This window comes from Polaromonas sp. P3_B4 (assembly GCF_056402835.1).
This window is the reverse complement of sequence record NZ_JBFUGQ010000001.1, coordinates 898,630-954,212: the sequence shown is the minus strand read 5'-3', so window position 1 is coordinate 954,212 and position 55,583 is coordinate 898,630. Positions and strand designations below refer to the sequence as shown.

Genomic DNA, 55,583 nt, shown 5'->3' with positions numbered 1-55,583 from the left:
TGAATGTTTTATTAAAAGTGATATGAAAGACTGGGCTCTTGAAAAATCCAATCCTTCTCCTATGTCGTCAACGAGAACAGTCCTCGGAGTTTTGCTGAAGATGCAGTAGTTCAAATGAATAACCAAGGCCAGCGCTCTAAACATGCCTTGAGACATGTTTATTTGATTTGTCTTCGCTGTCAGCCCGCGCTCTTGGACAGTCAGCCACATTGGCGCGATGCCTTGAAATTGAATTGTGGCTGTATCCACAGGCTCTACGTCAACGGCAGTGCAGTCATAACCCAATAGTCTGAGATCACGCAGAATGGCTCGATCGAACTCCGCACCAAACTCTTCGAAAGCCGTAGCGTAAAGCTTCAATAGATCATTCGCTTCTGAATGCACCACTGTGCGCCCCTCGCTGAGTTGCAAGTCCGTTATTAAAAGTAGGCGATCTTTGCCGAGAGAGGTGCCAAACTGGTAGTGCCTAAGCAAAGAGGCCCAAGTGTGCAAATCTTCCAGGAAAGGATGCTGAATGCTGTCGCGTCGGGATCGTGCAGCTATCTGATTAGGCGGAGTTTCGAAATCAATAATCTGCTGAATTTTTTCTGCCCATATCTTTCCGATGCCGTCTTTACCGCGATCCAACAGCAGCGTATCGTTGAGCACCAGCTTTTCTTGAGTGACCTTGCCTGCTTCTGTCTCAAGAAAGTATTGATATTTTTTTGTTCCGGCTGAAAAAGTACCTACATATTTCCCACTTTGAAATACGTTCGCTAAACGGCCACTTAGCATGTTTGCTAGCCCAGCGATAACATTTAGTAGACGAGATTTTCCTGATGCGTTCTTGCCCACTATCAGATTAATCTGGTCGAATGTGATTTCCTCCAACCGCCACTCTTTCGGATCATTGAGAAACTCAGTAAAAGACAGAGACTCAAGCCGTATTGGCACCGGAAGTGCAACCGGTCGAACCTCGTCTTTCAGTTTCACTTTTTTGCTAGCCATAATTTTCTCCAAACGCTCACTCAGATTTGCATAACTCGAGAGGTTCGAATTATGGCCAATCACCTCTTTTAACACTAAAGCTCGCAATTCGGCACATCGGTCTCGGCTGGCCAGCCGGCCTCATCCGCGGAAATAAACTCGCCGGATCTTAGTAGTACCCAGTCCCCCTCGGAAGTCTCAACCCGGAGGACTAATGACATCCCGGGTACTCAACACCGAAGCAAAGCAAACCACCACCACTATCCCGCCCAACGCCACCACCGCACTGCTCCCAATGCGATCAATCAAACTGGCAGCCAGCACCACACCAATCGACTGCCCCAGAAACAGGAAAGAAGCAAACATCGAGACGGCCGTGCCGCGCGCATGGGGCGCCATCTGCGTCGCGTTGGCCTGCATGACGTTGTGGAACATAAAAAAGCCGAACCCGCCCACTAGGCTGGCGGGTATGGCCGGGGCCCAGCGCGGGGTGTAGGCCAACACCAGCGCGCTGACACCCAACAAGGCGCCGCCGATGATGACCATGCCGAAGTGGCGAACAGCGGGCGGCAATGGTCATCGCCTTCTTAGCCCGCTTGCTAAGGCTTCACCGTGCCTTTGCGCATAGTGGCAACTTGCCCCGCCATGGATTTCTCAAAGTCCCAGGTTGGAGAAGTAATGAGCGCGGGATAGGCGGCGCAACGCTCTCGGGCTCGCGCGGGGTCGCTCGAAAACACAGTGCGCCTCTGATTAGCCTTGAACTCAACAATCCTTCGATCGAGCTGCGCGCGAACCGCGTCGGCCTTCGCGCGATCACCTTTGGTCTCCCGCTCAATCATGGCCGACATATTGCTTTCCACTTCTTGCAGAAGGGGCGCCGACCTTGCCCGCCAAGCGGCGTAAGCGGCTTCATTTTTGGCCTTGTGCTCAGGAAATTCTTCAGCGCACAGGTCTTTGATGGCTCCCAACGATTGAGCTGCGCCATACAACTGGCCGAGATCGTTCTCGTAGTTTCCTGAAGCAACCGCTAGTTGAGCATGAGCCGCAGGGGTAAAACCGAGCACCATCAGCGTGATGATTCCAGCACTGAAAAACGAGTTGGTCATATTCGATACTTTCAATTGAAGTTCTCCAGAGTCTATTTGACTTGCAAAGATGACTTGCTGTCTCGCCTTCTCAACGCCCAGGCAAAGTAAACCCCCTCCGCCGCCATCACCGCCCCGCCCAGCGCCACCACTGCGCTGCTCCCAATGCGGGCGATCAAACTTGCAGCCAGCACCACGCCGATGGACTGGCCCAGGAACAGAAAAGAAGCAAACATCGAGACGGCGGTGCCGCGCGCATGCGGCGCCATCTGCGTCGCGTTGGCCTGCATGACGTTGTGGAACATGAAAAAACCAAACCCACCCACCAGGCTGGCCGGAATGGCCGGGGCCCAGTGCGGGGTGTAGGCCAGCACCAGGGCGCTGACGCCGAGCATCGCGCCGCCCAGAATCACCAGGCCGTGCTGGCCAAAGCGGCGTATCAGCGGGCGGCCTGCGGCCATGTACCCGACGCCGCCCAGACCAAACAGCGCCACGATGGCGCCGGACACCGAAAGCGACAAGCCCAAAGTATGGTGCAGGTGCGAGGCCCAGATGGCCAGCACACCAAAGCCGGCGGCGCCTTCTATCACCGCCATGATCAACACGACGCGTGACCAGCGGCCGGTAATGATTTCCAGCGCCTGCGTGACGAAGTGGGTGCGCTGCACGGGCTGGCGGGGTGCGGCGGCCGGGTCTTTGCCCTCGGCGCGTTGCGCGGCATGTTGGCGGCGCAGGTCAACGTAGAGCAGCGTGCCGACCACGGCAAACAGCACGGTCATAAAAACAAAGGACCAGCGCCAGCCCAGTGCATCGGTCAGCAGGCCGCCAATCAGCTGGCCGCACACAATGCCCAGCGTGCTGCCCAGGCCGGTACGTGTGAGCATTTCCTGCAGCTGGTCGGCGGGCACGTTGTCGCCCACCCAGGCCATGCCCAGCGGAATCAGCGCCGCGGCGCCCAGCGCCATCAGCATGCGGGCAAACAGCAGCACATCAAGGCTGTGCGCAAACACGGCCAGAAGGCTGCCGATGCTGCAGCCCAGCGTGGCAAAGGTGACGACGCGAAACTTGCCCAGCCTGTCGCCCAATGGGCCGTAAAAAAGCTGCGACGCGCCATACGTCATGGCAAATATCGACACGACCTGCGCTGCCTGGGCCAGGCTGACGGCAAACACGCGCGACAACTCAGGCAGCATGGCGTCGCAAATGCGCTGGGCCATCATGCTGGCAAAGGTGCCAAATGAAAGAAGAAGGATGGAGCGCCGGACGGCGGGGGAAATGCTGGTGTGGATAGCGCTGTGCGCGGCGGCAGGAGTCATGAAGGTAAACGGGCCCGGGAGCTGCTATATGGCCAACTTGGAAGCAGATTTCCATTGCGCAATACGGGTCATGTGGTACTGCAAATAGAAGGTGCTGAAGAGGAAAGTCATGGCCGCTGAAAGCTCAAGCTGCATGGGTTCAACGCTGTTGTAGTGATTCAGCATGGACCTTCGAATGGAATAAGCCCCGAAATAGAAGATCACATACGACACGAGCATCAAGAGAAAACCAACCCCCTTGAGATTGTCTGAGCCTTCAAACAGTATCTGGGCAAAGATGGCCAGCGGGACATAAATGACGAATTGGGTGGTCGCATTCGACGCCGGATTGATTTTTCGCACCCAGGTGGATTGGACGAACATCCAGACGATCATGAAGACCCCAAGCGTGAGGAGCGTAAACAGCAGCACCAAAGCCCAATGCAATTGGGGTGGCGCGGGGTAAGCGTCTGCGTTCATACCGCCGCCTTGTGGCCCGGGGTTGGTGAAAGAATCCGGCTGGTAGTCACTCACAAGCGCCTTTTTTAATTAGTCGATCTATCGTGCGACACCGCCCGCGGATACAGGTACTCGCAAAGGACTCGGCCAAAGTGCGAAAGCGCGTGTGTGTTACGCCTATGCGGGCGCGGCGCGCACTGGTTGTACTGCGAGCTGTACTGTGCCAGTTGTACGTCATGCACCCCTCACTGCATCGCGCAACGGCCGTTGCACCCCTGCTGAAGAATGGTGGCCTTCCACTCTTTGCGCGTGCCCAGCCATGCATAGCAAATCTCACCGACGCTTTTGCCGGAAAATTCTGCAGCCGTCGCCGCGGAGGTGAACTTCGCAGTCAGGAGGTCGGAATACAGAGAGCCAGAACACACTCGCCATGTGTTTTCTGGCTTGCCACTGCGGGCGGTTTCGAAGGCCTGCTCTTTGGCCTCTTGCTCGGAGGTTTCGGCCAGTATCTGCGTCTTTTGCTCTTCGGCCCTGGCAACCAGCTTTTGCACAGCAAGGCCGGCAGATTGCTTTGCCGCATCTCGCCTGGCGGTAACGACTTTTTCTTGTTCGGTATCAGACTCGCGGTACAGCCGCGATATCTTGAAGCGCAGTTCGGGATCGAAATCATCATCCTGGGGAATCACAGGGACACCGGGTATGTGGACGGGCCGTGGGAGCTCTTGCCGGCGAAGCTCTCCTTGCAAAAACCGGCCGTCTTCGGTGAGTGCAAGCGAGTAATGAACATCAGATTTCAAAGACACCTGCAAGACGTTGCCAGCCACCTTCCACTGGCCGGTGTCTGACGACCTGGGCATCTGGTAAATGGCAACGCCGTCCGGGTTCAGGCGGAGTATGTTTCCCGGCACCTGCAACGCCTCCGACTTCCATACGCTGCCTGCAAAGTTGGCCGCTGCGGTAGCCGCGGTTCCGACGATCGGGATGTAGCCGTCGCTGGTGAGCGGCGCACGCGCCAGCGGAGCCAGAAGCGTGGCGCCGCTTTTTGTCTTGCTTTCCCCGACGTAGCGGGTCATCACGTTGCTAATGGGCGGCTCTGAAATCACGGCCCTGTAGTCGGCCCTGTTGTAGCTGCCTGGCTTCAACAGCGAGGAGTCGTAGGACAAGGTCACCCCGCCATCGCGAGTCAGCGTATAGGACACCGCGTAGGCGTTGCCGCTGCGCAGCTCAATCAGGCCCTGGGCTTTTCCGTAAGTGGCCAGTTCCGCCAACAACTGGCGCCGCCAATTGACAAGGCCGGCGCGGGTGGCGCCGACCGTCACGACCGTGTTGCGCAAGACTTCCACCGGCAAGATGGCATGCCCGGCAGGGCTGAAGCCGATGCAGGTCCAGAACTGGTCCGCGATTCCCACCAGCTTAGAGGCGCCCGCCTGCCCCATAAAGCCGGTGACGGTTTTGCCCTTTTGGGTGTTTTCAACGAGTTCCTCATAGCGTTGCCGCGGAACACCAGCATTGCAGCGCTGCAACTGTTCCAGCGCATCTGGGGCCAAGAGCGACTGGCGCGAAAAGCGTTCTTCGATGTCGCGGGGGCTCACTGCCGCGGCGGGTGCCTGCTGGGCGAATCGGGCTTGCGCTGGCGGCGCAGGTCGCAGGGTGGCAACCACACGGTCAGCCATGGAAAGTGCACGCGCTTTGCCCGCTGGGCTATAGACGCCGCTGTTGGCCTTGTCCCTGATGCTTTGCGCAACAAGTTTCATCATGCTGTCTGAAAGACCTTGCAATGTCTCAAGAATTTTTTGCGCGGCTTCCGCATCGGGTCCGCCTGCTGCCGCGTTTTCTTTCATGTTTGTGGAGGCTGCCTTGCTGGCGCCTTCGATAGGAATGACCATCCAGTTCAAGGCATCGAGGTATTCCTCTTCATACGCGCGGGGGTCTGCATTGAAAGCTTTCTCATAGCGCTTGACGAGAGGCCCGATCAGTTTCGGAATGTCCGGCTGGCCAATACTTTTTGGAAATTCCACAAAATAGTCGTCCATGACGACTTTGGCCCTTGCCGGCGCCAGCAATGCGCGCAACGCGGCACCACCCTCCGGATCTGAATATTTCAGCGGGCGGTCTGGCTGCATCACCTGCTTGCTTTCATGAAGCATCAGTTCCGAAGCGAAAGCCCGAACCGCATCCCCCGCCCATACGAAGCCGCTTTGGCTCGCAAGCAAAAAAACCAAAGCCCATGTTTTAACGAAGCGCATTTTTTCCCCTCCACCGCTTATCTATTTTTTGCTTGTCTACCCCGCCCAACCCACCCAGCTGACCTCAGGCTATCTCATCAAAGCGCCTTGCCCAACCGCCCCACACCCTCTTCAATCTTCGCCACATCCGCGGTGGCAAAGCTCAGCCGCAGCGTGGCCAGGTCCGGGTTGCTGGCGTAGAACGGCGCGCCGGGCACAAAGGCCACGAGCTGCTCAATGGCTTTTTTGGCGAACTCGCCGGCGTCTTTGCTTTTGCCGCCCGCGCCCGTCAGGCGTGCCCAGAAGAACAAGCCGCCTTGCGGCTGGGTGAATTCAATCGCGTCGCCGAGCTCGCGCTTGAGCGCGGCGCCCATGGCGTTGGCGCGCTCGCCGTACACCTTGCGCACATGGGTCAGCGTGGCGGGCATGCGGCCGGCCTTGAGGTATTGGGCAGCGGTGGCCTGGGCGAAGGTGCTGGTGTGGGCGTCGCTGAACTGCTTGCACATGGTGGCTTTCGCCAGCAGCTCGGCGGGAGCGATCATCCAGCCCACGCGAAGGCCTGGGCTCAACACTTTGCTGAGTGAGCCGCAGTGGGCCAGCAGCTCGCGGCTGCCGGGCACGCCGGCGCTCAGGGCGAGCAGTGAGGGTGGTGGTGCCTCGCCGAAGTAAAGGTCGCCATACGGGTCGTCTTCGACGATCAGCGTCTGGTATTTAACGGCCATCTCCAGCACCTTCTTGCGGCGCTCCAGGCTGAGCAGCGCGCCGCTGGGGTTGCCGAAGGTGGGAATCAAATACACAAACTTGGGCTTGTGCTGGGCGATGAGTTGTTCGAGCTCGTCGGTTTTGACGCCATGGGCGTCAATCGGCGCGCTGATGAGTTCTGCGCCGTACAGGCGAAAACACTGGATGGTGGCCAGGAAGGTGGGGCCTTCGACGATGACCTTGTCGCCGGGGGAGATCATGGTTTTGCCGAGCAAATCAAGCGCCTGCTGGCTGCCGGTGGTAACGATGAGGTTTTCGGGGGCGACGTCTTTGGCGCCCTTGGTGGCCATGAAGGCGGCGAGCTGTTCGCGCAGCGGGCCGTAGCCTTCGGTGGCGCCGTATTGCAGCGTGCCACCGGGTTCTTCGTTCAGGGCCTTGTTGCTGGCCTCCTGGATGCCGGCCACGTCGAACATGGCGGGGTCCGGAAAGCCGCCGGCAAAGCTGACAATGCCGGGCTTGCCCAGCAATTTGAAGAGTTCGCGGATGGCGGAGGTTTCAACGTTGTTGAGGCGGTCGGCAAATTGCAGTGGCATGGGGGTCTCGCTTTCTGTTTTGTATTGTCGCCAATTTGCGCGCAGGTTTCCTGCGGCCTGGACCGCCGGTTGCCCTGCGGTCGCAGGGAAGTTGACAGAGTATCAATCTAGAGTAATACTCTAGTCATGAGTTCTGCCACACCCCCTGCCGCTGCCGCCCTCTCCACCCGGGAGCGCCTGCTGGACGCCGCCACCAAGGTGTTTCTCGAACACGGCTTCACGGCGGCCTCGATGGACATGGTTCGCCAGGAGGCGGGCGTGAGCAACGGCAGCCTGTACCACCACTTTCCCACCAAGGCACAGCTGGCCGATGCGCTGTATGCGCACACGCTGCGCGATTTCCATGGGGCGCTGATGCAGCCCATCAGCGGCAAGGCCTCTGCCCAGGCCGGCGTCAAGGGCCTGATGCGCGCGTACATCCAGTGGGTGCTGCAACACCCCGACCAGGCACGGCTGCTGCACACGCTGCGGCGCGGCGGCGACATGGCAGGCGGCGCCGAGATCGACGCGGCCAATGAGCAGGCCTTTGCCACGCTGAGGGCCTGGGTGGCGCAGCAGGTGGAGGCCGGCGAGATGCGGGCCATGCCTTTTCACCTGTGGATGGCGCTGATGTTTTCACCGGCGATGTCGCTTACGCAGGGCTGGGTCAGCCAGCCCACCCCGGCCGTCACACCCAAAGTGAGGGCCGCACTGGAACACGCGGCCTGGATGGCCATGGCCCCCTGAAACACCTTCCCGATTTCAACAAGGAGTAGCTGCATGAAAGTCGTCAATGTTCATCAACGTCTGCTGCACGCCAGCCCGGAGCAGGTGGGCGCGCTGATTGATTCGCTGGGCTCGCCGGCCGATGCCTTGTGGCCCGGCAAGGTCTGGCCGCGCCTGAAGTTCGACAGGCCGCTGGCCGTGGGAGCCATCGGTGGGCATGGGCCTATCCGCTATGTGGTGGAAGCCTACACACCGGGGCAGTCTGTGCGGTTTCGCCTGACAGCACCGGCGGGGTTTGACGGCTGGCACGGCTTTGAGGTGCTGGACGCCACGCCTGCGCATTGCGTGCTGGAGCACCGCATTGAGATGAACACACGCGGCACTGGCCTGCTCTTGTGGCCGCTGGTGATTGGCCCCCTGCACGATGTTTGCGTGGAAGACGTGCTGTCGCAGGCGCAGCTCTCGCTGGGCAACGAGCCACGGCAGGTGCCATGGCCGGCCTACGTACGCCTGCTGCGCTGGCTGGTGTCGGGCGGCAGGCGCTTGACCCCACCGTTTTCGCGCAGCCAGCATGCCCGCTGACTTGCTGGCCTGGGGCCGTCAGGTGCTGGGCCAACAGCCCTTCAGCGCGATGCTGAACGCGCAGCTGGATGCCTTTGCGCCCGGCGGCGCGGAGCTGTTGGTGCCGGGCCGAGTTAACTACTTTAAAGGAGTTATTTGCTTTAACTATTTTTCAGGAGTATTATGACTTAACTACTTTTGAGGTGTATTTTGAGCAATGTGACTTACCCGGTAGACACGCCCCAGCAACTGCGCACCATGTTGCGAACCCTGCGCCAGGCACGCAAACTAACCCAAACCCAGCTGGGTGAAATGCTGGGCGTCAGCCAGAAGCGCATCGCTCGCATAGAGGCCGCGCCTGAAGTCACGGCTTACGACCAGATTGCCCGCATGGTTTCGGCCATGGGCTGCAGCCTTGTGATTGAAGAGGCTTCCCGGCATCGCGTGGCAGAGGACGAGCCCGCCCCTTACGCGCCGAAGTGGTAGGCGGGCGAACACCATGGTGACCTTTCGCCGCCCCCGTACCAGCCCGGGTGCCAACATGCTGACAGTGTGGGCCAATGGAGAACAGATTGGCAACTGGTCCATCGTCGACAGTGAGCATCGCTTCCAGTACGACGAGAAGTGGCTGGTTTCCACCTCTTCGCGCCAGTTGTCGCTTTCACTGCCTTTCATGCCCGGAAACCTGCCGCATCGCGGTGAGGTGGTACACAACTTCTTTGACAACCTGCTGCCAGACAGCGACGCCATACGCCGGCGGCTGCGCGACAAATTTGCCACTGGCGGCACAGCCGCATTCGATTTGCTGGCTGCCGTGGGACGCGACTGTGTGGGCGCGGTGCAGCTGCTGCCCCCAGGGCTGGAGCCCAAGGGGTTTGACCGCATTGAGGCTCGGCCGCTGGACGAAGCAGGCGTGGAACAAGCCATCCATAACGCAGTCACGGCCGGACGGGTGCTGGGCCAACAGCAGGAAGACGACTTCCGCATCTCGATTGCCGGCGCGCAGGAAAAAACCGCCCTGCTCTGGCACGAGGGGCAATGGTGCCGGCCACTGGGCGCAACACCCACAACACACATCATCAAGCTGCCGCTGGGTCTGGTGGGCAACGTGCGGGCCGACATGCACACTTCCGTCGAAAACGAATGGCTGTGTGCGCAGATTCTGGGTTTGCTGGGCCTGCCGGTAGCGGCGTGCGACATCGCGACTTTCGGGCAACGCAAGGTGCTGGTGGTGGAACGGTTTGATCGCGCCCCTGAAACCCCGCCCGGCCGCCCGCCCTGGCTGGCGCGGCTGCCGCAAGAAGACTTTTGCCAGGCACTGGGCGTGGCGGGCCCCATGAAGTATGAATCGGACGGAGGACCGGGCATACGGACCATCTTGCGCCAGCTTGACAGCAGCAGCCAGGCCGCGGCTGACAAGCTGGTGTTCGTCAAGGCCCTGCTCACCTTCTGGATCATGGCCGCCACTGACGGCCATGCCAAGAATTTTTCGATCTTTCTGGAGCGCGGCGGCAGCTTTCGCATGACGCCGCTGTACGACGTGCTGTCGGCCTGGCCCATCATCGGCAACGGGCCCAACCAGATCAGCCCACGCCGCGCCAAACTGGCCATGGCCTTGCGCAGCAAAAACGCGCACTACCATTTGCACGAAATCCGCACCCGCCACTGGGAAGCGCTGGCGCGGCAAAGCGGTGTGCCGGGCGCCTTCGACCAGATGGTGGCGCTGGTGCTGCAGGTGCCGTACGCGCTGGAGCGCGTGGCCGCGCAGCTGCCGGCAGATTTCCCCAAGGCGGTGTTCACGGCCATACGCCGCGGCATGTTGGCGCAGGCTGAAAAATTCGTGGCTGAACTTCCATGACGGAGCCCGGCCTTGACCCCGCGGCCCGCCGCACTTATATCGCCCGCATCAACCGGGTGGTAGACCACGTCAGCGCCAACCTGGCCGGCACGCTGGACTTGCAAGCGCTGGCCGATGTGGCTCACTTTTCGCCCTGGCACTTTCACCGCGTGTTTCAGGCGGTCACGGGTGAAACCCTGGCTGACTGCGTGCGCCGCCTGCGGCTGGAGTCGGCAGCCCAGCAACTCATTTTTTCACCGCAGACCGCGCTACAAATCGCGCTCGACACGGGCTTTGCGTCGGCCGAGGTTTTCAGCCGGGCCTTTCGCGCCCATTTCGGCACAACGCCCACGGCCTGGCGGCGCGGCGGCTGGCGCGACTGGGCAGCGCGCCAGCAGCGTGAACTTAGCAAGATTCATCAAGGCAATCACAAGATGAATCAAGACTCCCTCATGGCATTGTTTAAAGATAGAACCCTCTGGCCCGTGGGGCCGGTTTTATCTGAAAGAGGTTTGAGCATGCACATTGAACTGAAGACCATTCCTGCCATGCGCCTGGCTTACATGCGCAACACCGGCCCTTACGGCGACGGCGTGGCGCAGCTGTGGCAACGCTTTGTCGCCTGGTGCGGCCAGCACGGCCACATGAACCCGCGCCCCAGGATGTACGGCATCAGCCAGGACAACCCCGAGATCACGCCGGCCGAAAAATGCCGCTACGACGCCTGCATTGAGGTGAACGAGGCTTTCAAACCGCAAGGCGAGACAGGCGTGCAAAACTTTGGCGGCGGGCGCTATGCCTGCGGCCGTTTTACCGGCAAGCCGGGCAACGAAGTGCACGAAGCCTGGACGCACATGTTCGCCGAGTGGCTGCCGCAAAGCGGCTACCAGCCGGAGAACAAGCCGGCCCTGGAGCTGTATGAAGAAGACTTCGTGATGGACCCGAAGACCGGCACCTTCAGTTGCTGGCTCTGCGTGCCCGTGCGGGCGCTGTAGCGCCGGCGCCTGGTTTTAAAAAAAGCCCGGCCTGGAGCGGTGGCGCCGTATTGCGACTTCACGCCGAAGACGCCGGTGCCTGCGTAGGCCACAGGCAGCCGCGCTTGCGTTTGGCCCCGTCGCTATTAAATCAGTAGCTGCTGGCGCTTAAGCAGCAAGGGCTGAAGGCCATTTTCTTGCAGTACTTTCGAGACTGCAGAGGCCGCAGCAACGGCGCGCCTCAATTGCGCAGCTTGCCGTCGCGAGTCACCATGCCCAATTCCACATACTTGCTGCCGTGGTTCTGGACTGGTGAATAAGACACGACGAAGCCGCCGGTGTCATAACTGCCCATGGCACTCATCGCGGCCAGCAGGGCTTTGGCATCGCCTGGCTTTTTGCTGCGGCGCATCGCTTCGGTCAGCACCTTTGCGCCAATGCAAGCTTCCAGATGGGCGCTGTTCATGGCCTGCTTGACGCCGGCGTCCTGCAGCGCCTTGGCGCATTCCTTGACCACCGGCAACGGGGATGCGGCATTGGGCACGACCTGAGAGATGGACACTCCGGCGCCGGCTTCGCCAGCCGCATCGATGTATTGCTGCGCGCCCACAAAAGACAGGCTGGACATCGGGATGAATTTGCCCTGTGCCACCACCTGCTTGCTGATGTCAGCCGCGGCGCCGGACAGCACGGTGTTGATGAGGACGTCGGGCTTGAGCGCGAGCAGCTGCGCGACCTGGGCCTCACTTACCTTGGCATTGCGCTGCAGGGAGAAAGCTTCGGGTTTCTTGCCCTGTTTGGCCAGGTAGGCCACCACCACGGCCAGATTCTGCTTGCCGACCTCGTCGTCGTAATGCACCACCACCACCTGCTTGAGGCCCAGGCCCGTCCAGAAGGACAACATTTTTTCAAGCTCGTCGCCGTAGGATGCGCGCAGCGTGTACACCACCGGGCTCGGCTTGCGCACCGGGTTGGCACCGGAAAACGGTGCAAAAAACAGCACACCGGCTTTTTCCGCCTGGGGCATGGCGTCCAGGCTCAGCGTGGCCGACGCATAACCAAACAGGGCCACCGCGTCATTTTCGGCCAGCAGTTTCGTGGTGTTGGCGCCGGCCAGCTTGCGGTCGTTTTTATCGTCGAGTGTCACCAGCTGGATCGGCAGGCCGGCCACTCCGCCTTTGGCGTTGACCGACTTGAAGTAGGCCTGGGCACCGTCCTGGATGTCGCGTCCGAAACTGGCGTTGCTGCCACTCAGGGGGGCGGATTGGCCGATGACCCAGGCTTTCTGCGCGTGGCTGGCACTCGCAAAAAATACGAGAGACAGACTCAGGGCGCGAAGAACGCTACGTGAAGTGGAAATGGTAAACATGACTCATCCATCAAAAAAATCTGGCTGAGCCAGCGGGATCTTTCGATGATAGGTCGCCCGAGGGGAAAAATCCCCCAAGTTCGCACGCTTCGCGAGATGGATACCCACCATGCGCGACGGGGCGGCACTGCAGCGTTGACCGTTCGCAACACAGGGTATCCACCATAAGCCGCAAGTACTCACCCCCTCTTCGGGTGGGGCTGCATGGGACTGCCGCCCTGGGTTCACGAGGCGTGGCTTGCACACCCGATCCTGCGAGCTTGACGCCCGCAAGTTTCAGGCCCATTTCACAGCCACGCACCTGATACGCCAGGGCTTGCTGGTTGCCGTGCCTTTTGCGGAGCCGCAGCTCAACCAGCGTGTGCTGCAAGTGCTGTCTCTGCAGGGGCAAACGCTGGCGCCGCTGGTGCTGGACTTCACCGGCCAGCTGATCGCCGCCATACGCCAGTCGGGCGACGGCTTGGCACCGGCCCGCAGGCGCACGGCGAAAAAGAGCCGTTGAGCCCTGCCCGCGTTTGGGCGCTTACAACCCCTGTAGCGGCAGCAACTTGCCCTCGGCCGCGGAAGGCGGCGCAATGCGCAGCAGGCGCGACAGCGTGGGCGCGATGTCCACCACTTCCACCCGCGCATCGATGCGGCCGGGCTTTATCCAGGCGGGGCCGTACATCAGGATGGGCACTTGCGTGTCATACGGATGCGGTGAGCCGTGGGTGGCGACCGTGTTGCCGAACATCCAGCCGGGCTTGAGTGAATACTGCACGTCGCCCGATACATCGGCGTGCCAGGATTTTCGGATCTGATCAAAAAATGGCGCACCGGCACGGCTTGCGCTTGCCAGTTCGCGACGGGTATAGGCCGCAGCAAAGCCGGGCTCTGCCAGCAGCAGCGTGCGGGCTTCTTCTGCCAGGGCATTCGGGTCTGCCTGCTTTTGCGCGATGAGTTTTTTGTCGAACAGCAAGCTGGAGCCGGAGAATCCCGCCGTCCATTTGCCTTCGCCAAACCGTTTTTCCAGGCCGGTGTTGACGCGCCACAGCACCTGACTGCTGTTGACGCGACCGGCCTCACGGCCCTGGCTGGCGAGGTAGTCAGGTGACGGCATGAAGCCGTGGTCGGCCGTCAGCATGACGAGGTAGTTGTCTTTGCCGACGCGGGCGTCCAGGTCCTGGAAGAAGGCCTGCAGCATGCGGTCGAGTTGCAGCAGGTGGTCGTGCGACAGCCGTGACTCGGCGCTGTAGGCGTGGTTCACGTAGTCGTGGCCCGACAGGCTGACCGACAGGATGTCGGGAATGTCGTCCTGCCCCAGCTGCTCGCCGGCAATGGCCGCGCGGGCAAACTCCAGCGACATGGCATCGACAAAAGGACCACGCAGCAGCGAGCTGTAAAACCGCGGTCCGGGCGCCGTGTCGTCGGGCGCGCCGTACATGGCTGGCAAACCGCCGCCGGCGGGGCCAAACCATTTTTGCTGGTCGGGCACAGAGCGCGCATAGGCGGCCTCGGGCAGCAGGGCTTTCCATTCGGTCTTGAAGTAACGGTCGGCCAGCTTCTGGCCGTTAAAGGCATTGACCCAGCCCGGATGCGCGGCCATGTAGTGCGTGCTGGACGCAAACTGCCCTGTGGCACCCATGTACATATAGGCCGTGCCGGTTTTGCCGGCGGGCAGGATGGCGCCGCGGTCTTTGCCGGAGATGCCGATCACTTTTGAGCGGCTGTCTACCCGCCGCAGCACGTCGCCCACCGTTTCCACCTTGAGGTTCTTCGGGCTGGTGCCGTCGAGCGCATTGGTCTGGTGGCCGATGTAAGTGGCCGTGGTGTCGCCCGTGCAATACACCGGCTCTGCGGTGATGGGGTCGCGCCAGTCGTTGCCGATGATGCCGGTGCGATGCGGGTAAGCGCCTGTGAGCATGGTGGCGTGGCCGGCCGCGGTGACGGTGAAAGCATGGCCGTAATGCGCGTTGGCGAACCAGGCGCCGCGGTCAAGGAAGCGTGCCAGGCCATCGGGCGCGAGCTGGTCGCGATAGTCCAGCACCTGGCGCTGCGGCAGCCCGTCCACCACCAGGAAGACAACGAGTTTGGGCCGCGGTGCAGCGGCTTGCGATGGCGCGGTAGCGCCGGGCGCTGCGGCACAACTGGCCAGCAATACTGCCGTGAACGCGGCAACCAGAATACGCAAAGGTGTGTGAAGTTTCATGGGGATCATGCGGGTGATGCTAGGTGAGTTCATGGTTTGCGGGCAACAGTAGTCACCCGTAGCAGGCCTGGCTGTCACGGCCTGTTGCCGGGAAGGCTTGCATGGTAACTGCGTCACCACGTACCCATTTGGGTCCCCTGTGTAGGACCATGGCTCTCCGGACTACTACTTCTGTCTCGTTCACATTTGGTTTCAATGCCAAAGGATTGACGTGCGTTTCGGTTGTAAGGCAGGATGCATTCATGACCAACAACGCAGCGCCGGACACGGCGCCCAACGTAGCGCCATATGTCGCCGCTCCAGGAGAGACGGAGGTTGAGCGCGTGGTGACGGCGAGCATGTGCAACATGCGGGAAGGCATCTTCGCGCAGATGGAAAACATCCGCACGGAGTCGCTGCGCCACAACACGCCCCTCGGTCTGCACGTAGTGCTGCATTACCAAAGCGGCTGGTTTGTGCATTGGGTCGAAGGGCCTTCGGCGGCAGTGCGGGACTTGCTGCAGCATGTTGTGCAACACGACCCGCGCCACCATTCACCCCATACATTGCACACCAGCAAAGGGCGGCGGCTTTTGCCGACACCGTGGTCCATGGCGATGTCGCAGGCCACCGAGTCGGCGGTTTATTTCGGCCGCCGGGTCATGGCCCTGCGGGAGCAACTTGAAAAGGGCAAACAGTATTCGCCCTCCTCGGTGCTTCGCCGCCTGTCGGCACCCATGCAACTTGCCCAGGCGCAGGCACTCGCAGACCCCGAAGCCTTTCACCGCATGGGCATCTGCTCGGCCAGCGGCACCGAGGCTTTCGACATGGTGGGCTGGCTGGCCCAAAAGACCGGCGGGGTGGTCGCCAAACGGCGCTTTGCCGGCGAGACAGACTTTGACGGCAGCAGCGAGTATGTCGACTTCATGGAAGGCGGTTACCCATGCCGGCTGATTGCCGTGGCGCGCAACGGCCTGACGCACGGGCTTCGCCGGGCTTTCCTTCCGGAGTGGCCGCATTTTGTGATGCTCTTTTGCGGCGCGGCCAAGTTTGACGATGCGCTGATGGACCGCATGATCGCCGCCTGCGACGGCCTGCCTGCGAAGCCGGTGCTGGTGGGGGTTGCCCGCGACACCGCGACCCACCAGCGCATGCAGGAGATGGCAAAGGCTGCGCAGCTGGAGTATGTCGTCGGGGGCGTTGCCACGCCCGACAACTGCAACGCCATATGGCAGACGATGCGCGACCAGCTGGACCGGGCCGGTGCGCCGTCCAGCTCGGTGTGGGACGTGCCGCGCATGGCGGCTTGAGCGCCCTGCCCCATTTCCCCATTTCCCCATTTCCCCGTTTTTGTTTATCGGCATCTTGCTGCACGGACAGGTGTTTGCGCGCGCCGGCCTGCGCGCGCCGATACACTGCGAGGCATGAAAAAAGAAGACATCGCCCCATTCTTTGCCACGCTGAAAGCGGCCAACCCGATGCCTGTGACCGAGCTGGAATACACCAGCGTGTTTGAGCTGCTGGCCGCCGTGCTGTTGAGCGCGCAGGCCACCGACGTGGGCGTGAACAAGGCGACGCGCAAGCTCTTTCCGGTGGCCAACACGCCGCAGGCCATCATTGACCTGGGACTGGAACGCCTGGAGTCTTACATCCGCACCATCGGGCTGTACCGGACCAAGGCCAAAAACCTGCTGGCAGCGTGCCAGATTCTGGTAGAGCAGCATGGCGGCAAAGTACCGCGCAGCCGCGAAGCACTGCAGGCCCTGCCCGGCGTAGGCCGCAAGACGGCCAACGTGGTGCTGAACTCGGCATTTGGCGAGGCAACGATGGCGGTGGACACGCACATCTTTCGCGTGAGCAACCGCACGGGCCTGGCGCCCGGCAAAAACCCGCTGGAAGTCGAGCTGGGCCTGCTCAAGCGCGTGCCTGCCGAATACATGGTGGATGCGCACCACTGGCTGATACTGCACGGACGCTATGTGTGCATTGCGCGCAAGCCCCAGTGCTGGCAATGCGCGGTGGCACCGTGGTGCGACTTTGAACCGAAGACGCCGCCGCCGGCGGCGTAAAGAAAGCGCCTAACGGGCGAAGGTGCCGTCTGCGCGAATCATCGTCAAGTTAACGAAGCGCGAACCCAGATTGCTTTGCTTGCTGTAAGTCAATGCAAAGCCGCCCAGGTCTTCATTGGTGAATGTTTCGAGCGTGCTGATGAGTTTGGCGCGCGTGACCGGCGCCGGCGTTTTTTGCAGCGCGCGCACCACCAGCTTGGCGTTCAGGAAACCTTCCATGCTGTTGTAGCTGAATTTCTTGTCGCCGTTGGACGAGATGACGGTCTGGTATTCACGCACGACGGCGTTGCCCAGCTCGGTAAACGGGTAAGGTACGACCTGCGAGGCAATCACGCCAGCTGCCGCATCCTTGAGCTCGGCATGCAGCCCGGACGACACGCTGAGCACCATGAACTGGGCGGTCACGCCCTTGGCGCGAAAAGCCTGGATGAACGCCGCATTGGGCTTGGCCTGCCCGATCAAAATCACGGCCTGCGGCTGCGCCGCGGCAATCACCTCGGCGGCTTTGGCAACGTCCACCGTGCCGCGCGGCACCGGGGCCACGGCAGCAGCCGTTGCGCCGCGCTTTTGCATGGCGGCGTTCAGGGCTTCCAGGCCTTCCTTGCCAAAAGCGTCGTCCTGGTACATCACGCCGATTTTCTTGATGCCGATGGTCCACGCGTGGTTGACCGCCGCTTCGATCTCGTCGGTGGTGCTGGCGCGCACGTGGAACAGGTTGGACACATACGGTTCACGCAGCGACTTTGCGCCGCTGGTGTTGCCGATCTCTGCAATGCCGGCCGCCTGCACCAGGGGCACGATCTTCAGCATGTTGGCCGTGCCGCGATAGCCCACCAGCGCCACGGCGTTCTGGGTTTCGATCAGGGCCTTGGTGTTCTCGGCCGTCTTGTCGGGATTAAAGCCGTCGTCCAGGCTGACGAGTTTGATCTTCTCGCCGCGAACGCCGCCTTTTTTGTTGATGTCATCAAAGTACGCGTTCATGCCGCGCACATAGTCGGTCGTCAGTGCGGCGCTATTGCCAGAGAGGTCACCCGAGTGGCCGAGCACGATGTCGGCCGAAGCGGCCGAGGCGGCCAGACCCAGAAAAAAAGCGGCCAGAAAACGGCCGCCCTTTGAAAAATTAACAACTTTCATGAAACGAATCCCTACCCTCTTGTGAAAAAATTGGTGTCAATAAAAAAGCCGGCCCAAGGCCGGCTTGTGCTTCCGGTGCGCGGTGTATGTCAGGCGTCGACCCTGACCTTGGCCTGCTGGGCCACCTGCGCCCACTTCTTTTGCTCCATCTTGATGAAGGCCGCAAATTTTTCGGTGCTGCCGCCGCCGTCTTCGGCGCCATACTGGTCCATCTTTTCCTGCACGTCAGACATGGCCAGTACCTTGTTGACGTCTTCGTTCATGCGTTGGACCATGGCCGGCGGCATCTTTGAAGGGCCCATGAGGCCGTACCACACGGTGGCTTCGAAACCGGGGAAACCGGACTCGGCCATGGTGGGCACATTGGGATGGCCTTTGGCGCGCTTGAGGCGCGTTTGCGCCAGCGCGATGGCCTTGCCGCTTTTGACATGCGGCGTGGCCGAGGTCATGGTTTCAAAGCAGTAGTTGACCTGCCCGCCGATCAGATCGACCAGCGCCGGGCCGGAGCCGCGATAAGGAATGTGCAGCGCAAAAATCTTTGCCTGAAGCTTGAACATTTCCAGTGCAAAGTGCTGGGCCGAACCACCGCCCGCAGAAGCAAAGCTGATCTGGCCGGGTTTGGCCTTGCACAAGGCCACCAGGTCCTTCACGGTTTTGGCGGGCTGGTCGGCATTGCAGATGAGCATGTTGGGCGTGACACCGACCATGCTGATGGGCACGAAGTCGCGGTCTGCGTCGTAGCCGAGCTTGATGCCCAGTGCCGGCGCCAGCGCGTGGCTGTTGATGTGGGCCATCAGCAAGGTGTTGCCGTCACCGGCCTGCTTGGCCACGTAGTCGGCGGCAATCACGCCGGCCGCGCCACTCTTGTTTTCAATGATGACCGAGGTGTTCCACATGGTGGACAGCTTCTGGCCCACCACGCGCGCCAGCGCGTCGGTGCCGCCGCCGGGCGGGAAACCCACCACAATGCGCACCGGCCCACTGGGCAGCGTTTGCGCCCTGAGCATGGGTGACGCCACCATGGCGGCTGTGGCCGCCGTCGCGCTGATAAAGGTTCTGCGTTGCATGGTTTCCCTTTTTGATTCGGTAATTTATGGAATTTTGATGACCGTTTGACGTAACACCCTGCGGTCGTGCGCAGCGAGTGATCAGGCTGCCTTGCGCTGCGGCACCACAGCCGCATGGCTGGAAAAGTGGTCCATGGCGGCTTGCACACCCGATCCCGCGAGTTTGACGCCCGCAAGTTTCAGACCCATTTCACAGCCGCTCAGCGCCGCCATCAGCGTGAGGTCGTTGCAGTCGCCCAGGTGGCCGATGCGGAACATCTTGCCTTTGACCTTGCCCAGGCCGGTGCCCAGTGAGCAGTCAAAGCGTTCGTAAATGATCTTGCGCACTGCGTCGGCGTCGATGCCTTCAGGTGTCATCACGCCGGTCAGCACCGGCGAATACACGGCCGCATCGGCGCACTGGATCTGCAGGCCCCAGGCCTTGACCGCCGCACGCACGCCGACAGCCCAGCGCTGGTGGCGCGCAAACACGGTTTCCAGGCCGTGCTCAAGCAGCATGTCGCAGGCTTCGCTGAGGGCGTACAGCAGGTTGGTGTTGGGGGTGGACGGCCAGTAGCCGGTCTTGTTCATCTCGATGATTTCATCCCAGGCCCAGAAGGCTTTGGGCAGCGTGGCCTTTTTGCTGGCTTCGATGGCCTTGGCCGACACGGCGTTGAAGCTGATGCCGGGCGGCAGCATCAGGCCTTTCTGCGAGCCGCTGATGCTGACGTCAACGCCCCACTCGTCGTGGCGGTAGTCGGCCGAAGCCAGGCCCGAAATGGTGTCAACCAGCAGCAGGGCCGGATGTCTGGCGGCGTCAATCGCCTTGCGCACGGCGGCAATGTTGCTGGTCACGCCGGTGGAAGTTTCGTTGTGCACCACGCAGACAGCCTTGATGCTGTGCTGGGTGTCGGCCTTCAGGCGCTCTTCAATCAGATGGGCCTGGACACCATGGCGCCAGACGTCGGCGCCGGGGTAGCCGATGACTTCGGTTTTGAGGCCCAGGCGCGCAGCCAGCTTTTGCCACAGCGCGGCGAAATGGCCGGTTTCGTACATCAGCACATGGTCACCCGCATTCAGCGTGTTGGAAAGCGCGGCTTCCCAGGCGCCGGTACCGGAGGCCGGGTAAATGATGACGGGTTGTTGGGTCTGGAAGATCTTCTTGATGTCGACCAGCACTTTGAGGCCCAGCGCCGCGAATTCAGGGCCGCGGTGGTCGATGGTGGGCAGGCTCATGGCCCGCAGGACGCGGTCAGGCACCGGCGAAGGGCCGGGAATTTGCAGAAAATGACGTCCGGTGGGGTGAAAGTCAAGCGTCAACATGGCGAAAAACTCCAGAAGTAGGACGCTATTTTTTGCATACAAAATTCATTTGTCAATAGAGCAAAGGGTTACAAATTGATTTGACACCCCTGTTTTTTGCATACAAAATTTGCTTATGGCCGCCGAAATCATTCCCATCCCCCGCGCTGCCCTTCACGAACAGGTGGCGCACCGCCTGCGCCAGATGCTGGTTGAAAACCGCATCCACCCGGGCGCCAAGCTCAATGAGCGCGAACTCAGCGAAGTTTTGAACGTCTCGCGCACACCGCTGCGCGAGGCCATCAAGATGCTGGCCGCAGAGGGCCTGGTCGAACTCTTGCCCAACCGCGGTGCGATAGCGGTGGAACTCACCGAAGCCGACGTGCTGAATACCTTTGAGGTCATGGCCGGGCTGGAGGCGCAATCGGGCGAACTGGCCGCCCAGCGCATCACCGACGATGAGCTGGCCGAAATCAAGGCCATGCACTTTGAAATGATGGCCGCCTACACGCGCCGCGACCTGCCCAACTACTACCGGCTCAACTCCGCCATTCACAGCGCCATCAACGCGGCCGCGAAGAACCCGGTGCTCACCACCACCTACCGGCAGGTCAACGCGCGCCTGCAGGCGCTGCGCTTTCGCTCCAACCAGGACGAAGAAAAATGGAAGTCAGCCGTGAATGAACACGAGCTGATGATTGACGCACTGGCTGCGCGCGACACCGCCGCCATGCGCAAGGTGCTGCTGGGCCACCTGGCCAGCAAGCGCGAAGTCGTGGTCCAGCAACTGCGCGCCGCGGCGGCGCCCGCCAGCACGCCTTCCAGGGCGTGACCTGCAACGTGACCTTTGCCTGGCTTCAGGGCCGGGCCTCAACACCCACACAAAACCCGGATCGCCCGCGATGAACGCCCCCCTTCCACTCAAGATATCCCGGCAGGCCGCGGCCCACGCCTACGACAACGTGGCCCGCATCAGCAATGAAGTTGCCGGCAGGCTTGCGGCACGGCTGGCCGCCGAAACACAGGGCGAAGTGCTGTTTTCGCCGGCCGACCGGGGCCGTTACGCCACCGACGCCTCCATCTACCAGGTCATGCCTGTGGGCGTGTTTGTGCCGCGCACGGCAGACGACGTGAAGGCCGCGCTGGACATCTGCCGCGACATGCAGGTGCCCATCGTGCCGCGCGGCGGCGGCACCAGCCAGTGCGGGCAAACCGTGGGCACCGGCCTTGTCATCGACTACGCCAAGCATGTGCGCAACATCCTGGCGGTGAACCCGCAAGAGCGTACCGCCGAGGTAGAGCCCGGCATTGTGCTGGACCACCTGAATGCCGCCCTGAAAAAACACGGCCTGTGGTACCCGGTGGATGTTTCGACCAGCGCCCAGGCCACGCTGGGCGGCATGGCGGGCAATAACTCCTGCGGCAGCCGCAGCATTGCCTACGGCAACATGGTGCACAACGTGCTGGGTGCCAAAGCCTGGACATCCGACGGCAGCCTGCTGCAGCTGGGCGCTTACGCCGGCAGCAGCGGCAAGGCACGCGAGCTGGGCAGCCACGTGCGTGCGCTGGCCGAGGAGCTGCACCCCCTCATCAAGCGGCGCTGGCCCAAAGTCATGCGGCGCGTGGGCGGCTACAACCTGGACATCTTCGACCCGCAGAGCGAGCGGCCCTACACCAGCGACGGCTCGGTCAACCTGGCGCATCTGCTCATAGGCAGCGAAGGCACGCTGGCGCTGACCCGGTCGCTGACGCTGCAACTGAGCGAACTGCCCCGGGCCAAGGTGCTGGGTGTGGTGAATTTCCCGACCTTTTACCGCGCCATGGATGCGGCGCAATTCATCGTCAAGATCGGCGAAGGCACGCTCACTGCGGTAGAGCTGGTCGACCGCACGATGATTGACCTGTCGCTGCAAAACCCGGCCTTTGCGCCGACGATCCGCAGCGCGCTGATCGGCGATCCGGCGGCCATTTTGCTGGTGGAGTTTTCGGGTGCCAGCAAGGCCGAGCTGTTGCCCAAGCTCAAGCGCCTGGGCGAGTTGATGGGCGACCTGCTGCTGCCCGACTCGGTGGTGGAGATGACCGAGGACGCACCGCAAAAAAACCTGTGGGAGGTGCGCAAGGCCGGCCTCAACATCATGATGAGCCTCAAGGGCGACGGCAAGCCGGTGAGTTTTATCGAAGACTGCGCCGTGCCGCTGCAGCATCTGGCCGCCTACACCGACGCCTTGACCGAGATCTTCAGGAAGTACGGCAGCAAGGGCACGTGGTATGCCCATGCCTCCGTCGGCACGCTGCACGTGCGGCCCATCCTGGACATGCGACGTGAAGGCGCGCCCAAGATGCGCGCGATTGCCGAAGAAGCCTCCGTGCTGGTGCGCAAGTTCAAGGGTGCCTACAGCGGCGAACACGGCGACGGCCTGTGCCGCGGGGAGTGGATCAAGTGGCAGTTTGGCCCGGAGATCAGCCAGGCCTTCGCCGACATCAAGCAATACATGGACCCGGCGGGCTTGCTGAGCCCCGGACGCATGATCAACCCGCCCAAGATGGACGACACGCGGCTGATGCGGTTTCCGCCGGGCTACCGTGTCATTCCCCTGAAGACCGCGCTGGACTGGCGCGCCTGGGACGTGCAGAACGACCCGGCCACCGAAAGAACCAGCGCACCCGGCAGCGGCGGCGACCCGGCCCGCGGCTTTGCCAAGGCCGTGGAGATGTGCAACAACAACGGGCACTGCCGCAAGTTTGATGCCGGCACCATGTGCCCCAGCTACCGCGTGACACGCGACGAACAGCACCTGACGCGCGGACGCGCCAACACACTGCGCCTGGCATTGAGCGGGCAGCTCGACGGGATGAAGGCCGAAGACGCCTTCACCAGCGAGGCTGTAAAGGAAGCCATGGACCTGTGCGTGGGCTGCAAGGGTTGCAAGCGCGACTGCCCCACCGGTGTGGACATGGCCAAAATGAAGGTGGAGTTTTTGCACCACTACAAGCACAAGCACGGCTACACGCTCAAAGACAAGATGGTGGCGTACCTGCCCGACTATGCCCACTGGGCCAGCCGCCTGGCGCCGCTGCTGAACCTGCGCGACAAGGTGCCGGTGCTGGCGGCCTGGAGCGAAAAACTGATGGGCCTGTCGGCCCGCCGCACACTGCCGCAATGGACGCGCCAGACCTTCTGGAAGCGCCTGAACAAACCCGGCGCGGCGTCGAAAGGAAGCATCACGACCGCCAGCCGCGAAGAGGTGCTGGCCGCCGCACGGCCGGTCGTGCTGTTTGTGGACACTTTCAACGGCTACTTTGAGTCAGAAAACGCACTGGCTGCACTGAAGGTGCTGCAGGCCGCCGGCTACACGGTACATGTGGCGGCGAAAACCGAGGCCGACGGCAAGAGCCTGTGCTGCGGCCGCACTTACCTGGCCAGCGGCATGGTAGGCAAGGCCAGAGCCAAGGCGCGCGAGGTGGTGGAAGCCCTGCTGCCCTTTGCCGAAAAGGGCATCGCCATCGTCGGCCTGGAGCCCTCCTGCCTGCTGACGCTGCGCGACGAGATGCTGGTGATGGGCCTGGGCGAAGCGGCGCACACCATCAGCCGCCATGCACTGCTGCTGGAGGAATTTCTGGCGCGCGAGGCGGCCGACGGCAAACTAGACAAGCTCAAGGGCCGGCTGAAAGCGACGGCCCAACCCATCTTGCTGCACGGCCACTGCCACCAGAAAGCTTTTGGCGCGGTCAGCCCCATCATGGATGTGCTCAAGCTGATTCCCGGCGCAAAACCTGAGCTGATCGAGTCAAGCTGCTGCGGCATGGCAGGAAGCTTTGGCTACGAGGCCAACCACTACGAGGTGTCGATGCAGATGGCCGAGCTCAGCCTGCTGCCGGCAGTGCGCAAGCAGCCCGACGCCATTGTGGTGGCCGACGGCACCAGCTGCCGCCACCAGATCAGGGACGGCGCGCAGCGCGAGGCGATTCACGTCGCGGTACTGCTGGCGCAGCAGCTGCGGGGCTGAAGGCGGCCGCCGCACGGCAGGTTTTCAGCACCCGGAACGCTATACTTTTAATAGCTGCTTGCGCTTTACCCTATTGGGCTACAGCCTGTTTTTGCTTGAATATTCCGGTGCAACACATTTCAGCCACGCAAGCGCCTAGACATGCCCCACCACCATGGGCGCATGCCTGAGGTGAAGCGACAGGCCCAGTGCCGCCATGTGGTTGCCGTTGCGCCCGAGGATGGTTTCGGCCAGCGGAAGGAATTCTTCCTCTTCAAAGCGCGCGTGTTTCAGGTAGGCCTGCACCAGCGCCTCCGCCGCTTGCAGGTCCAGCTCTGCCGGCTGGTTTTTTGCCGCCGCTTTCACTGCGGGTTCGAGGTCTTTCCAGATCGATTCGATCTTGCGGTGCTCGGCCACCAGGCGCTTGATCATCGCGCTGACTTTGTCGGCCTCTTCCCCCTTGGCGGCACTGCGCAACACCGCCGGGAACAACTCATTTTCTTCGTCGGCATGGTGGCCTGCCACCGCGTACTTGAAGAGGCTGAGCGTGTGCGAAGCGACGTTGCGCGCTTGCGCCGCCGCGGCCAGCAAGGCCGGCAGCTCGGCGAAAGCCTGCAGCTGGGACACGATACCGAAGTGGCATTGCGAGAAGCCGGCCAGCGGCATGGTGAGGTCAACCAGGCCCGCAGCGGCGGGAGGCGCGGGCAATTCCCCACTGTGGTAGCTGACGTGATGGATGCTCATGGATCTTTCCCCTGGTTAACGGATGCACCCTGCCGGCCAGCCGACCCGGCAACAACCGGGAAGAGCCGGGAAGAGCCGGGAAGAGCCAACCGGACACCGTGCAGCCAGTTTGACTATAGGGAGGCGATCAGGGGCGCTGTTGATCCAGATCAAACAGCCGCCGGTTCCCCCAAAGCCCGTGTCAGAATATCCGGAAATTTATTCCAACAGGGAGGACTTGATGAACCATTTGTGGACGCGCATCTGTGCGCTGGCGGTTGTGCTGTCTTGCGGTGCTGCGATGGCGCAGCCGATGTCGAAAGACGAAGCCGAAAAAATCTGGGCAGAAGCCCGTACAGCAGCCAAGGAAGGCCCGCAGGATATTGCCCTGGCCGACCAGGCGGTGCTGAAGCTGCCGGCCGGCCGCATTTTTGTGCCGCAGCCGCAGGCCGCCAGGCTTCTCAATGCCATGGGCAACCCCGGCAAGGATTCGCGGCTGCAGGGCCTGGTGTTTCCGGCGGCCAACGACTCCTGGTTTGTCACGGTGCGCTTTGAGTCCGCAGGCTACGTGAAAGACGACGACGCCAAGGACTGGAACGCCGACGACCTACTCAAAAGCTACCGCGAAGGCACAGAGGCCTCGAACAGCGAACGCAAGAAGATGGGTTTTCCTGAAATGGAAATTGTCGGCTGGGCCGAAAAACCGGCCTACAACGCCGCCACCCACCGGCTGGTGTGGGCCATGTCCAGCAAGGACCGCGGCGCAGCGCCCGATGCCGCGCAAGGGGTGAACTACAACACCTATGCGCTGGGGCGTGAAGGTTACTTCAGCCTGAACCTGGTGACGGCGCTGAATGATTTGCCGAAAGACAAACCCGTCGCCGCGGAGCTGCTGTCGGCCCTGCAATACAACGACGGCAAACGCTACGCCGATTTCAATTCCAAAACCGACAAGGTGGCCGAATACGGCCTGGCCGCGCTGGTGCTGGGCGTGGCCGCGAAAAAACTCGGCTTCTTCGCCGTCGCCGCGCTCTTTTTTGCCAAATTTGCCAAGGTGATCTTTCTGGCCGTGGCGGGGTTTGGCGCGGTGTTCCTGAAATACTTCAAGCGCAAACCGGCTGCAGCGCCCATGCCGGTCGCGGCCGCCGAGCAGGAGACGGTTCCTGCCGCATTCGGCAGTGCGGCAAACGCGCCAACCACCCCGGCAAAACCTCCCGCACCGCCCACCGCCTGAAAAGCACCTTCGCGTGACGAAACTCCTGCTGCTGCTTTTCACCGGCGCCAAGTTCGGCAAGTTGCTGCTCACGGGCGGCAGCATGCTGATTTCGGTGTTTGCCTACGCGCTGTTGTTCGGCTGGCGCTACGCGGTGGGTTTTGTGGCGCTGCTGTTTGTGCATGAAATGGGCCACTACATTGCGGCGCGGCAGCGCGGCCTCAATGTGGGCGCGCCCACCTTCATTCCGTTTGTGGGCGCCTGGGTAGAGCTCAAGGACATGCCGCATGACGCCGAAACCGAAGCGTATGTAGGCCTGGGCGGCCCGCTGCTGGGCACGATAGGCGCGCTGGCCTGCTATTTTCTGGCGCGCGACCAGGACAGCAATCTGCTGCTGGCGATTGCCTATTCCGGCTTTTTCCTGAACCTCTTCAACCTGATTCCGCTGTCGCCGTTTGACGGAGGCCGCATCACCGCGGTGCTGTCGCCGCGCATCTGGTTTCTGGGGGTGCCGGTGCTGGTGGGCCTGTTCTTCTGGCGGCCCAGCCCCATGCTGATCCTGATGGCGCTGCTGGCCGGGCCGCAGCTGCTGAAGGCCATACGCTACAAATCAGACAGCGAAGAGGCGAAAACCTATTACGCCACCAGTGCGGCCACGCGCTTTGAATACGGCTTTTATTACCTGGCCCTGGCGGCGTTTCTGGCGGTAATGACGCATGACGTGCATGAAATGCTGCGCGGCGTCAGCGGCATCCGGTAAATCGGGCTGAATGCGCGGCTCGTGTCAGTCCGGCACAAACTTCGCGTTGAAGGTCGCCTCGTCTTCGGGCAGCTCCAGCGTCACCAATTGCCCCATGCGCATGTCGGCGAGGCGGCAGGCGCCGAACAGGCTGTATTTGCCCTTGAGCCCGTAGCTTTCCATGTCGATCAGCATGAAGGAGTGCGGCACAAACACCTGGTGCAGAAAAATCGTACGGTGCCGGTTGCGCGGCGACGGAAAGAGCTTGTATTGCTCGGTGGTGATGCTTTGTGCTGCTGCCATGGTGTGGGTGAGTGAGGGCGGTCGGGGGCTGTCCGGTGTAATGCGTTAACCCTGACTGTAAGCTCTAGCCTTGCAGAGACCTTGCCGCGGCCCTGTTTTTTGCCCACTTATGCCCCAATACCCATGACAGAGCGTCACCCAACCCCCGGAAAAGAAGAAATTGCCCTGCTGGAGCCGTTCGACCGGTTGAGCCTGGGACAGATCCAGGTGGTGGCGACACCGGCCCAGGCCGCCGCAGCGCTGCAGGCCCTGGCTGGCGCCACGGTGCTGGGCTTTGACACCGAGTCGAAACCGACCTTTGCCAAAAACGAGGCCTCTGAAGGGCCGCACATCGTGCAGCTTTCGGCGCTCGACAAGGCCTGGATCTTCCAGCTCGAAGACGCCGAATGCCGCCGCGTGGTCGGGCTGCTGCTGAGCTCGCCTGCCATCATCAAGGCAGGCTTCGGCCTGGGGGACGACCAGCGCCGCATCATCCGCAAGCTGGGCACAGACCTGCAGGGCGTGCTGGACCTGAACGTGGTGTTCCGCGAGCGCGGCTACCGCAAGGACATGGGTGTGCGCGGCGCCGTGGCCGTGATGTTCAACAAGCGCTTCCTCAAGTCCAAGAAGGCCGCCACCTCCAACTGGGCCAATGAAAGGCTGACGGAAGCGCAGATCATTTATGCGGCCAACGATGCCTATGGCGCGCTGCGGGTGTACAAAGCGCTGGGGCTGGGGTAAGCGCGGCCGCAATACGCTACCAAATTGATAGCTGGCTGCGCTTATCCACAAAGGGTTTCAACCGCTTTTTACTTAAAAACCCTGACGGCGAAAATTGTCTTTATCTTTAGAAGGAAACAACCATGAAAACACTGCTCCCCCTGCTCGCCTGCGTCCTGATGTCCGGCTGCGCCGCCGAACTGGTCAGCGTCAATGACAAACTGATTGTGGTCAAAGCCCGCCCGTCGAAACTGGGCGAAGCCACCGACATCGCTGAAATGGAATGCCAGAAGCGCGGCCTGCACGCCCGGCTGGTGACAAAGCCGACCCCCGAGCAGTACGGGTTTGAGTGCGTGCGCTGAGCCACGCATCCACGCTGCAAATCGAAGAAAACGAGGAGATGGCATGCAACAACTTCTGAAGTTCTGCAGGATCTTTTGGCTGCTGCTGCCCGTGCTGGTGTGGCCCGGCGGCGCCGCGTGGGCGGCCGACATTCATGTGATGACCTCGGGCGGCTTTACCGCCGCCTACAACGAGCTGGTGCCGGCCTTTGAGCGTGCAACCGGGCACAAAGTCATCACGGCGTATGGCGCTTCCATGGGCGACGCACCGGATGCCATTCCGAACAGGCTGGCGCGCAAGGAGCGGGCCGACATCGTGATCCTGGCGGCGCCGGCGCTGGATGCGCTCATCAGCCAGGGCAAGGTGCAAGCCGGCAGCCGGGTGGACCTGGTGCGCTCCCTGATCGGCATGGTTGTACGCGCAGGTGCGCCCAAGCCTGACATCAGCACGGTCGACGCGCTCAGGCGCACGCTGTTGGACGCCCGGTCCATTGCCTACTCGGCCAGCGCGAGCGGTGTCTATATCTCGACCGAGCTGTTCCAGCGCCTGGGAATTTCCGCGCAGGTTGCGGGCAAGAGCACCAAAATACTCAGCGAGCGGGTGGGCACCGTGGTGGCCCGCGGCGATGCCGAACTGGGCTTCCAGCAGGTCAGCGAACTGCTTCCGGTTCCGGGCATCGACTACGTGGGGCCACTGCCGGATGAAGTACAGCGCGTCACCGTGTTTTCAGCGGGCATTGCCACCGATGCTGTCGAGCAGGATGCCGCACGTGCATTGATTCGTTTCTTTACCACTGCGGCGGCCGCGCCCGTCATCCGGAAAACCGGGCTGGAACCCATTACGCCTCGGTAATAGCGGGTATCAGGGGTAGTAGAGTTGCTCCAGCCGCGCGGCCTCGGTGTAGATCGACGGCAGCGTGATGTTGCGGGCACGCAGGGCGGCAGCGCGCAAACCCACGCTGTAGCGCGCGTCCTGGCCCGGAAGCGGTGGTGCACTGGCGGGTTTTGCCTTCAGCCAGGCCAGGGCGTCGGCGGCAGCGATTTCCCCCATCGACTTGGCGGACGGCGCCACACTGAGCCCCCCGCCCTGCTGAACGTATTCAATATCGACCCCCAGCGGCAAGGGCGCGGCATTGGCTTCGAGCCACTTGATCACCTCGGCATCGGGCACCACGCCGGCCGCTGCGGGCCCGGCACGCAAACTGCCGTGCGAGAGCACCAACACCACATCGGCCTTGCCGTCCATGGCCTTGGTGGCAGCCTGCCAGGCGGGCAAATCGCCCAGTGTGTGGGTAGCCACCACGCTGTGCGGCGCCCAGTTGAAAGCCTCGACCTGCCTGAGCTGACCCTGGCTGGTGGGGCCGGCGTCGCCCAGCACCGCCACACGTACGGGCTGGCCCTTTTTGACGTGCTGCAGCAAGTCGCGCATGGCGGCCAGCGGCAGGCGCTCGGCGACACCGGTGACGTTGGCTGCGCCCACGTAGCCGTACTCTGCGGGCTCATGGTCTATGGCGGCGAACACCACCCTGGGACGGCCCTGCCCGGCGAAGCGGCGCATCACGTATTGCTGGGCTTCGTCGTCTACGGCAATCACCAGGTCGGGGTTGAACTGCTCAATGGCGCGCAGGCCTTCTTTTGCGGCGTCCTGGCGATGGTCTTCATCGGGAAGGCGGTCTATGCCGAGGTAATGCCAGCGAACAGTCAAGGGCTGCCTGTTTTTGTCCAGGACATGGCGTATGCCTTCGTCCATCTTGCCGACGGTGGTGGAGCTTCGGTCCGAGCTGTGCAGCACCAGCACCCGCGGCTTGGACAGGTTGAACATGCCCAGCAGCAGCAACGCGACAAGAAGGGCCGCACCCGTCAGGACGGCGAGGGTTCCATTTTTCATACCAGGCCCAGCCATTCCCAGTAAGGGATCGAGAGATAGGCCGCCAGCAGGCGCGCCAGGTTCATCCAGTGGTTATAGCGCAGGAAATCGGTGTGTTTGTAGTAGCGGTCCAGCCCGCTGCCCATGACCTGCAGGTACTGCGAGCTTTGGTAGGGCATGAACCAGATGTCGCTGAACATCGCAGTCAGGAAGACCACGACCCAGGGGTTGATGAACTGCGCCTGCCCGATCGGCAGAAGGATGACCGCAGCCACGATCATGCCGGCGGTGATCGGCAGCACCAGGCGCAGCAGCAGCGTGACCACCAGCGCGACCGGAATGAACCAGACCATTTTGCCGCCGACGAAATCAAACATGTTGCCCGCCGAATGGGCCAGTGCGGTGTCCAGCCCCAGGTAGCTGATGGCGCGGCTCAGGCCGTCGAGGCTGAGCAGAAAGAAAATCATCGGCCAGTCGATCTTCTGCTGGAAGTCTTTCTTGCTCAGCAAGCCCATGAGCAGCAGGCCCACCAGCAAAAAGGCCGCCAGCCACGCAGGAGAAATCTGGTGCCAGCCGGCGGTGCCGGCGCCCAGCAGGAAAAACAGGAAACCGGTGAGCGCGGCTTTTTCGGGCCGGGTGACGTCGCCCAGCAAGGCCAGCTGGCGCTTGAGCCTTTCCTTGGGCAAAGCGGCCTGGGCCGTGCGCCCAAAACACAGGCGCACCACCACCAGGTGCATGGCCGTGACAGTGAGCGCGGCCACGCCGGCAGCGGCAAACCAGAACAGGCCCTGGAACTGGTCCTGCAGTTGCACGGGCAGCATGCCGAAAGCCGTCAGGTTGGACGACTTGCTGGTCAGCAGCATCGGCGAGAACAGCATGGCGCCGGAAAACGTGGCGGCCATCAAGGCCGTGGCGGACTTGCTGTGCGCCGGCAGGTTGAGGCCTTCGATCATGTCGCGGTAAAACGGCAGCACCAGCGACAGCCGCGCATTGCCAGAAGGCATGATGGGCGACAGCAGGTAACCCGACAGCAGCAGCGCCGCCTGGTGCCAGAACGGCGTGTCGGGCAGGCGTATCAACAACCACAGCATGAAGCGGTAGCTCAGGCCCGAGGCGGAAATCACGGCGGCCAGCGCATAGACACCGACCAGCGTGGTGAGCGTTCGCGACGAAAACCCCGCCAGTGCGACTTCGTAGGGCACAAGGCCCACGATCAACACCGCGGTAATGGCCACCAGCGGCGGCACGAACTCATCGGCCAGGTTGAACAGCCACATCAGCACCGTGGCCGACAGGATGGCCAGGAACAACGAGGCCTCTACCACCAGCCCGGCCATGCCGGAAAGGAAATAAATCGCGGGCGGCACCAGCACCACACCCAGCCAGCCGACAAGCTCGCGCCGGGAAATGGGTTTGGCCGGCTTTTTGGCGGCGGGCTTGCCGGGGGCCGGCGCAAGAAAGGACTCGCCGCCCACATAACCCATCAGCGTCAGCCAGGCCTTGTTGCGCAAGGCGGGCGATTTTGCAACCAGCTCGGCCAGGGCGTCGCGCGGAACCTGCACCGCCCTGACCCGCGTGGCGGCCGTGACGCTGCACAGATAATTGGCCGTGTCGCAGGCGGCTTCTTCACCGCAGCGCATACCGGGCAGCACCACAGTACGGCCGGCCGGCGTGGTCAGCTGCAGCTCGCCGGCTTCGATCACGTATAGATATTCGGCCGGCGCGCCTTTCTCGTATAGCGTGTCGCCGGCGGCGAATTCGAGCGTGTGCAGGCTGCCGAGCAGGCGTGCAAGCTGGCTGCCGGACAGGTCGGCGAACAGCGCGTCGCCACGCAAAAGCGCCAGGATGTCGGCGTCGGGGATGGCAGCGGAAATGACGGAGGAAACAGGCATGGATTCCCGGACCTACAGTGAGGTGACGGTAAGAATCCGCAGGGGCATCGGCATGGAACCTCCTCCTTTAGCTATTGTATTGATAGCTGCTTGCGCCCGGCTTGATTGGCCTGCAGCTGTTTTCTGCCATTAAATCACCGTTTCCCCGAAAACGGCCGCCGGAAAACCCTAGGAGACCACTGCGCCGTGGCCACTCGATATGACCGGAAGGCTTGCGAGCTTCTTCAGGCCTTAAAAATCCCCACTGCCGCCACTGGCCAGGCTTTCGAACTTGGTAATGCGATTCAGGAAGGCCAGCTTGACCGTGCCCGTCGGGCCGTTACGCTGTTTGCTGATGATGACCTCGGCGACACCGGGCTCCTTGCAGGCCTCTTTGGTGTAGTACTCGTCACGGTAAATGAACATGATGATGTCGGCGTCCTGCTCGATGGCGCCGGACTCGCGCAGGTCGCTCATCATGGGGCGTTTGTCGGTGCGGGACTCGACGCCGCGGCTGAGCTGCGACAACGCGATCACGGGGCACTGCAGCTCTTTGGCCAGCATTTTCAGGCCACGTGAGATTTCGCCGACGGCCGTGGCGCGGTTCTCGTCTGCCATGCCGCCGGATACGCTCATGAGCTGCAAATAGTCGACCACGATCAGGCCGAGCTTGCCGCACTGGCGGGCCAGGCGGCGGGCGTTGGCGCGCAGCTCGCTCACCGTGAGGCCGGGAGTCTCATCGATGTGCAAAGAGACGGTGCGCAGCTTTTCAATGGCCTCGGTCAGGCGCGGCCATTCTTCGTCCGTCAGGGCACCGGTGCGCAGATGGGTCTGGTCGATGCGGCCGATGGAGCCGACAATACGCACGGCAAGCTGCGAGGCGCCCATTTCCATGGAGAACACGGCAACGGGCAGACCTTCGAGCAAGGCAACGTTTTCGGCGATGTTGATGGCCAGTGCAGTTTTGCCCATGGAGGGGCGCGCCGCCAGAATCACCAGGTCACCAGCCTGGAAGCCGGACGTCATGCGGTCCAGGTCGTAGAAGCCCGTGGGCACGCCGGTGACATCCTGCGGGTTCTCGGCCATCTCGGTGACGCGATCGAGCAGGCTCACGACCAGCGTATCCATGCTCTGGAAGCCTTCTTTCATGCGCGAGCCCTGCTCGCCGATCTTGAAGATCTTCTGCTCTGCTTCGTCGAGGATGGTCGCGACGTCTTTGCCCTGCGGGTTAAAGGCGTTGGTGGAAATCTCGTCCGAGGCGGACACCAGTTTGCGCAGGATGGAGCGCTCGCGCACGATTTCTGCGTAGCGGCGAATGTTGGACGCGCTAGGAACGTATTGCGCAAGGGAATTGAGGTAGCTCAGGCCCCCTACTTCGTCGGCCTTGCCCTGGTTTTGCAGGTGCTCGTACACCGTAATGATGTCGGCCGGCTTGGAGGCGTTGATGAGCGCGCCCACGGCGGCATAGATCAGCTTGTGTTCGGAGCGGTAGAAGTCCTGGTCGGTCAGCAGGTCGCCCACACGGTCCCACGCGCCGTTGTCGAGCAGCAGGCCGCCCAGCACGCTGGATTCACCCTCGATTGAGTGCGGCGGAATGCGCAGCTGGGCGATCTGGCGGTCGGGGCTGTAGCCGGGATCGTCATAGGTGGAAAGTACGGCGGACATGGGTTTCCTTGAGAGACTGAAATACTAAGCCCGCTACGAAAAACCGCTGTGGACAAAGTTGTGAATAAGCGTTGGAAATTCGGTGTAAATACACCCGGAGCTTGTGTATAGCCAATCGATATGAACAGCCATGAAAAAAGCCGCTCGGCGAGCGGCTTTTTTGCGGAGGGCGAAAACGCTTAAGCGGTTTCGCCGTACACGGTGACGGTGATGTCCACTGCCACGTCGGTGTGCAGGGCAACGGTCACGGCGTGGTCGCCAACAATCTTCAGCGGACCGTTAGGCATGCGGATTTGCGACTTCAGCACAGGGAAGCCCTGCTTGGTCAGCTCGGCCGAGATGTCATGGTTGGTGACGGAGCCGAACAGGCGGCCGTCAACACCGGCTTTTTGCGTGAGCTTGACGGTGGTGCCGCCGAGCTTTGCGCCCTGGGCCTGCATTTCGGCCAGCTTGGCTGCTGCAGCTTTTTCGAGTTCGGCGCGTTTGGCTTCGAATTCGGCCTTGTTGGCTTCCGTGGCGCGGCGTGCGCGGCCCGAAGGGATCAGGAAGTTGCGTGCATAGCCGTCTTTGACCTTGACGATTTCGCCGAGGTTACCGAGGTTCACGACTTTGTCGAGCAGAATAATTTGCATGGTCGTGCTCCTTACAGGCTACGGTGCTGGTCGCTGTAAGGCAGCATCGCGAGGAAGCGAGCGCGCTTGACGGCGGTGTTGATCTGGCGCTGGAAAATCGCGCGCGTGCCGGTCAGGCGAGCGGGGATGATTTTTCCGTTTTCGGCTACGAAATCGCGCAGGGTGTCGATGTCTTTGTAGTCGATTTCTTCAACGCCAGCGGCTGTGAAGCGGCAAAAACGCTTGCGCTTGAACAGCAGTGATTGGGTATTGCGCTTGGGGCGCTTGTCTTTGTTGAAACGTTTTGGTCCGGGCATGATGGACTCCTTAAATGGGGTTCGGTATTTGCTCTACCTTGTGCAGAGCCTGGATATGAAAAACAACACCTTTGCTGGTGCGCGCATTGATGAGAAAACCGGTGAACCTGAAGGGTTTGCCTAGCGGGGATTTGGCTGATTGCTCAGCCAGCGCTCCGAAGGCCACCGCCCTTACCGTCAACTTGACCTGTCTGGTGACTCCGGCTTCGACGATTTCGGACTCGTGTTCGAGGACGAAATTGGCGGCGGGGATTCCAGCGGGCGTGTAGCGAAGAGGACTTGCCTCGGCGATACAGGCGGTCAGTTCAACGTGGTTCACTGCGGGCTCTTGCTCAAAAGCAGATGCGCAGCAGCGAGGCGTTCAACAGCATGGTGGCTATTAAGCCGCATACTCCTGCTGTTGGGCCTTACGGGCTTCTTCCCTCTCGACGTTGCGCATCATGAGGGACGGGCCGGTTTCGGCTTTCTTCTTCACCACGGTCAGGTGGCGCAGCACGGCATCGTTGAACTTGAACGCGTGTTCAATTTCTTCCATCACGGCCTGGCTGGCTTCGATGTTGATGCAGAGGTAGTGGGCCTTGGCCAGTTTCTGGATCAGGTACACCAGCTGGCGGCGGCCCCAATCTTCGACACGGTGCACTTTGCCACCGCCGGCGGTGATCATGCCCTTGTAACGTTCCAGCATGGCTGGGACTTGCTCGCTTTGATCCGGATGGATCAGCAAGACGATCTCATAGTGACGCATAAACTCTCCTTGTGGTTAATTGAAGCTGCCCCAGCGTCGTTAAGGGTGCAGCAAGGCGAAGCCCATGATTATAGCCTGAAGACTTGTTCGGATGCCAGTTTGGCCTGGCCAGCGACCTGCAAACCCAAGAAATCGCAGCTTTTGGGGTAGTTTCCCCCTGCTTCAAAGCGCTGGCACCAGCACCGGGCACAGCCGGGTAGAACCCACGCAATGACCCATGCAATGAAGCTCTTTGGCTGATTGTTACTGCGTGTTAATCTCCCGCCAGATCCGGATGCGCTGGACTACAACCATCCCGCACCCGCCTACCTACGCCGTCGACATGCAACTGCCTCACGCGCCAGCAAGCCTTTCAGGCCGGCATGCGACCTATGCGGTCTGGCTGGTATACGGCCTCCTGTTGCTCTGCCTTGGCCTGATTTTCAAGCCCTTTTTCCCTCTGGACAGAGGATGGCTGGGTCATGACTACTCGCTGATGTTGCCCAACTGGCTGGATGGGCACATCTGGTTTTCCACGAACGGATTGAGCACCCCATGGTTTACACCGTCATTCTGTGCCGGTCAGCCCTTTTTTCCTGATCCGCAGTCCGCTTTTTATTCGTTTCCACAGTTACTGGCCATATTGGCCGGACCGATCAACGCCGCATATCTGTTGCTGTGCCTGAGCGCGAGCCTGATGTTCTGGGGCGGTTATCTGCTGGCGCGCAAGGTCTTTTTAACCGGGCCCCTGGCGGCAGTATTGGTGGGCGGCTTGCTGATGTTCAACGGGTTTCTTCCACATCGGATCATCATCGGGCATGTCGGCTTCCATGGGCTTGCCCTGGTGCCTTGGCTGGCCTTACTGCTCCTGCTGCCTATCCGCTCGCGACTCGATCAGGCCGGGATATCAGTGCTGGCGGGGGTTGTGCTTGCCTATTGGGTGCATTCCGGCCTCAGCACTCTGATGCTCGCGGGGGGCCTCGCTGTTTTCGTGATCGGTCTGCTGCATTGCATGAACGCCGGTGACCTCCGGCAGTTTATGGCGAGGGGATTGATTGCCAGCGTCGTCGGCTTGGCGCTTTCGGCGTCCAAGCTGATGGCAACCTTTTCCTTTCTTGCCCTTTTTCCTCGTACTTTTTATCCGCTGCCGGGCGCACCTTCATGGCATGAAGCGGCGGGAATGACCGTCGCAGCACTTTTTCTGGAGTCCCAGCAGGCCTACCAGATCGGCAAGGCTTCCATGACCAACCTGCAGGCCACGCAATCGCCGCACGAGTGGGCCTTCAACTTCGGGATGGCGAGCGCCGTTTTACTGGTTTGCCTTATGGTTGACAGGATTCGCCGAGCAACAACGGCATTTCGGCTTCCGGGCTGGCGTCAATTTCTGTTGGGCTCTGCCTTGCTGCTGAGCCTGGCCGTGCCTTTGGCACTTAACTACTTTGATCCGCGGTGGAATGCCTTCCTGAAGACGCTGCCCATCGTCAACTCGGCCAGCACGCTGGTACGCTGGCTGGTGGTGTACATCACCATTTTCGCCGTCGGTATGGGCTTGCTGCTGCAACGCGCGACCTGGAAACGCTGGAAAAGCCTGGCCGTGGCAGCCTGCCTCACGGCAACAGTGGCGCAGTCAGCGCTTGAAGGCCGGGAGTTCTATTCGTGGCAGGGATATGACCCCCGCAGTGTGGTAATCGCTGAAAAAAAATTACGGGACGGCACATTTGCCGCTGGAATCCGGGAACTCGGAAGCCGTGCAGACATGCAGACCGAGACGGGCATTCTGCAAGTGACATCCAACAACCTCCTGGCTGCAGGCAAGTCGGCGCTATTTTGCTATAACCCCGTTTTCGGCTACAGCCTGGAGAAATTCTCAGCAGAAGGCCTGACAACAGGGCCAGTTCTTGCCGAGCACAACGGTTTCCTGAACCTGAAAAACCCGGCCTGCTACGTCTACCCAAAAGAAAACAACTGCAAACCAGGCGATCTTTTCCGTGCAGATCAACGCGAGGAAGCCCAGAAATTCGCAAACTACAAGCCATTTGCTTTCAATTTCTCGGCACGCCAGGAAATGGCCAACCGGCTGTCGTATATCGCCTGGGTCTCGTTTGGGCTGCTCATGCTGGGATGGCTGGCTGCTACGCTTTGGCGTTGGCGCACGGCGCCCCGACAATCCAGGCAGCCAAACCACGTGGCTTGAGCTTTTTCAGAGACGTTTCAGGTCCGGATAGCGAATGTATTCCACCAGTTCCTGGACTTTCTGGCTGGGTGGCGGGGTGAGCAGGCTCACCAGCACAATCACCGCAAAACCGACCGGAACGCCGAAAAGCCCGGCCGAAATCGGGTCTATGCCCCACCACAGCTGCACCGGCGAGGTAATGCCGAAGGTGGCGCGCAGCCAAGCTTGGTTGGTGAACATGTAATACGAGGTTACGCCAAGGCCCGACACCATGCCCAGCACGGCCCCGATGCCGTTGGCGCGCTTCCAGAAGATCCCCAGGCTGAGCGCCGGGAAGAACGAGGCGGCGGCAAACGAGAACGCGGCCGACACCAGAAACAGGATGTCCGCCGGCTTTTGCGCCGCCACATAGGCCGCCAGCAAGGCCACGATCAGCAGCAATATCTTGGACACCGTCACCCGGCTCACCGTTGATGCATTGGGGTCGATCATCTTGTAATAAAGGTCGTGGCCCAGCGCATTGGCAATCGTCAGCAGCAGGCCGTCGGCGGTGGAAAGCGCGGCAGCCAGCCCACCCGCCGCCACCAGGCCTGAAATCACATACGGCAAGCCTGCCAGCTCGGGCGTCAGCAGCACCACAATATCGCCGCCTATGTTCATCTCATTGAGCTGCAGGATGTTGTCCTTGTTGATATCGGTGACCGACAGCAACGAAGGGTCCACCCTCGTCCAGGAATGCACCCAGGCGGGCAGCTGGTCAAACGGCATGCCCACCAGCACGGTGAATATCTCGTACTTCACCAGCACGGCCAGTGCCGGTGCGGTGAAATAAAGCAGGAAGATACAAACCAGCGACCAGGTGACTGATTGCCGCGCTTCCCGCACACTGGGCACGGTGTAATAGCGCATGAGGATGTGCGGCAAGGCCGCCGTGCCCACCATGAGGCAAAAAACCAGCGCCAGAAAATTGCGGCGCGAAGTGTCGTAAGTCTCCTGCTCTTTCGGGGTCCCGTCCGGGTTGCCTGAGAACTGGGCCGCGTGGGCGGGCATGCCGTTAAGCGGCTGGGTTTTGACGTCCGCAGCGGCCCTGGCCGCCGTCCAGGCCTTGACGGCTGCGGCCTCGTCCCGGGGCATACCGGCCATCGCCCTGGCGGCCGATGAAATTTCAGCCACGGATGCATTGCCGCTTTTGAGCTGCTCCATTCGTTTGGCGGCGGCCAGCTTGTCGGCGGCCAGCGACTCGGCGGGGTGCTCCAGCCTGCCCGACAGCGCTTCCGAGCGCTGCCGGAACAGCTCGCGCACCTGCAACTCTTTGGGGTCGGCCGTCAGCTCTTTCTCCTTGGCCGTGACCTTTTCAAGCTGAAAGCCATAAACCAGTTGCGGTACCGGCACGCCCGTCTGCTTGACCGACAGCCAGATCACCGGAATGAGATAGGCCACCACCAGGATGATGTACTGGGCCACCTGCGTCCAGGTCACCGCGCGCATGCCGCCCAGGAACGAGCACACCAGAATGCCGCCCAGCCCCAGGAAGATACCCAGCTCGAACGCGATGCCGGTCAGGTAAGAGGTGATCAGGCCGACGCCGTAAATCTGCGCCACCAGATAGGTGAAGGAACACAGAATAGCCGCCGCCACGCCGATGAGCCGCGGCAGGCGCCCGCCGTAGCGCTCTCCCAGAAAATCCGGAATGGTGAACTGACCGAACTTGCGCAGGTAAGGCGCCAGCACCAGCGCCACCAGGCAGTAGCCGCCTGTCCAGCCCATGATGAAGGCCAGCCCGCTGTAACCCGTGAGGTAAAGCGTTCCCGCCAGGCCAATGAAGGAGGCCGCCGACATCCAGTCGGCGCCGGTGGCCATGCCGTTGTAGACCGCCGGCACGCGCCGCCCCGCGACATAGTATTCGGAGGCGTCGGTGGTGCGGCTCATGACGCCTATGCCCGCATAAAGGCCGATGGTGGCCAGCAAAAAGGCCGTACCTATCCAGAGGCGCGGCAGGCCCGCACGTTCCAGAAGCGCCAGGACGACCACAAACACCACCAGGCCCAGCGTGTACCAGCGGTAGATGCGGTCCAGCTGCTTTTTGAACTGCTGGCTCGAGAGCATGACCCCGTCGCGCGAACCAAAAAAGCCGCCCATTCAGTCCTCGTCCGCCACGTCATGCTCGATGTCGAGCCGGTTCATGTACCAAGCATAAAACCCGACAATGAGGCAATACACCACCAGGGCGCCCTGCGCGCCCATCCAGAAGCTGAAAGGCCAGCCAAAAAAAGTGAAATTCAGCGCCCGCGCGAAGTAGCTCACGCCGAACGTGACACTGAACCAGATCAGGAGCAGCGCAGCCGTCACAACCAGGTTCTTGCGCCAGTAACGGCGGTGACTCTCAGTGGGCTGCATGGGCTGCCTCGCCGGTGACCGCAAAAACGGCCTCGTTCTCGCGCTCGAACTGGGCCGCCACACGCGGCTCAAAGCGACTCAGGTGTGCAATCACCTTGCGCGCCTTGGCGGGCTGGCCCAGCGCCACCCACACCTGCGCGAGCCGATACCAGCCGTAAGGGCTCAAAGGCTGCAGGGCTGTGTTCTTTTTCAGGGCCTCGGCGGCTTCCTCAAACCGGTGCGCGTGAATGTGCACCAGCGCCAGGCCATACCAGGCCTGGTCCAGGCGCGCGTCCAGCACCACCGCGCGTTCAAAGGCCGGCCCGGCCTCGTCATGGCGCTCCGCCTGCTGCAACACGTAACCCAGGTTGAACCAGCCTGCCGCCTGCCCGGGCCTGACAGCGGTCAGTTGCCGAAGGCTGGCAATGGATTCCTGCGTGAGCTGGAGCTGCGCCGCCACATGGCCGCGGCTGGCCAGCGCATAAGGGTCTGCGGGGCGCAATTGCAGCATCTGATCAAAGACGGCCAGCGCGGCAGACCGTTTGGCGCAGGCGAGCAAAAGCAGTGCACGTGTTTTCAGAAAACCATATTGGAGGGTGTTCCTTATTTGCCCTATTTGCACAGCGCCACTCCGATCTCCAGGCAGATGCGGATTTTGGCAATGGCAGCGGCAGCCCACACCAGCAGCAGCACCAAAAAAGCCACCAGCGGCAGGTGACGGTCCATCACCACCTGCGGAGATATCCAGCGTGCTGCCTTGACCCAAGGCAAGCCCACCAGCTGGAGCACACGATAAAACGGATTGCTGCCCTTGGCTGCGCCTGCCAGCAGGCCTACCGCCCATTGGCCGGCCAATGCAAGCAGAGCGATTTCAGTGAGCAGTTTGACGGTAGTGGCGACGGCAAGCATGGCTCATGGCAAACAGATGAAGGGATTAAGGGATGAAGGCAACAATTCCGATTGTCATCGGAGGCCTTGCCAATTGGCTTACCGGTAAACCTTCTGCCACCGGGGGTTTTCCCGTGGTCATCCAGTTGAAGCGCGCGAAAAAAATGCGCTGCGGATCTCTCCACAGCGCACCGTTTCAATTCATGTCAGCCGTCTTCAGTTGGCCAGTTGCTTCCAGGTGGCGATCACCGTATCAGGGTTCAGCGAGATGGAGCCAATGCCCTCGTCCTTCAGCCACTGCGCAAAGTCCGGGTGGTCGCTGGGGCCCTGGCCGCAGATGCCGACGTATTTGCCTTGCTTGCGGCAGGCCTGGATGGCCCGGCTCAGCATGGCCTTGACAGCAGGGTCGCGCTCGTCGAAGTCCTGGGCCAGGATGTCCAGGCCCGAATCGCGGTCCAGGCCCAGCGTGAGCTGGGTCAGGTCGTTCGAGCCAATCGAGAAACCATCGAAGAATTCAAGGAACTCATCGGCCAGGATGGCGTTGCTCGGCACTTCGCACATCATGATCACGCGAAGGTCTTTTTCGCCGCGCTTGAGGCCGTGCTGCGCCAGCAGGTCCGTGACCTTCTTCGCCTGGCCCAGGGTGCGGACAAACGGCACCATGACCTCAACGTTGACCAGGCCCATGTCGTCGCGCACGCGCCTGAGCGCTTCGCACTCCATCGCAAAAGCTTCACCGAAATCAGGGCTGAGGTAACGCGATGCGCCGCGAAAACCAAGCATCGGATTTTCTTCTTCGGGCTCGTAGCGTGAGCCGCCGATCAGCTTGCGGTATTCGTTGGACTTGAAGTCCGACAGACGCACGATCACCGGCTTGGGCCAGAAGGCCGCTGCGATGGTGGCCACGCCTTCGGTCACCTTGTCGACATAGAAGGCACGCGGCGAGGCATGGCCGCGTGCCACGCTTTCCACCGCCTTTTTCAGGTCGGCATCCACGTTGGGGTAATCAAGAATCGCCTTGGGGTGCACGCCGATGTTGTTGTTGATGACAAATTCCAGCCGTGCCAGGCCAACGCCGTGATTGGGGATCTGGCAGAAATCAAACGCCAGCTGCGGGTTGCCGACATTCATCGTGATCTTCAGGTCGATAGGCGGCATCTCACCGCGCTGCACTTCCGTCACTTCGGTCTCCAGCAGGCCGTCATAAATGTTGCCGGTATCGCCCTCAGCGCAGCTCACGGTGACGAGCATGCCGTCCTTCAGCGTTTCGGTGGCGTCGCCGCAGCCGACCACGGCCGGGATACCCAGCTCGCGCGCGATGATGGCGGCGTGGCAGGTGCGCCCGCCGCGATTGGTCACGATGGCACTGGCGCGCTTCATCACCGGTTCCCAGTTCGGGTCAGTCATGTCGGTCACCAGGATGTCGCCGGCCTGCACCTGGTCCATGTCCTTGATGTCGTGGACGATGCGGACCGCGCCTGTACCGATCTTCTGGCCAATCGCCCGGCCTTCCGCCAGCACGGTACCGGTACCCTTGAGCTTGTAGCGCTGCTCTGCCTTGCCCTTGGACTGGCTCTTGACGGTCTCGGGACGCGCCTGCAGGATGTAGAGCTCGCCGTCGATGCCGTCCTTGCCCCACTCGATGTCCATCGGGCGGCCGTAATGCGCTTCGATGATCAGCGCATAGCGGGCGAGCTGCTCAACGTCGGTGTCGGTCAGTGAATAGCGGTTACGCAGCTCGGTCGGCACATCAGTGGTCTTGACCAGCTTGCCGCCGGCTTTTTTCTCGTCGGCGCTGGTGAACTCCATCTGCAGCAGCTTGCTGCCCAGGTTGCGGCGAATGACGGCGCGTTTGCCCGCTTTGAGTATGGGCTTGTGCACGTAAAACTCGTCGGGGTTGACGGCGCCCTGCACCACCGTTTCACCGAGGCCGTAGCTGGAGGTGATGAACACCACGTCTTCAAAGCCGCTTTCGGTGTCGATGGTGAACATCACGCCGGCTACGCCCTTGTCGCTACGCACCATGCGCTGGATGCCAGCGGACAGCGCCACGTCGGAATGGGCAAAGCCCTGATGCACCCGGTAGCTGATGGCGCGGTCGTTGTACAGCGAGGCGAACACCTCTTTCATCTTGTGCAGCACGTCCTCGATGCCGACGACGTTCAGGAAGGTTTCCTGCTGGCCGGCAAACGACGCGTCCGGCAAGTCCTCTGCCGTGGCGGATGAGCGCACCGCAAAGCTGGCCTGGGCATTGCCGGCGCTGAGGGCGGCAAAACTGTCGCGAACGGCTTTTTCCAGATCGGCCGGGAAAGGCTGGGCTTCAACCAGCTTGCGGATTTTGGCGCCGGCTTCGGCCAGCGCGCGCACATCATCGGTGTTGAGCGTGTCCAGCACGCCGTTGATTTTTTTGTCGAGGCCGTCATGCGCCAGGAACACGCGAAAGGCGTGGGCCGTAGTGGCAAATCCGGTGGGAACACGAACCCCGTTGGGGCCGGTCGGCAGTTGCGAAATCATTTCGCCGAGGCTGGCGTTCTTGCCGCCGACAGACTCGACGTCTGTCATCCTCAGGTTTTCAAACGGTACGACCAGGGCGGTCGCCTCAAACAGCTTGGACATGAAAATACTCCGGGAGGTTTAAAAACCGTGGAATTCACCATGCGCGGCAAGCAACCTTGTTGTTGTTGGAAGGGGTTGTGGCGGGGCATGATGTGACAAACTGGATAATTGCCACGATTGTAGGGGCCTCGGGCCCGGCGTGCCGTGTCAGGCTTTCACCCGGCTTTCAACCAGCGAAACCCTTATTTTCCTTCCCTGTCCCTCATTTATCCCCTTCCCATGTCCCAACGCACCGTGTTTTTCATCTCCGACGGCACCGGCATTACCGCGGAAACCTTTGGTAACGCCATCCTGGCGCAGTTTGAATTCAAGCCGCGCCACGTGCGCCTGCCTTTTATCGACAGCGTGGACAAGGCCCACCAGGCGATCCGGCAGATCAATCACACCGCCGAAGTCGAGGGCAAACGCCCCATCGTCTTCACGACGCTGGTGAACATGGAGATCCTCGCCGTCATCAAGGCCCACTGCAACGGCATGCTGCTGGACATGTTCGGCATGTTTGTGGCGCCGCTGGAGGGTGAGCTGGGCATCAAGTCCAACCACCGGGTTGGCCGGTTTTCAGATGCCTCCAAGAGCAAGGAATACGACGACCGCATCGAGGCGATCAATTTCTCGCTGGCGCATGACGACGGCCAGAGCAACCGCGACCTGGCCGGTTCGGACGTGATCCTGGTGGGCGTGAGCCGCAGCGGCAAGACGCCGACCTCGCTCTATCTGGCCATGCAGTACGGCCTGAAGGCCTCCAACTACCCATTGATCCCCGAAGATTTCGAGCGCCGCCAGCTACCGCCGGCGCTGGTGCCACACCGCAAGAAGATCTTCGGGCTGACCATCGCGCCCGAGCGCCTGGCGCAGATCCGCAATGAACGCCGGCCCAACTCCAAATACGCCAGCCTGGAGAACTGCCGCGACGAAATCCATGAGGCCGAGGCCATGATGCGGCGCGAAGGCATACGCTGGCTGTCAACCACCACCAAATCGATTGAAGAGATCGCCACCACCATCCTGCAGGAAATCCGGCCCGAGCGGCTGGAGTACTGAGGCGGGGCCCGGTACATCCCATGCCTCTGCACGCGATGCACAAGGTGAGCCCGTTTTTTCCCGGGGATCGGGTGAGTTGCTACTGATTTGATAGCTGCTTGCGCCCGCCCCTATTGGCCAGGAAGCATTTTTTAGCGAAAAATAGAGCCCTGGGCCTGGTTAAAAATTTCGCATGAAATCAGCCGTTAACCCAATCCCGACGCGCGCGAGCAGCTATCTTTTTTATAGCGGCGCCGGGTCAGCCCAGCACCGCCACACCCTTGACCTGGGCGTACACACGGCTGCCGGGCTGCAATTGCAAGGATTCCGCTGATTTTTGGGTGAGCCGCGCCAGCAGCGCGCTGCCGCCGGCGTCCAGGCCGACCATCACCTGTCCCGGGCTGTCGGCTGAAAGGCCGGTGACGGTGACCGCAAAGATGTTCTGCACGCTGGTGCCCTCCTGGCGCTCCAGCGTCAGGCTCACGTCACGCGCCTGGATGCGCACGCGCACGCGCTGGCCGACCTGGAGGGTAGGGTTGAGCAGGCTGATGCGTCCACCGGGAAACTCGGCATGGCTCATGTGCCATTCAGGCTCGACGGCGCTGATCACTGCATCCATCACCGCGGCCGCGGCGTCGCCGTGCGCCAGCGGCAGGTCCAGCCGCGTCATCAGCTCGCGCGTGGGGCCTGAGGCCGTGACGCGGCCGGCATCCAGCAGCACCAGGTGGTCGGCCAGCCGGGCGATCTCATCGGGCGCGTGGCTGACGTAGAGCACGGGCATGTCGAGTTCGTCATGCAGGCGCTCCAGGTAGGGCAGGATTTCGGCCTTGCGGGCGATGTCCAGCGAGGCCAGGGGCTCGTCCATCAACAAAAGCTGCGGGCTGGTGGCCAGCGCGCGCGCGATGGCCACGCGCTGGCGCTCGCCGCCCGAAAGCGTGCCGGGCATGCGCCGCATCAGTTTTTGCAAGCCCAGCAATTCAATGGCATGTTCCAGCGAGATGCGGCGCTGGCCAGCCGGCACGCGCCGCTGGCCGAAATCGAGGTTGCGGTGCACGTCCAGGTGGGCGAACAGGCTCGCTTCCTGGAACACATAGCCCAGCGGCCGCTGATGCACCGGCAAGAAGACGCCGGCCTTGTCGTCTTGCCAGACTTCGCCATTGACCGAGAGATGGCCGGCCGCCGCCCGCTCCAGTCCGGCAATGCTGCGCAGCAGGCTGGTTTTGCCCGAACCCGAGGGACCGAAGATGGCCGTGACGCCGCGCCCCGGCAAGGCCAGCGACACGTCGAGCGAGAAATCGGTGAAGACACGATGAAACGAGGCGGAGATGCCGCCTTCGACAAGGCTGGCTGGCTTCATGCGCCCTGCCCTTTGCGCCGGCCCGGCTGCAGGGCATTGAAGGTATAGAGCGCCAGCAGTACCAGAAAGGAAAACACCAGCAGGCCACCGGCCAGCCAGTGCGCCTGGCTGTATTCAAGCGCCTCCACATGGTCGTAGATCTGCACCGACATCACGCGTGTCTTGCCGGGAATGTTGCCCCCCATCATGAGCACGATGCCGAACTCGCCCACCGTGTGCGCAAAGCCCATGACGGCGGCCGTCAAGTAGGCGGGCCGTGCCAGCGACAGCACCACGCTGAAAAAAGTGTCCAGCGGCGAGGCGCGCAAGGTGGCGGCGGCTTCCAGCGGCCGTTCGCCAATCGCCTCAAAGGCGTTTTGCAGCGGCTGCACGACGAAGGGCATGGAATACAGCACCGAACCCACCACGAGTCCGGCAAAGGTAAACGGCAGCACGCCCCAACCTAGCGATTGCGTGAGCTGACCAACCGGGCCGTTCGGCCCCATCAGTACCAGCAGATAAAAGCCCAGCACCACCGGAGGCAAGACCAGCGGCAAGGCCACCAGCGCACCCACCGGCCCTTTGAGCCACGAACGCGTGCGCGCCAGCCACCAGGCCAAGGGCGTTCCGGCCAGCAGCAGCACCACGGTGGTGGTGGCGGCCAGCCGCAAGGTCAGCGCCAGCGCCTGAAGGCTTGCATCGTCGAGCATGGTTCAGTGCCGCCTCTATGCCGCTTCTATGCCGCGTTCAGGGCTCGTAGCCGAAGGAGCGAATCACCGCCCTGGCCTTCTCTGTTTTCAGAAAAACCATCAGCTGCACCGCGGCCTTATTGTCTTTGGCCTTGGCCAGCAGCACCGCGTCCTGGCGGATCGGACTGTGCAGGCTGTCGGGAACAATCCAGGCCGAGCCCGACCTGATTTTTCCGCCTTCGTAGACCTGCGAGAGCGCGATAAAACCCAGCTCCGCATTGCCGGTGGAGACAAAGCTGAAGGCCTGGCCGATGCTTTCGCCCTGCACCAGTTTGGGCTCCAGGACGACTTGCAGGCCGAGCTTGTTCATCGTCTCAACCGCGGCAGCGCCGTAGGGCGCGAGCTTGGGCGCGGCAATGGCGATCTTTTTAAAGTCGCCCTTTTTCAGGACCTCGCCCTGCGCATCGACCACGCCGGGCTGGGCCGACCAGAGCACCAGCTTGCCAGTGGCATAGGTAAAGCGGCTACCGTTCACGGCCACGCCCTCTTTCTCCAGCTTCGCGGGGGTTTCGTCGTCAGCCGCAAGAAACACTTCAAACGGCGCGCCATGGATGATCTGCGCATAAAACTTGCCGGTAGCGCCAAAGGTCAGCACGGCTTTGTGGCCGGTGTCTTTTTCAAAGTCCGCAGCAATCAGTTTCATGGGCGCGGTGAAATTGGCGGCCACCGCGACCTGGACATCATCGGCCAGTGCGGCGGCCGATGCCAGCACGAGATACAGACCCGGCAGCCAGCGCGACGCAGTTTTGAACATGATGAAACTCCGATGATGAAAGATGGGAGACGACAGTGAAGGAGGCGAAGATGCGTTTGAAGGAAAGCCACTCCTGCCGATTCGCTATTCTATTTTAGAATAGCGATACCTGTCCCGAGGCTCCCATGAAAAAAGCCGTCACTTCCTCGTCCGCTGCTCCCTCCTTCGCCAGCGCCTTCAGCCACGAGCCGGCCGACAAGCGCATCGAGATCCTGCGCCTGGTCGGCGAAAGCGGTTCGATCTCGCAGGCGGCGCGGCAGGCCAAGGTCAGCTACAAGGCCGCCTGGCAGGCCATCGACACCCTTACCAACCTGGCCGGCGTGGCGCTGGTGGAGCGCGCCGTGGGCGGCTCTGGCGGTGGCGGCGCCACCCTGACGCCGGCGGGCCAGAAGCTGCTGGCAGTGGCGGGCCTCTTGAGCGAAACACGTAGCCAGGTGCTGGCGGGCTTCAAAGCCAATGAACTGCTGCTGCCCCGCGCGCTGCCGGTACTGTCCAGCATGAGCGTGCGCACCAGCATGCGCAACCAGCTACCTTGCCAGGTCGACAAGCTGGAGGTGCGCGGCCAGATGGCACGCGTGCATCTGACGCTGGCCGGCGGGGCGATGCTGGTATCGCGCATTACCAAAGCCAGTGCCGAATTGCTGGGCCTGCAAAAAGGCCAAACCGTGTTGGCGCTGTGCAAGGCCACGGCGGTGACCGTGACGGCGCAGTCACCTGCGGCCGCCGCGGTGCCAGGTGTGCAAGGCCTCAATGGCCAGGCCGTTCGCATCAGCCGGGGTGCTACAGGCGATGAAGTGTCGCTACAACTTGATGGTGGTTTGCAGCTGGTGGGTTTCGCAGCGGCCGGCAGCGGACTGAAGACCAAGGCCCTTGTCCAGGCCTTGATCGACGAATCCGCTGTGGTGATTGCTCTGTCGACCTGAGTATCTGTAGTTCTAGATGAGCGCGTCGAACAAATACTGGCACGGCCCAGGCGCCCTGCCCTGCGTGGCCACCGGGTGTGCCACCACTCCCCAGACTTTCTCGATGCATACCGGCGTGAGCACATCGGCGGTCGCCCCGCTGCCGACAACCAGCCCGCCCTGCAGCACCACGCAGCGGTCGCTATAACGCAACGCCAGATTCAAGTCATGCAGCACAGCCACCACGCCCACGCCCTGAGCTGTGGCCCAGGCGCGCACCAGCTGCAGCATGCGGTGCTGGTGTTGTAAATCCAGCGCGGCAGTAGGTTCATCCAGCAGCAACCAACGCACCGGGCCATCGCCAGCGATGCCGGCAACAGGCTCCCACACCTGCGCCAGCGCGCGCGCCAGGTGAACGCGCGCCTTCTCACCACCCGAGAGCGTGTTGAGCGAACGGTGCTGCAGATGCTCGACCGCGGTGGCCTGCATGGCCTGCAGCACCACATCCACATCACGCTTGCCGGGATGGCGGCGGTGCGGGTAGCGGCCCAGCTCGACCACTTCACGCACAGTGAACTCAAACGCTACCTGTGTTTCCTGCGCCACCGAGGCACGTACTCGCGCAAGATCAGCCGACGCATAGGCCGGCAGCGCCCTGCCGGCCAGGTAGACATGGCCGCCTGTGGGCTGGCGCTGCCCGGTCAGCAGCGACATCAAAGTGGACTTGCCTGCGCCGTTGGGTCCCAGCACCGCCGTAACCTGCCCTGCGATGAATTGCGCCGAAGCCGCCTGCAGCAGCGAGCGGCCGGGTACCTCGACGCCCACACCCACCACCTCCAGCATGCCGGCCAGTGGCGAAAAATCTGTCTGATTACGTGCGTTCACTGGCATGCCCTCATAGCCGGCTCCGGAAGTGACGCAGCAGCAGTAAAAAGAAAGGCACGCCGACAAAGGCCGTCAGCACACCCAGCGGCAGCTCGGCCGGCTTGACCACGGTGCGGGCCACGCTGTCGGCCACCAGCACCAGCGCCGCACCCAACAGGGCCGAGCCCGGCAACACAATGCGGTGGTCGGGCCCGGCCACCAGGCGCACGCAATGCGGGGCCACCAGCCCAATGAAGCCGATGATGCCGGTGGTGGCCGTGACCGCGCCAACGGCCAGCGCCGTCACGAGCACGGCGAAACGCTTGACGCGCTCGACCGGCACGCCCAGCAAGGCTGCCTGGGCTTCGCCCAGTGCGATGGCATTGAGGGGTTTGGCCAATGTCAGGCCGGCGCATACCGCGGCCAGCACCACGGAAAACACCAGCGCCACCGCGCTCCAGCGCGCGCCGCCCAGGCTGCCGAGCAGCCAGAACTGGATGTTGCGCAACTGCTCATCGGTGGCAAGGAAAGTGAGGTAACCCAGGCCCGCACCGGCCAGCGCATTCACGGCAATGCCGGCCAGCAGCATGATGCCGACGCGTGTGGCGCCGTCCTGCTGCGACAGCGCATACACCAGCACCGTGACCAGCAAGCTGCCCATAAAAGCCATGAGCACCAGCGTCCAGCTGCCCAGCGTACGCGGCATGTCGGGGAACCACTGGCTGCCCAGCACGATGGTCATGCCCGCAGCCAGCGCCGCACCGCTGCTGACACCGATCAGGCCGGGGTCGGCCAGCGGGTTGCGAAACAGGCCCTGCATCAGCGCGCCCGACATGCCCAGCGCCGCGCCGGCCGCCACGCCCAGCAGCAGGCGCGGCAGGCGGATGTTCATGAAAACCAGGTGCTCGGGTGTGGGCTGGCTATTGCCTGCCAGCATGTCCACCAGGACAGTCCACAACTGAAAAGGGCTGATAGCGTAGGCGCCCCGTGCGCTACCAGCTATAAAACTGATAGCAAGCAACAGAAAACCCATACCTAGTACTGCCGCGGCAGGCCAGCGCCGGTGATCGCCGTGCAGCAGGGTTGCCTTCATGCGCGCGCCTTGCGCCTGGCCGCATGCGGAGCTGACTGCACTAACAACAGCCGGTTGCCTTCGCAGTCGCTGACGCCCCACTCGGTTCCCCACTCCTGCTCCACCAGGCTGTGCAGCGCCTGGCCAGGCGCCGACTGCAAGGCCATGTGCCATTGTTCGATGCTGTCTACCAGCAGGCGGCAGGCGAAACGCTGCGGCGCCATGTCGGCGCGGCGCTGCCAAAGCTGGACCGTCACCGACTCGCGCGTGAGCACCGCGATCACACCGGGCACGCTGTGCTGCACGGAAAAGCCCCAGTTACTGCAATAAAACGCCTGTGTCCGGCGCAAGTCGGCGCAGTGCAGAACGGCTGGTGTGCGTGCGCACAGGACTTCCGTCATGACGGGTTTCAGGGGCCCGCTCATGCCAGCGCTTTCAGGCTGGCCCGGTGCAACTCGGCCACGGCCTGCGGCAGGCGCGGGCCAAAACCTATCAGGTAAAGCGCATCAAGCGCCACCAGCGCACGGCGCTTGTAGGCGGGTGTGAGCTCGAGGCCCGGGCGCTGCCAGAATTTCTCAATCCCGCCGATGGCTTCAATGCCCTGTGTGGTCGTGACGATCACATCCGGCGCGGCCGTCACCAAGGCCTCGGGTGTCATCGGGCGGTAGCCGCTGAAGTTGGCGGAACTGCCGGGCGTGATCAAGGCGTTGTCCAGGCCCGCGTAGCGAAACATGGCGTGCGCGGCGGTCTTGTCGCCGGCGACCTGGGGGCTGCCTGAATGGCTGAGGATAAAAACGGCACGGGGTTTGCGGCCGGTTTTACGGGCCACCGCGGCGATCACTTCGGCCCACTGGGTATCGAGCTTTGCCTGCAACGCGGCGGCTTGCGCGACACGCGAAGTCGCGCGCCCGACGGCCGCGACCTTGCGCTGGACTTCCGCCCAGCTGTGGTCGGCATCAACGAGTTCCACCTTGACGCCGGCACTTCGGATCTGGTCCATCACCACATTCGGGCCAGCTTCCGTGGTGCCGATCACCGCATCCGGCTTGAGCGAGAGCAGCCCTTCGGCCGAGAGCTGGCGCATATAGCCAACCTTGGGGGTTTGCAATGCAGCGGCAGGAAACAGGCTGGTGGTGTCGGTGCCAACCAGCTGTTTTTCAGCGCCCAGCGCGTACACGATTTCCGTGGTCGCGCCGCTCACCGAGACGATGCGCGGCATCTTCGCCGGCACCTGGGCCAGCACAGCAGCCGCAGACAGGCCGCAAACGCTGGAGACGGCGGTAACCGCCGGGAGTGAAAAATACCGCAGGGCGTCCCGCCGCGAGGGCGTGCGCGGAAGCGCCAGCTGAAGTGTGTCGGGGTGATTTTTCATGGGCATTCTTTCGGAAAGTCATGACTCAAGCGTGCTCTGGGTTCAGGGCCGGGCTGGCAAGAGACGAGAGCCGGGGCAGCCGCGCTGCAATGTCGCGCCAGGCTTGCTGCTCCGGCACACCAGGTTTGCGGCTGCCAAAGAACATGGCCATCAATTCGCCCGCGCCGTCAAACACTTCCACCGACGTGACTATTCCGTCTACCGTGGGCTTTTTCACGATCCAAGCGGTTTTGATCATGTCTTCGCGCAGGTGCAGGTTGAAACCGGCGTCCAGCACGTTGATCCAATGCGCCGTGGGTGTGACCATGGGCTCGATGCGCTTGACGGGGCCGCTGTGGATCTGGATGCATCCGCTGCTGCTGACAAACACCATGATGGACGCGCCGTCCATCGCCGACTCGTCCAGCAGCCTGCGCACGATGCCCAAGTCGGCGCGTTCGGTGAAGTGCCCCTGCACCAGCCTGAAGGCCTGCTGGCGTTCCGCGCCGAACTTGCTGATCAGGCCGAAGAACTGGTGCGTGTCCGTCATTTCACTCCAGCCCTGCAACAGGCCGGCCGTGTCGATATCGGTGTCGGGTTTGGGCGCCGCCTTGGGGGGAGCCGGTGTGAAGGTGTAGTCCTTTTCCACGTCGGTGAACTGCTCGATGATGTCGTTGAAGGCATCGCGGTCAGTTTCAGCGCGCACAAACACCTTGTGCACCGCTACGCCGTGCGCGTCAAAGAATTGCAGGCTTTGCGACGGTGGGTTCTTCGTGTCGTTGGCGGGCTCGAGCACCGCAAAGCACGCATGCCAGCGGCTGAAGAAAAGACGCAGGTCGATGTCCTCGCCCAATGCCAGGCCCATGTGGCCGGTCGCATTGATGTTCTGGTAGATGCCGGTTTTCTCATGCACGGTGGATTCATTGCGCGTCAGCGCCATGACCGGGCCGCACAACTCCAGGGCCTGGAGGATTTCAACCCAGGGACCTTTGAGCGGAACGGCTTTGAGGGGCTGGCCGTGCGCGCCCGCATGGGCTGCTATCGCCCGGCCTTCGCTGAGCCCCAGGCTTTCAGCGGCATCTTTGGCGCGCTTGCCGCTGCTGCGCGCGGCCGCGAAACGTTCTCGCACACTGGCATCGCTCATGACCGGCGTGACGGCCGGCGCCTGGGTTGCGGCCACTGGCCGCGTCTGGGTTTGAAGGACTGCACTCATTGAAGGGTCTCCGGGGTTGTGTGCCAAAGCACGCGGTGGATGGGGGTGTCGTTTATTTCTGCCGGCATGGCGCCCTGCTGCAAATCCTGGCCCTGCGGCAGCAGGCGCACCCACAGGACATGCAGGTTGGTGGCAATGGCTCTGAAACTGGGCGGCGCGCCGGGATGATGCGAAAGCATGAACAGGTTGGCGATGATTTTTTCCGCCATCAATGCGCGCTGCCCTTCGCAGCAGGCCTGGGCGTGGCCGGTCATCAGGGCCAGCGTGCCGGCCAGCAAGGCTTCAGCCGTGGGAAGTCCGGGCGTGTCAGCCGTCCCGACGTCGGGGTCGTTGATGCCGTGGTCGGGAAACTGGCTCATGCGCATTCCTTCATGAAGACGATCAGGGGTTGAATCAGAAATCGGCCACCAGCGACACGTTGAAGTGGCGACCGGGCTGGGTGTACGAGTCCAGCGCCAATGAATTGGCGGCGACACCGCGCACGTCGGACCAGTTCCAGTACTTCTTGTTGGTGAGGTTGACAATGGCCGCGTTGACGCGCAGGGTCTTGCTGATGCGCCACTGCCCGCTCAGGTCAACCGTGGTGGCCGCCGGTACCGCGAACTGTGGTGTCGTGGCCGGGGCCGTACCGATCTGCTGCGTGCCAATGTCGCTGAATTTCTTGGCCGAATGGTGGCTGGCGTCAAGCCGGACATCCCAGCCTGCGGTTTCATACTTCACACCCAGCGTGAGCTTGGCCGGGTCGATGGTGTCCAGCGGCAGGCCGGTGTTCTTGACGGTGCCGCGGGTTTCGCCATAGGAAAACGGCGTGCTCAGACGGCCGTCACCCAGCCGACCCCAATCCATGCTGCCCTTGACTTCAAAGCCGCTGATCGTCGCATTGTCGATGTTGATGGACTGGAAGACCGTCGTCGGACTGATCGAGACTGTTGCGTTGTCCTGGATCAGGTTGTTGAAGCGGCCATAGAACACGGCGGCATCGAGGGTCAGCCGTTCGAGATTGCCGCGCACGCCGAATTCCAGGTTTTTGCTTTTCTCGGGCTTGAGGTTGGGATTGGGAATGGTCCTGTAGTTCTGCGCCACGTTTTCAAAAAACGCATTGACCTGCCCGGCGTTAGGCGCCCGGAAGCCGCTCGCATAGTTGCCGAAAACGCTCCACTGCGGCGTTGCGCGATAGAGAACACCGAACTTGGGCGAAACCGCCGAACCGGACAAAGACACGGGAGTGGCCGCAAAACCCGCCTGGCTGGCGTCGATGCTGAAGCGGTCGATCCGCACGCCCGGCGTGAGGCTCCAGTCGCCGCTGATCAGCTCATCCTGCAAATACAGTGCTGCGCTGGATTCCGTGGTGTCGGGAAAACGCTTGACCGGAAAAGTCTCAGGCGCCGTCGGTGCAATGCCGGTTTGAAGGTTGCTGATTTTCGCGCGGGTGTAGTCAACGCCGTAGGTGAGTTTTTGCGCCCATTGGCCCACAGGCCGGATGACCTTGTCTGCCTGCATGCTGGCCTGTAGCGTGCGCTCCTGGTAGTAGGTGTCGCGTGTCCGCAGGGGTATGGCACCGGTGCGGGTCTCTTTGGCGAACTCGCGCGACTTGGCGTCCTGGTAGCTCAGCACGGTTTGCAGGTTGTCGGCCAGGGCGGCATCAAGTTTGTACTTTGCGTCCCAGGTGAGCCGGTTGCGGTCCATATTGCTGAAGCCGTCGGTACTCAGTACCGTCGCGGAACGCGCAGCCGTCAGCAGGTCATAAACCGATTTCTTGTCGACATGCTCAAAAGTCAACACATGCTTTTGCCCTGCCGCGGGACGCAGCACCGCCTTGGCCAGCAACGAATTGCCGGTGTCGGTTTGCGGGTTCGGCGTTGTCCTGGCAACACCCAGGGTGTTGTTGCTTCCCTTGTTGTCCAGCTCCTGGCTGTGATTGCTCGCTACTGTCAGCTGAACATCCAGCACTTCATTGGCACGCGCAGCAATGGTCGCGGACACGCCGAAGCCCTTGTCGTCGCCGCTGTAAGTGGTGGAAGCGCGGCCGCCAATGGTTTTGCCGTCCTTCAGAAAATCTTCGGGCTCGTAGGTGATGAAATTCACCAGGCCCGCGATGCCGTCAGACCCGTAAAGCACCGAGGCCGGACCTTTGACAAGCTCAATCCGCTTGACCAGGTCAATCGACAAGGTGTCGCGGCCGAAAGAATTGACGTTGAAGCTGTAGCTGCGCGGTATGCGAATGCCATCGACCAGCATCAGTACGCGGTTGCCATCCAGCCCCCGGATATTGAAACCCGCATTGCCGTCCCGGCCCGTATCACCGCCGGTGGCAAAACCAAAACGCACGGGCGCACGCCGCACTGAGACATTGGGAATGTTTTTGACCGCATCACGAATGTCGCGGATCTGGCCCTGCTCAATGTCGGTTGCATTGAGGACGTCGATGGTCATCGGAAGGTCTTCAATCGCCTGCTCTGTGCGGGAGCCGCTGACCACGATCTCTTTCAGGGCTGCAACCTGCACCGGAGCGTTTGCCACCGGCTGTGCATGCGCGGCAAAGCCGGCGCTACAGGCCAGACCGGCCAACAAGGAAATTTCGCGCAAGGCGAAGCGGGAAGATGGATGGATCGACGTCACGTGCAAGCCCAAAAAGTGAAACATTTGGAGGGCTTGCTGCCGTAACGGTGAAGCCTGAAGGCTTGCGTTACTTGTGGCTGGCTCTGAGGAGATCGAAGTATA

At 62.0% G+C, this 55,583-nt stretch carries 55 protein-coding genes (1 of these 55 running past the window's edge); 19 read left to right on the top strand and 36 right to left on the bottom strand.

The window, feature by feature from the left end; genetic code table 11:
• From AC1DVV_RS04690 to AC1DVV_RS04660, 7 genes are all read right to left on the bottom strand, one after another.
• Positions 1–987 carry the 5' portion of an AAA family ATPase gene (locus tag AC1DVV_RS04690; protein ID WP_477707119.1) on the bottom strand. Its footprint begins 216 nt before the window's first position, so the window shows 987 of its 1,203 coding nt (coding positions 1–987); its start codon is at positions 985–987; its stop codon lies off the left edge, out of view.
• Positions 988–1,164: 177 nt separating this feature from the next.
• Positions 1,165–1,539 carry an MFS transporter gene (locus AC1DVV_RS04685; RefSeq protein ID WP_477701903.1) on the bottom strand — a complete coding sequence of 125 codons (375 nt, stop codon included), beginning with the start codon at positions 1,537–1,539 and terminating at the stop codon, positions 1,165–1,167.
• A 26-nt stretch (positions 1,540–1,565) separates the two neighbouring features.
• Complete coding sequence (locus AC1DVV_RS04680) at positions 1,566–2,072, bottom strand: hypothetical protein (RefSeq protein WP_477701902.1); 507 nt, start codon at positions 2,070–2,072, stop codon at positions 1,566–1,568.
• A 32-nt stretch (positions 2,073–2,104) separates the two neighbouring features.
• A complete protein-coding gene (locus AC1DVV_RS04675; RefSeq protein WP_477701901.1) occupies positions 2,105–3,367 on the bottom strand; it encodes an MFS transporter in 1,263 nt (420 codons plus the stop codon).
• 24 nt (positions 3,368–3,391) lie between these two features.
• Positions 3,392–3,880 (bottom strand): hypothetical protein, encoded by a 489-nt coding sequence (locus AC1DVV_RS04670; RefSeq protein WP_477701900.1) that lies wholly within the window; start codon positions 3,878–3,880, stop codon positions 3,392–3,394.
• Between the two features lie 170 nt (positions 3,881–4,050).
• Positions 4,051–5,928, bottom strand: a complete 1,878-nt coding sequence (locus AC1DVV_RS04665; protein WP_477701899.1) for a hypothetical protein — start codon at positions 5,926–5,928, stop codon at positions 4,051–4,053.
• A 200-nt stretch (positions 5,929–6,128) separates the two neighbouring features.
• Positions 6,129–7,319, bottom strand: coding sequence for an aminotransferase-like domain-containing protein (locus tag AC1DVV_RS04660; protein WP_457279770.1), 1,191 nt, complete (start codon positions 7,317–7,319; stop codon positions 6,129–6,131).
• A 132-nt stretch (positions 7,320–7,451) separates the two neighbouring features.
• Here AC1DVV_RS04660 and AC1DVV_RS04655 point away from each other — a divergent pair, with 132 nt between their 5' ends.
• Genes AC1DVV_RS04655 through AC1DVV_RS04630 form a run of 6 tightly spaced genes read left to right on the top strand, consistent with a single transcriptional unit; the run spans position 7,452 to position 11,423 of the window.
• Positions 7,452–8,051: a TetR/AcrR family transcriptional regulator gene (locus tag AC1DVV_RS04655; protein WP_477701898.1), complete on the top strand. Its 600-nt coding sequence runs from the start codon at positions 7,452–7,454 to the stop codon at positions 8,049–8,051.
• Positions 8,052–8,084: 33 nt separating this feature from the next.
• Positions 8,085–8,612 (top strand): SRPBCC family protein, encoded by a 528-nt coding sequence (locus AC1DVV_RS04650; RefSeq protein WP_477686903.1) that lies wholly within the window; start codon positions 8,085–8,087, stop codon positions 8,610–8,612.
• The gene (locus tag AC1DVV_RS04645; RefSeq protein ID WP_477701897.1) at positions 8,602–8,778 is read left to right on the top strand and encodes a hypothetical protein; all 177 of its coding nucleotides are present in this window, start codon (positions 8,602–8,604) and stop codon (positions 8,776–8,778) included. The genes AC1DVV_RS04650 and AC1DVV_RS04645 overlap by 11 nt, the downstream gene beginning before the upstream one ends.
• Before the next feature lie 32 nt (positions 8,779–8,810).
• Complete coding sequence (locus AC1DVV_RS04640) at positions 8,811–9,077, top strand: helix-turn-helix domain-containing protein (RefSeq protein ID WP_477701907.1); 267 nt, start codon at positions 8,811–8,813, stop codon at positions 9,075–9,077.
• A 13-nt stretch (positions 9,078–9,090) separates the two neighbouring features.
• Complete coding sequence (locus tag AC1DVV_RS04635) at positions 9,091–10,449, top strand: type II toxin-antitoxin system HipA family toxin (protein WP_477701896.1); 1,359 nt, start codon at positions 9,091–9,093, stop codon at positions 10,447–10,449.
• Complete coding sequence (locus AC1DVV_RS04630; protein WP_477688973.1) at positions 10,446–11,423, top strand: AraC family transcriptional regulator; 978 nt, start codon at positions 10,446–10,448, stop codon at positions 11,421–11,423. Before AC1DVV_RS04635 ends, AC1DVV_RS04630 begins: the two co-directional genes overlap by 4 nt.
• Before the next feature lie 220 nt (positions 11,424–11,643).
• Here AC1DVV_RS04630 and AC1DVV_RS04625 read toward each other — a convergent pair whose 3' ends face one another.
• Positions 11,644–12,771, bottom strand: a complete 1,128-nt coding sequence (locus AC1DVV_RS04625; protein WP_477701895.1) for an ABC transporter substrate-binding protein — start codon at positions 12,769–12,771, stop codon at positions 11,644–11,646.
• 238 nt (positions 12,772–13,009) lie between these two features.
• On the opposite strand from AC1DVV_RS04625, the gene AC1DVV_RS04620 reads away from it, so the two are divergent.
• The gene (locus AC1DVV_RS04620) at positions 13,010–13,273 is read left to right on the top strand and encodes a hypothetical protein (protein WP_477701894.1); all 264 of its coding nucleotides are present in this window, start codon (positions 13,010–13,012) and stop codon (positions 13,271–13,273) included.
• 21 nt (positions 13,274–13,294) lie between these two features.
• Here the strand turns inward: AC1DVV_RS04620 and AC1DVV_RS04615 are convergent, their stop codons facing one another.
• Complete coding sequence (locus AC1DVV_RS04615) at positions 13,295–14,959, bottom strand: alkaline phosphatase family protein (protein WP_477667149.1); 1,665 nt, start codon at positions 14,957–14,959, stop codon at positions 13,295–13,297.
• Positions 14,960–15,201: 242 nt separating this feature from the next.
• Between AC1DVV_RS04615 and AC1DVV_RS04610 the strand changes: the two genes are divergently transcribed.
• Together AC1DVV_RS04610 and nth are read left to right on the top strand one after the other, a co-directional pair.
• Positions 15,202–16,248 carry a BLUF domain-containing protein gene (locus tag AC1DVV_RS04610; RefSeq protein ID WP_477688971.1) on the top strand — a complete coding sequence of 349 codons (1,047 nt, stop codon included), beginning with the start codon at positions 15,202–15,204 and terminating at the stop codon, positions 16,246–16,248.
• Between the two features lie 114 nt (positions 16,249–16,362).
• Complete coding sequence (gene nth / locus AC1DVV_RS04605; RefSeq protein WP_477667147.1) at positions 16,363–17,007, top strand: endonuclease III; 645 nt, start codon at positions 16,363–16,365, stop codon at positions 17,005–17,007.
• Between the two features lie 9 nt (positions 17,008–17,016).
• Here the strand turns inward: nth and AC1DVV_RS04600 are convergent, their stop codons facing one another.
• The 3 genes from AC1DVV_RS04600 to AC1DVV_RS04590 all read right to left on the bottom strand — a co-directional run bounded on the left by AC1DVV_RS04600 (position 17,017) and on the right by AC1DVV_RS04590 (position 20,510).
• The gene (locus AC1DVV_RS04600; protein WP_457278768.1) at positions 17,017–18,141 is read right to left on the bottom strand and encodes an ABC transporter substrate-binding protein; all 1,125 of its coding nucleotides are present in this window, start codon (positions 18,139–18,141) and stop codon (positions 17,017–17,019) included.
• Positions 18,142–18,230: 89 nt separating this feature from the next.
• Positions 18,231–19,208: a Bug family tripartite tricarboxylate transporter substrate binding protein gene (locus AC1DVV_RS04595; RefSeq protein ID WP_457278769.1), complete on the bottom strand. Its 978-nt coding sequence runs from the start codon at positions 19,206–19,208 to the stop codon at positions 18,231–18,233.
• An 81-nt stretch (positions 19,209–19,289) separates the two neighbouring features.
• Positions 19,290–20,510 carry a pyridoxal-phosphate-dependent aminotransferase family protein gene (locus AC1DVV_RS04590; protein WP_477667145.1) on the bottom strand — a complete coding sequence of 407 codons (1,221 nt, stop codon included), beginning with the start codon at positions 20,508–20,510 and terminating at the stop codon, positions 19,290–19,292.
• Between the two features lie 115 nt (positions 20,511–20,625).
• Here AC1DVV_RS04590 and AC1DVV_RS04585 point away from each other — a divergent pair, with 115 nt between their 5' ends.
• Both AC1DVV_RS04585 and AC1DVV_RS04580 read left to right on the top strand, forming a co-directional pair.
• On the top strand, positions 20,626–21,321 hold the full coding sequence (locus AC1DVV_RS04585; RefSeq protein ID WP_457278771.1) for a GntR family transcriptional regulator: 696 nt from the start codon (positions 20,626–20,628) through the stop codon (positions 21,319–21,321).
• 70 nt (positions 21,322–21,391) lie between these two features.
• Positions 21,392–24,496, top strand: a complete 3,105-nt coding sequence (locus AC1DVV_RS04580) for an FAD-binding and (Fe-S)-binding domain-containing protein (RefSeq protein ID WP_477707118.1) — start codon at positions 21,392–21,394, stop codon at positions 24,494–24,496.
• 135 nt (positions 24,497–24,631) lie between these two features.
• Here the strand turns inward: AC1DVV_RS04580 and AC1DVV_RS04575 are convergent, their stop codons facing one another.
• Entirely contained in the window at positions 24,632–25,219 is a 588-nt protein-coding gene (locus AC1DVV_RS04575) for a hemerythrin domain-containing protein (RefSeq protein WP_477701891.1), read from the bottom strand.
• Between the two features lie 220 nt (positions 25,220–25,439).
• On the opposite strand from AC1DVV_RS04575, the gene AC1DVV_RS04570 reads away from it, so the two are divergent.
• Positions 25,440–26,432 (top strand): DUF2167 domain-containing protein, encoded by a 993-nt coding sequence (locus AC1DVV_RS04570; RefSeq protein WP_477707117.1) that lies wholly within the window; start codon positions 25,440–25,442, stop codon positions 26,430–26,432.
• A 13-nt stretch (positions 26,433–26,445) separates the two neighbouring features.
• Positions 26,446–27,171, top strand: coding sequence for a site-2 protease family protein (locus AC1DVV_RS04565; protein WP_457278775.1), 726 nt, complete (start codon positions 26,446–26,448; stop codon positions 27,169–27,171).
• A 24-nt stretch (positions 27,172–27,195) separates the two neighbouring features.
• Here the strand turns inward: AC1DVV_RS04565 and AC1DVV_RS04560 are convergent, their stop codons facing one another.
• Positions 27,196–27,453 (bottom strand): hypothetical protein, encoded by a 258-nt coding sequence (locus AC1DVV_RS04560; protein WP_457278776.1) that lies wholly within the window; start codon positions 27,451–27,453, stop codon positions 27,196–27,198.
• Positions 27,454–27,576: 123 nt separating this feature from the next.
• Here AC1DVV_RS04560 and AC1DVV_RS04555 point away from each other — a divergent pair, with 123 nt between their 5' ends.
• The 3 genes from AC1DVV_RS04555 to AC1DVV_RS04545 all read left to right on the top strand — a co-directional run bounded on the left by AC1DVV_RS04555 (position 27,577) and on the right by AC1DVV_RS04545 (position 29,346).
• Complete coding sequence (locus AC1DVV_RS04555) at positions 27,577–28,173, top strand: 3'-5' exonuclease (RefSeq protein ID WP_457278777.1); 597 nt, start codon at positions 27,577–27,579, stop codon at positions 28,171–28,173.
• 122 nt (positions 28,174–28,295) lie between these two features.
• A complete protein-coding gene (locus tag AC1DVV_RS04550) occupies positions 28,296–28,514 on the top strand; it encodes a hypothetical protein (protein WP_457278778.1) in 219 nt (72 codons plus the stop codon).
• A 43-nt stretch (positions 28,515–28,557) separates the two neighbouring features.
• Positions 28,558–29,346, top strand: a complete 789-nt coding sequence (locus AC1DVV_RS04545) for a substrate-binding domain-containing protein (RefSeq protein WP_477667141.1) — start codon at positions 28,558–28,560, stop codon at positions 29,344–29,346.
• Positions 29,347–29,355: 9 nt separating this feature from the next.
• Here AC1DVV_RS04545 and AC1DVV_RS04540 read toward each other — a convergent pair whose 3' ends face one another.
• The 7 genes from AC1DVV_RS04540 to rpsF form a co-directional block, all read right to left on the bottom strand.
• Positions 29,356–30,381 (bottom strand): ABC transporter substrate-binding protein, encoded by a 1,026-nt coding sequence (locus AC1DVV_RS04540; RefSeq protein WP_477701887.1) that lies wholly within the window; start codon positions 30,379–30,381, stop codon positions 29,356–29,358.
• Positions 30,378–32,252 carry an SLC13 family permease gene (locus tag AC1DVV_RS04535; protein ID WP_477707116.1) on the bottom strand — a complete coding sequence of 625 codons (1,875 nt, stop codon included), beginning with the start codon at positions 32,250–32,252 and terminating at the stop codon, positions 30,378–30,380. Before AC1DVV_RS04535 ends, AC1DVV_RS04540 begins: the two co-directional genes overlap by 4 nt.
• A 231-nt stretch (positions 32,253–32,483) precedes the next feature.
• Positions 32,484–33,896 (bottom strand): replicative DNA helicase, encoded by a 1,413-nt coding sequence (gene dnaB / locus AC1DVV_RS04530; RefSeq protein ID WP_457278782.1) that lies wholly within the window; start codon positions 33,894–33,896, stop codon positions 32,484–32,486.
• Between the two features lie 179 nt (positions 33,897–34,075).
• The gene (gene rplI / locus AC1DVV_RS04525; protein ID WP_457278783.1) at positions 34,076–34,528 is read right to left on the bottom strand and encodes a 50S ribosomal protein L9; all 453 of its coding nucleotides are present in this window, start codon (positions 34,526–34,528) and stop codon (positions 34,076–34,078) included.
• A gap of 11 nt (positions 34,529–34,539) precedes the next feature.
• Entirely contained in the window at positions 34,540–34,824 is a 285-nt protein-coding gene (gene rpsR, locus AC1DVV_RS04520; RefSeq protein WP_077592883.1) for a 30S ribosomal protein S18, read from the bottom strand.
• A 10-nt stretch (positions 34,825–34,834) separates the two neighbouring features.
• Positions 34,835–35,143, bottom strand: a complete 309-nt coding sequence (gene priB / locus AC1DVV_RS04515) for a primosomal replication protein N (protein WP_457278784.1) — start codon at positions 35,141–35,143, stop codon at positions 34,835–34,837.
• Positions 35,144–35,203: 60 nt separating this feature from the next.
• Entirely contained in the window at positions 35,204–35,569 is a 366-nt protein-coding gene (gene rpsF / locus AC1DVV_RS04510; protein ID WP_007871089.1) for a 30S ribosomal protein S6, read from the bottom strand.
• Between the two features lie 322 nt (positions 35,570–35,891).
• Between rpsF and AC1DVV_RS04505 the strand changes: the two genes are divergently transcribed.
• Positions 35,892–37,742: a hypothetical protein gene (locus AC1DVV_RS04505; protein WP_477707115.1), complete on the top strand. Its 1,851-nt coding sequence runs from the start codon at positions 35,892–35,894 to the stop codon at positions 37,740–37,742.
• A gap of 6 nt (positions 37,743–37,748) precedes the next feature.
• Here the strand turns inward: AC1DVV_RS04505 and AC1DVV_RS04500 are convergent, their stop codons facing one another.
• The 5 genes from AC1DVV_RS04500 to ppsA form a co-directional block, all read right to left on the bottom strand.
• Positions 37,749–39,860, bottom strand: a complete 2,112-nt coding sequence (locus tag AC1DVV_RS04500) for a sodium:solute symporter family protein (RefSeq protein ID WP_457278786.1) — start codon at positions 39,858–39,860, stop codon at positions 37,749–37,751.
• Positions 39,861–40,118, bottom strand: coding sequence for a DUF4212 domain-containing protein (locus AC1DVV_RS04495; protein WP_457278787.1), 258 nt, complete (start codon positions 40,116–40,118; stop codon positions 39,861–39,863).
• Positions 40,105–40,608 carry a tetratricopeptide repeat protein gene (locus AC1DVV_RS04490; protein ID WP_477701883.1) on the bottom strand — a complete coding sequence of 168 codons (504 nt, stop codon included), beginning with the start codon at positions 40,606–40,608 and terminating at the stop codon, positions 40,105–40,107. Before AC1DVV_RS04490 ends, AC1DVV_RS04495 begins: the two co-directional genes overlap by 14 nt.
• 101 nt (positions 40,609–40,709) lie before the next feature.
• Entirely contained in the window at positions 40,710–41,006 is a 297-nt protein-coding gene (locus AC1DVV_RS04485; RefSeq protein WP_457278789.1) for a hypothetical protein, read from the bottom strand.
• A 195-nt stretch (positions 41,007–41,201) separates the two neighbouring features.
• Positions 41,202–43,601, bottom strand: a complete 2,400-nt coding sequence (gene ppsA, locus AC1DVV_RS04480) for a phosphoenolpyruvate synthase (RefSeq protein ID WP_477667136.1) — start codon at positions 43,599–43,601, stop codon at positions 41,202–41,204.
• A 219-nt stretch (positions 43,602–43,820) separates the two neighbouring features.
• On the opposite strand from ppsA, the gene ppsR reads away from it, so the two are divergent.
• Positions 43,821–44,642, top strand: a complete 822-nt coding sequence (gene ppsR, locus AC1DVV_RS04475) for a posphoenolpyruvate synthetase regulatory kinase/phosphorylase PpsR (RefSeq protein ID WP_457278791.1) — start codon at positions 43,821–43,823, stop codon at positions 44,640–44,642.
• Between the two features lie 238 nt (positions 44,643–44,880).
• Here the strand turns inward: ppsR and modC are convergent, their stop codons facing one another.
• The 3 genes from modC to modA are packed head-to-tail and all read right to left on the bottom strand — an operon-like array spanning position 44,881 to position 47,460.
• A complete protein-coding gene (gene modC, locus AC1DVV_RS04470) occupies positions 44,881–45,978 on the bottom strand; it encodes a molybdenum ABC transporter ATP-binding protein (RefSeq protein WP_477701882.1) in 1,098 nt (365 codons plus the stop codon).
• The gene (gene modB / locus AC1DVV_RS04465) at positions 45,975–46,667 is read right to left on the bottom strand and encodes a molybdate ABC transporter permease subunit (RefSeq protein ID WP_477701881.1); all 693 of its coding nucleotides are present in this window, start codon (positions 46,665–46,667) and stop codon (positions 45,975–45,977) included. Before modB ends, modC begins: the two co-directional genes overlap by 4 nt.
• A 37-nt stretch (positions 46,668–46,704) precedes the next feature.
• Positions 46,705–47,460, bottom strand: a complete 756-nt coding sequence (gene modA, locus AC1DVV_RS04460) for a molybdate ABC transporter substrate-binding protein (RefSeq protein ID WP_477701880.1) — start codon at positions 47,458–47,460, stop codon at positions 46,705–46,707.
• A gap of 125 nt (positions 47,461–47,585) precedes the next feature.
• Between modA and AC1DVV_RS04455 the strand changes: the two genes are divergently transcribed.
• Positions 47,586–48,383 carry a TOBE domain-containing protein gene (locus AC1DVV_RS04455; protein ID WP_477701879.1) on the top strand — a complete coding sequence of 266 codons (798 nt, stop codon included), beginning with the start codon at positions 47,586–47,588 and terminating at the stop codon, positions 48,381–48,383.
• 12 nt (positions 48,384–48,395) lie between these two features.
• Here AC1DVV_RS04455 and AC1DVV_RS04450 read toward each other — a convergent pair whose 3' ends face one another.
• From AC1DVV_RS04450 to AC1DVV_RS04420, 7 genes are read right to left on the bottom strand one after another with little or no spacing between them, the layout of a single operon-like run.
• The gene (locus AC1DVV_RS04450; RefSeq protein ID WP_457278796.1) at positions 48,396–49,247 is read right to left on the bottom strand and encodes a heme ABC transporter ATP-binding protein; all 852 of its coding nucleotides are present in this window, start codon (positions 49,245–49,247) and stop codon (positions 48,396–48,398) included.
• Positions 49,248–49,257: 10 nt separating this feature from the next.
• Positions 49,258–50,319, bottom strand: a complete 1,062-nt coding sequence (locus tag AC1DVV_RS04445) for a FecCD family ABC transporter permease (protein ID WP_477667131.1) — start codon at positions 50,317–50,319, stop codon at positions 49,258–49,260.
• Positions 50,316–50,723: a VOC family protein gene (locus tag AC1DVV_RS04440; protein WP_457278798.1), complete on the bottom strand. Its 408-nt coding sequence runs from the start codon at positions 50,721–50,723 to the stop codon at positions 50,316–50,318. Before AC1DVV_RS04440 ends, AC1DVV_RS04445 begins: the two co-directional genes overlap by 4 nt.
• Entirely contained in the window at positions 50,720–51,670 is a 951-nt protein-coding gene (locus tag AC1DVV_RS04435; RefSeq protein WP_477667130.1) for a heme/hemin ABC transporter substrate-binding protein, read from the bottom strand. The genes AC1DVV_RS04440 and AC1DVV_RS04435 overlap by 4 nt, the downstream gene beginning before the upstream one ends.
• A gap of 25 nt (positions 51,671–51,695) precedes the next feature.
• Positions 51,696–52,862 (bottom strand): hemin-degrading factor, encoded by a 1,167-nt coding sequence (locus AC1DVV_RS04430; protein WP_477667129.1) that lies wholly within the window; start codon positions 52,860–52,862, stop codon positions 51,696–51,698.
• On the bottom strand, positions 52,859–53,221 hold the full coding sequence (locus AC1DVV_RS04425; RefSeq protein WP_457278801.1) for a hypothetical protein: 363 nt from the start codon (positions 53,219–53,221) through the stop codon (positions 52,859–52,861). The genes AC1DVV_RS04430 and AC1DVV_RS04425 overlap by 4 nt, the downstream gene beginning before the upstream one ends.
• 34 nt (positions 53,222–53,255) lie before the next feature.
• Positions 53,256–55,505, bottom strand: coding sequence for a TonB-dependent hemoglobin/transferrin/lactoferrin family receptor (locus AC1DVV_RS04420; protein WP_477688956.1), 2,250 nt, complete (start codon positions 55,503–55,505; stop codon positions 53,256–53,258).
• Positions 55,506–55,583: the final 78 nt, after the last annotated feature.

Excerpts from the sequence above, each read along its gene's own strand:
- AC1DVV_RS04485 (WP_457278789.1), bottom strand. The coding sequence starts at position 41,006 with ATGCTTGCCGTCGCCACTACCGTCAAACTGCTCACTGAAATCGCTCTG.
- AC1DVV_RS04490 (WP_477701883.1), bottom strand. The coding sequence starts at position 40,608 with ATGCTGCAATTGCGCCCCGCAGACCCTTATGCGCTGGCCAGCCGCGGC.
- rpsR (WP_077592883.1), bottom strand. The coding sequence starts at position 34,824 with ATGCCCGGACCAAAACGTTTCAACAAAGACAAGCGCCCCAAGCGCAAT.
- AC1DVV_RS04500 (WP_457278786.1), bottom strand. The coding sequence starts at position 39,860 with ATGGGCGGCTTTTTTGGTTCGCGCGACGGGGTCATGCTCTCGAGCCAG.
- AC1DVV_RS04600 (WP_457278768.1), bottom strand. The coding sequence starts at position 18,141 with ATGAAAGTTGTTAATTTTTCAAAGGGCGGCCGTTTTCTGGCCGCTTTT.
- AC1DVV_RS04435 (WP_477667130.1), bottom strand. The coding sequence starts at position 51,670 with ATGAAAAATCACCCCGACACACTTCAGCTGGCGCTTCCGCGCACGCCC.
- AC1DVV_RS04440 (WP_457278798.1), bottom strand. The coding sequence starts at position 50,723 with ATGAGCGGGCCCCTGAAACCCGTCATGACGGAAGTCCTGTGCGCACGC.
- AC1DVV_RS04505 (WP_477707115.1), top strand. The coding sequence starts at position 35,892 with ATGCAACTGCCTCACGCGCCAGCAAGCCTTTCAGGCCGGCATGCGACC.
- AC1DVV_RS04645 (WP_477701897.1), top strand. The coding sequence starts at position 8,602 with ATGCCCGCTGACTTGCTGGCCTGGGGCCGTCAGGTGCTGGGCCAACAG.
- AC1DVV_RS04420 (WP_477688956.1), bottom strand. The coding sequence starts at position 55,505 with ATGTTTCACTTTTTGGGCTTGCACGTGACGTCGATCCATCCATCTTCC.
- dnaB (WP_457278782.1), bottom strand. The coding sequence starts at position 33,896 with ATGTCCGCCGTACTTTCCACCTATGACGATCCCGGCTACAGCCCCGAC.
- AC1DVV_RS04635 (WP_477701896.1), top strand. The coding sequence starts at position 9,091 with ATGGTGACCTTTCGCCGCCCCCGTACCAGCCCGGGTGCCAACATGCTG.
- AC1DVV_RS04595 (WP_457278769.1), bottom strand. The coding sequence starts at position 19,208 with ATGCAACGCAGAACCTTTATCAGCGCGACGGCGGCCACAGCCGCCATG.
- ppsA (WP_477667136.1), bottom strand. The coding sequence starts at position 43,601 with ATGTCCAAGCTGTTTGAGGCGACCGCCCTGGTCGTACCGTTTGAAAAC.
- AC1DVV_RS04585 (WP_457278771.1), top strand. The coding sequence starts at position 20,626 with ATGGCCGCCGAAATCATTCCCATCCCCCGCGCTGCCCTTCACGAACAG.
- AC1DVV_RS04610 (WP_477688971.1), top strand. The coding sequence starts at position 15,202 with ATGACCAACAACGCAGCGCCGGACACGGCGCCCAACGTAGCGCCATAT.
- AC1DVV_RS04495 (WP_457278787.1), bottom strand. The coding sequence starts at position 40,118 with ATGCAGCCCACTGAGAGTCACCGCCGTTACTGGCGCAAGAACCTGGTT.
- AC1DVV_RS04615 (WP_477667149.1), bottom strand. The coding sequence starts at position 14,959 with ATGAAACTTCACACACCTTTGCGTATTCTGGTTGCCGCGTTCACGGCA.
- rpsF (WP_007871089.1), bottom strand. The coding sequence starts at position 35,569 with ATGCGTCACTATGAGATCGTCTTGCTGATCCATCCGGATCAAAGCGAG.
- AC1DVV_RS04425 (WP_457278801.1), bottom strand. The coding sequence starts at position 53,221 with ATGAGCCAGTTTCCCGACCACGGCATCAACGACCCCGACGTCGGGACG.
- AC1DVV_RS04550 (WP_457278778.1), top strand. The coding sequence starts at position 28,296 with ATGAAAACACTGCTCCCCCTGCTCGCCTGCGTCCTGATGTCCGGCTGC.
- AC1DVV_RS04650 (WP_477686903.1), top strand. The coding sequence starts at position 8,085 with ATGAAAGTCGTCAATGTTCATCAACGTCTGCTGCACGCCAGCCCGGAG.
- AC1DVV_RS04590 (WP_477667145.1), bottom strand. The coding sequence starts at position 20,510 with ATGTTGACGCTTGACTTTCACCCCACCGGACGTCATTTTCTGCAAATT.
- AC1DVV_RS04430 (WP_477667129.1), bottom strand. The coding sequence starts at position 52,862 with ATGAGTGCAGTCCTTCAAACCCAGACGCGGCCAGTGGCCGCAACCCAG.
- AC1DVV_RS04555 (WP_457278777.1), top strand. The coding sequence starts at position 27,577 with ATGACAGAGCGTCACCCAACCCCCGGAAAAGAAGAAATTGCCCTGCTG.
- modA (WP_477701880.1), bottom strand. The coding sequence starts at position 47,460 with ATGTTCAAAACTGCGTCGCGCTGGCTGCCGGGTCTGTATCTCGTGCTG.
- AC1DVV_RS04560 (WP_457278776.1), bottom strand. The coding sequence starts at position 27,453 with ATGGCAGCAGCACAAAGCATCACCACCGAGCAATACAAGCTCTTTCCG.
- AC1DVV_RS04535 (WP_477707116.1), bottom strand. The coding sequence starts at position 32,252 with ATGCCTGTTTCCTCCGTCATTTCCGCTGCCATCCCCGACGCCGACATC.
- AC1DVV_RS04580 (WP_477707118.1), top strand. The coding sequence starts at position 21,392 with ATGAACGCCCCCCTTCCACTCAAGATATCCCGGCAGGCCGCGGCCCAC.
- AC1DVV_RS04540 (WP_477701887.1), bottom strand. The coding sequence starts at position 30,381 with ATGAAAAATGGAACCCTCGCCGTCCTGACGGGTGCGGCCCTTCTTGTC.
- AC1DVV_RS04655 (WP_477701898.1), top strand. The coding sequence starts at position 7,452 with ATGAGTTCTGCCACACCCCCTGCCGCTGCCGCCCTCTCCACCCGGGAG.
- AC1DVV_RS04680 (WP_477701902.1), bottom strand. The coding sequence starts at position 2,072 with ATGACCAACTCGTTTTTCAGTGCTGGAATCATCACGCTGATGGTGCTC.
- AC1DVV_RS04625 (WP_477701895.1), bottom strand. The coding sequence starts at position 12,771 with ATGTTTACCATTTCCACTTCACGTAGCGTTCTTCGCGCCCTGAGTCTG.
- AC1DVV_RS04665 (WP_477701899.1), bottom strand. The coding sequence starts at position 5,928 with ATGCAGCCAGACCGCCCGCTGAAATATTCAGATCCGGAGGGTGGTGCC.
- AC1DVV_RS04675 (WP_477701901.1), bottom strand. The coding sequence starts at position 3,367 with ATGACTCCTGCCGCCGCGCACAGCGCTATCCACACCAGCATTTCCCCC.
- rplI (WP_457278783.1), bottom strand. The coding sequence starts at position 34,528 with ATGCAAATTATTCTGCTCGACAAAGTCGTGAACCTCGGTAACCTCGGC.
- modB (WP_477701881.1), bottom strand. The coding sequence starts at position 46,667 with ATGCTCGACGATGCAAGCCTTCAGGCGCTGGCGCTGACCTTGCGGCTG.
- AC1DVV_RS04545 (WP_477667141.1), top strand. The coding sequence starts at position 28,558 with ATGCAACAACTTCTGAAGTTCTGCAGGATCTTTTGGCTGCTGCTGCCC.
- AC1DVV_RS04570 (WP_477707117.1), top strand. The coding sequence starts at position 25,440 with ATGAACCATTTGTGGACGCGCATCTGTGCGCTGGCGGTTGTGCTGTCT.
- AC1DVV_RS04455 (WP_477701879.1), top strand. The coding sequence starts at position 47,586 with ATGAAAAAAGCCGTCACTTCCTCGTCCGCTGCTCCCTCCTTCGCCAGC.
- ppsR (WP_457278791.1), top strand. The coding sequence starts at position 43,821 with ATGTCCCAACGCACCGTGTTTTTCATCTCCGACGGCACCGGCATTACC.
- nth (WP_477667147.1), top strand. The coding sequence starts at position 16,363 with ATGAAAAAAGAAGACATCGCCCCATTCTTTGCCACGCTGAAAGCGGCC.
- AC1DVV_RS04575 (WP_477701891.1), bottom strand. The coding sequence starts at position 25,219 with ATGAGCATCCATCACGTCAGCTACCACAGTGGGGAATTGCCCGCGCCT.
- modC (WP_477701882.1), bottom strand. The coding sequence starts at position 45,978 with ATGAAGCCAGCCAGCCTTGTCGAAGGCGGCATCTCCGCCTCGTTTCAT.
- AC1DVV_RS04445 (WP_477667131.1), bottom strand. The coding sequence starts at position 50,319 with ATGAAGGCAACCCTGCTGCACGGCGATCACCGGCGCTGGCCTGCCGCG.
- AC1DVV_RS04630 (WP_477688973.1), top strand. The coding sequence starts at position 10,446 with ATGACGGAGCCCGGCCTTGACCCCGCGGCCCGCCGCACTTATATCGCC.